General features: G+C 21.5%; 48 protein-coding genes and 6 tRNA genes (2 of these 54 cut by a window edge). 40 read left to right on the plus strand and 14 right to left on the minus strand.

The genetic code is table 11. The features are described from left to right. On the plus strand, window positions 1–605 hold the 3' portion of the coding sequence (gene dnaX / locus SMPSPU_RS00485; RefSeq protein WP_041093798.1) for a DNA polymerase III subunit gamma/tau. Its footprint begins 439 nt before the window's first position; 605 of the gene's 1,044 nt are visible here — the last part of the coding sequence; its start codon lies beyond the left edge, outside the window; the stop codon is at window positions 603–605. A gap of 4 nt (window positions 606–609) precedes the next feature. Here dnaX and SMPSPU_RS00490 read toward each other — a convergent pair whose 3' ends face one another. Further along, window positions 610–762 carry a Sec-independent protein translocase subunit TatA/TatB gene (locus tag SMPSPU_RS00490; protein ID WP_041093800.1) on the minus strand — a complete coding sequence of 51 codons (153 nt, stop codon included), beginning with the start codon at window positions 760–762 and terminating at the stop codon, window positions 610–612. 75 nt (window positions 763–837) lie between these two features. Between SMPSPU_RS00490 and SMPSPU_RS00495 the strand changes: the two genes are divergently transcribed. From SMPSPU_RS00495 to SMPSPU_RS00515, 5 genes are all read left to right on the plus strand, one after another. Beyond that, window positions 838–1,491, plus strand: coding sequence for a ClpP family protease (locus SMPSPU_RS00495; RefSeq protein WP_041093802.1), 654 nt, complete (start codon window positions 838–840; stop codon window positions 1,489–1,491). Between the two features lie 17 nt (window positions 1,492–1,508). Next, entirely contained in the window at window positions 1,509–2,543 is a 1,035-nt protein-coding gene (clpX, locus tag SMPSPU_RS00500) for an ATP-dependent Clp protease ATP-binding subunit ClpX (RefSeq protein ID WP_041093804.1), read from the plus strand. Then, complete coding sequence (gene mutS, locus SMPSPU_RS00505) at window positions 2,507–5,167, plus strand: DNA mismatch repair protein MutS (RefSeq protein WP_041093806.1); 2,661 nt, start codon at window positions 2,507–2,509, stop codon at window positions 5,165–5,167. The genes clpX and mutS overlap by 37 nt, the downstream gene beginning before the upstream one ends. Window positions 5,168–5,198: 31 nt before the next feature. After that, window positions 5,199–5,271, plus strand: a tRNA-Gly gene (locus tag SMPSPU_RS00510). 3 nt (window positions 5,272–5,274) lie between these two features. After that, window positions 5,275–5,361 (plus strand) — tRNA-Leu (locus tag SMPSPU_RS00515). A 5-nt stretch (window positions 5,362–5,366) separates the two neighbouring features. Here SMPSPU_RS00515 and tsf read toward each other — a convergent pair. Genes tsf through rplM form a run of 4 tightly spaced genes read right to left on the minus strand, consistent with a single transcriptional unit; the run spans window position 5,367 to window position 7,753 of the window. Then, window positions 5,367–6,185 (minus strand): translation elongation factor Ts, encoded by an 819-nt coding sequence (gene tsf, locus SMPSPU_RS00520; protein WP_041093808.1) that lies wholly within the window; start codon window positions 6,183–6,185, stop codon window positions 5,367–5,369. A gap of 6 nt (window positions 6,186–6,191) precedes the next feature. Then, window positions 6,192–6,887: a 30S ribosomal protein S2 gene (gene rpsB / locus SMPSPU_RS00525; RefSeq protein WP_041093810.1), complete on the minus strand. Its 696-nt coding sequence runs from the start codon at window positions 6,885–6,887 to the stop codon at window positions 6,192–6,194. A 12-nt stretch (window positions 6,888–6,899) separates the two neighbouring features. Continuing rightward, window positions 6,900–7,289, minus strand: coding sequence for a 30S ribosomal protein S9 (gene rpsI / locus SMPSPU_RS00530; RefSeq protein ID WP_041093812.1), 390 nt, complete (start codon window positions 7,287–7,289; stop codon window positions 6,900–6,902). Window positions 7,290–7,291: 2 nt separating this feature from the next. Further along, window positions 7,292–7,753 (minus strand): 50S ribosomal protein L13, encoded by a 462-nt coding sequence (rplM, locus tag SMPSPU_RS00535; RefSeq protein ID WP_041093814.1) that lies wholly within the window; start codon window positions 7,751–7,753, stop codon window positions 7,292–7,294. Between the two features lie 106 nt (window positions 7,754–7,859). On the opposite strand from rplM, the gene dnaK reads away from it, so the two are divergent. Genes dnaK through rplT form a run of 5 tightly spaced genes read left to right on the plus strand, consistent with a single transcriptional unit; the run spans window position 7,860 to window position 12,905 of the window. Continuing rightward, window positions 7,860–9,860: a molecular chaperone DnaK gene (dnaK, locus tag SMPSPU_RS00540; RefSeq protein ID WP_041093817.1), complete on the plus strand. Its 2,001-nt coding sequence runs from the start codon at window positions 7,860–7,862 to the stop codon at window positions 9,858–9,860. Window positions 9,861–9,867: 7 nt separating this feature from the next. Next, on the plus strand, window positions 9,868–11,793 hold the full coding sequence (gene thrS, locus SMPSPU_RS00545) for a threonine--tRNA ligase (RefSeq protein ID WP_041094130.1): 1,926 nt from the start codon (window positions 9,868–9,870) through the stop codon (window positions 11,791–11,793). A gap of 4 nt (window positions 11,794–11,797) precedes the next feature. Then, window positions 11,798–12,346 (plus strand): translation initiation factor IF-3, encoded by a 549-nt coding sequence (gene infC, locus SMPSPU_RS01465; RefSeq protein WP_075050683.1) that lies wholly within the window; start codon window positions 11,798–11,800, stop codon window positions 12,344–12,346. An 8-nt stretch (window positions 12,347–12,354) separates the two neighbouring features. Continuing rightward, entirely contained in the window at window positions 12,355–12,552 is a 198-nt protein-coding gene (gene rpmI / locus SMPSPU_RS00550; protein ID WP_041093819.1) for a 50S ribosomal protein L35, read from the plus strand. An 8-nt stretch (window positions 12,553–12,560) separates the two neighbouring features. Further along, entirely contained in the window at window positions 12,561–12,905 is a 345-nt protein-coding gene (gene rplT / locus SMPSPU_RS00555; RefSeq protein ID WP_041093821.1) for a 50S ribosomal protein L20, read from the plus strand. Here the strand turns inward: rplT and def are convergent. Then, on the minus strand, window positions 12,902–13,420 hold the full coding sequence (gene def / locus SMPSPU_RS00560) for a peptide deformylase (RefSeq protein WP_041093823.1): 519 nt from the start codon (window positions 13,418–13,420) through the stop codon (window positions 12,902–12,904). The two genes, rplT and def, sit on opposite strands and share 4 nt — an antisense overlap. Next, window positions 13,417–13,833, minus strand: a complete 417-nt coding sequence (gene ruvX, locus SMPSPU_RS00565; protein WP_041093825.1) for a Holliday junction resolvase RuvX — start codon at window positions 13,831–13,833, stop codon at window positions 13,417–13,419. The genes def and ruvX overlap by 4 nt, the downstream gene beginning before the upstream one ends. Window positions 13,834–13,888: 55 nt before the next feature. On the opposite strand from ruvX, the gene SMPSPU_RS00570 reads away from it, so the two are divergent. Both SMPSPU_RS00570 and SMPSPU_RS00575 read left to right on the plus strand, forming a co-directional pair. Beyond that, the gene (locus SMPSPU_RS00570) at window positions 13,889–14,713 is read left to right on the plus strand and encodes a 2,3,4,5-tetrahydropyridine-2,6-dicarboxylate N-succinyltransferase (protein ID WP_101731452.1); all 825 of its coding nucleotides are present in this window, start codon (window positions 13,889–13,891) and stop codon (window positions 14,711–14,713) included. 66 nt (window positions 14,714–14,779) lie between these two features. Further along, complete coding sequence (locus tag SMPSPU_RS00575; protein ID WP_041093828.1) at window positions 14,780–15,829, plus strand: branched-chain amino acid aminotransferase; 1,050 nt, start codon at window positions 14,780–14,782, stop codon at window positions 15,827–15,829. 1 nt (window position 15,830) lies between these two features. Here the strand turns inward: SMPSPU_RS00575 and SMPSPU_RS00580 are convergent, their stop codons facing one another. The 4 genes from SMPSPU_RS00580 to SMPSPU_RS00595 are packed head-to-tail and all read right to left on the minus strand — an operon-like array spanning window position 15,831 to window position 19,970. Continuing rightward, on the minus strand, window positions 15,831–17,159 hold the full coding sequence (locus SMPSPU_RS00580) for an HD domain-containing protein (RefSeq protein ID WP_041093830.1): 1,329 nt from the start codon (window positions 17,157–17,159) through the stop codon (window positions 15,831–15,833). Window positions 17,160–17,169: 10 nt separating this feature from the next. Continuing rightward, window positions 17,170–18,333, minus strand: coding sequence for a tRNA 2-thiouridine(34) synthase MnmA (mnmA, locus tag SMPSPU_RS00585; protein ID WP_041093832.1), 1,164 nt, complete (start codon window positions 18,331–18,333; stop codon window positions 17,170–17,172). Between the two features lie 12 nt (window positions 18,334–18,345). Then, complete coding sequence (locus tag SMPSPU_RS00590; protein ID WP_041093834.1) at window positions 18,346–19,479, minus strand: DnaJ C-terminal domain-containing protein; 1,134 nt, start codon at window positions 19,477–19,479, stop codon at window positions 18,346–18,348. Between the two features lie 2 nt (window positions 19,480–19,481). Further along, complete coding sequence (locus SMPSPU_RS00595) at window positions 19,482–19,970, minus strand: nucleotide exchange factor GrpE (RefSeq protein ID WP_041093837.1); 489 nt, start codon at window positions 19,968–19,970, stop codon at window positions 19,482–19,484. Between the two features lie 326 nt (window positions 19,971–20,296). Here SMPSPU_RS00595 and SMPSPU_RS00600 point away from each other — a divergent pair, with 326 nt between their 5' ends. The 19 genes from SMPSPU_RS00600 to SMPSPU_RS00690 all read left to right on the plus strand — a co-directional run bounded on the left by SMPSPU_RS00600 (window position 20,297) and on the right by SMPSPU_RS00690 (window position 46,214). Next, window positions 20,297–21,274: an HDIG domain-containing metalloprotein gene (locus tag SMPSPU_RS00600; RefSeq protein WP_075050669.1), complete on the plus strand. Its 978-nt coding sequence runs from the start codon at window positions 20,297–20,299 to the stop codon at window positions 21,272–21,274. Window positions 21,275–21,320: 46 nt separating this feature from the next. Further along, the gene (gene lpdA, locus SMPSPU_RS00605) at window positions 21,321–22,718 is read left to right on the plus strand and encodes a dihydrolipoyl dehydrogenase (protein ID WP_041093840.1); all 1,398 of its coding nucleotides are present in this window, start codon (window positions 21,321–21,323) and stop codon (window positions 22,716–22,718) included. A gap of 14 nt (window positions 22,719–22,732) precedes the next feature. Further along, on the plus strand, window positions 22,733–24,064 hold the full coding sequence (gene dnaB, locus SMPSPU_RS00610) for a replicative DNA helicase (protein WP_041093841.1): 1,332 nt from the start codon (window positions 22,733–22,735) through the stop codon (window positions 24,062–24,064). A gap of 12 nt (window positions 24,065–24,076) precedes the next feature. Continuing rightward, complete coding sequence (locus SMPSPU_RS00615; RefSeq protein WP_041093843.1) at window positions 24,077–25,057, plus strand: zinc-binding metallopeptidase family protein; 981 nt, start codon at window positions 24,077–24,079, stop codon at window positions 25,055–25,057. Window positions 25,058–25,074: 17 nt separating this feature from the next. Further along, window positions 25,075–26,070 carry a phosphate acetyltransferase gene (gene pta, locus SMPSPU_RS00620; RefSeq protein ID WP_075050670.1) on the plus strand — a complete coding sequence of 332 codons (996 nt, stop codon included), beginning with the start codon at window positions 25,075–25,077 and terminating at the stop codon, window positions 26,068–26,070. After that, window positions 26,067–27,272 carry an acetate/propionate family kinase gene (locus SMPSPU_RS00625; RefSeq protein ID WP_041093845.1) on the plus strand — a complete coding sequence of 402 codons (1,206 nt, stop codon included), beginning with the start codon at window positions 26,067–26,069 and terminating at the stop codon, window positions 27,270–27,272. The genes pta and SMPSPU_RS00625 overlap by 4 nt, the downstream gene beginning before the upstream one ends. Continuing rightward, window positions 27,259–28,629: a tRNA uridine-5-carboxymethylaminomethyl(34) synthesis GTPase MnmE gene (mnmE, locus tag SMPSPU_RS00630; protein WP_041094136.1), complete on the plus strand. Its 1,371-nt coding sequence runs from the start codon at window positions 27,259–27,261 to the stop codon at window positions 28,627–28,629. The genes SMPSPU_RS00625 and mnmE overlap by 14 nt, the downstream gene beginning before the upstream one ends. Before the next feature lie 5 nt (window positions 28,630–28,634). After that, the gene (locus SMPSPU_RS00635; protein WP_041093847.1) at window positions 28,635–30,746 is read left to right on the plus strand and encodes an ATP-dependent helicase; all 2,112 of its coding nucleotides are present in this window, start codon (window positions 28,635–28,637) and stop codon (window positions 30,744–30,746) included. An 11-nt stretch (window positions 30,747–30,757) separates the two neighbouring features. After that, a tRNA-Val gene (locus tag SMPSPU_RS00640) sits at window positions 30,758–30,832 on the plus strand. Between the two features lie 44 nt (window positions 30,833–30,876). Then, entirely contained in the window at window positions 30,877–35,097 is a 4,221-nt protein-coding gene (gene dnaE / locus SMPSPU_RS00645) for a DNA polymerase III subunit alpha (RefSeq protein ID WP_041093850.1), read from the plus strand. A 42-nt stretch (window positions 35,098–35,139) separates the two neighbouring features. Next, entirely contained in the window at window positions 35,140–36,894 is a 1,755-nt protein-coding gene (locus tag SMPSPU_RS00650) for an argininosuccinate synthase domain-containing protein (RefSeq protein WP_041093852.1), read from the plus strand. 1 nt (window position 36,895) lies between these two features. Beyond that, entirely contained in the window at window positions 36,896–37,867 is a 972-nt protein-coding gene (gene argC, locus SMPSPU_RS00655; RefSeq protein WP_041093854.1) for an N-acetyl-gamma-glutamyl-phosphate reductase, read from the plus strand. Next, window positions 37,867–39,012 (plus strand): aspartate aminotransferase family protein, encoded by a 1,146-nt coding sequence (locus SMPSPU_RS00660; protein WP_041093856.1) that lies wholly within the window; start codon window positions 37,867–37,869, stop codon window positions 39,010–39,012. Before argC ends, SMPSPU_RS00660 begins: the two co-directional genes overlap by 1 nt. After that, window positions 39,002–40,084 (plus strand): glutamine-hydrolyzing carbamoyl-phosphate synthase small subunit, encoded by a 1,083-nt coding sequence (gene carA, locus SMPSPU_RS00665; protein ID WP_041093858.1) that lies wholly within the window; start codon window positions 39,002–39,004, stop codon window positions 40,082–40,084. The genes SMPSPU_RS00660 and carA overlap by 11 nt, the downstream gene beginning before the upstream one ends. 5 nt (window positions 40,085–40,089) lie before the next feature. Further along, window positions 40,090–43,296: a carbamoyl-phosphate synthase (glutamine-hydrolyzing) large subunit gene (carB, locus tag SMPSPU_RS00670; protein WP_041093860.1), complete on the plus strand. Its 3,207-nt coding sequence runs from the start codon at window positions 40,090–40,092 to the stop codon at window positions 43,294–43,296. An 8-nt stretch (window positions 43,297–43,304) separates the two neighbouring features. After that, window positions 43,305–44,246 carry a Rossmann-fold NAD(P)-binding domain-containing protein gene (locus SMPSPU_RS00675; protein ID WP_041093863.1) on the plus strand — a complete coding sequence of 314 codons (942 nt, stop codon included), beginning with the start codon at window positions 43,305–43,307 and terminating at the stop codon, window positions 44,244–44,246. Next, the gene (gene argB / locus SMPSPU_RS00680) at window positions 44,243–45,016 is read left to right on the plus strand and encodes an acetylglutamate kinase (RefSeq protein ID WP_041093865.1); all 774 of its coding nucleotides are present in this window, start codon (window positions 44,243–44,245) and stop codon (window positions 45,014–45,016) included. The genes SMPSPU_RS00675 and argB overlap by 4 nt, the downstream gene beginning before the upstream one ends. Beyond that, entirely contained in the window at window positions 45,007–46,080 is a 1,074-nt protein-coding gene (locus SMPSPU_RS00685) for a M20 family metallo-hydrolase (RefSeq protein ID WP_041093867.1), read from the plus strand. The genes argB and SMPSPU_RS00685 overlap by 10 nt, the downstream gene beginning before the upstream one ends. A gap of 60 nt (window positions 46,081–46,140) precedes the next feature. After that, a tRNA-Asp gene (locus SMPSPU_RS00690) sits at window positions 46,141–46,214 on the plus strand. 29 nt (window positions 46,215–46,243) lie between these two features. Here SMPSPU_RS00690 and SMPSPU_RS00695 read toward each other — a convergent pair. Then, window positions 46,244–46,316, minus strand: a tRNA-Lys gene (locus tag SMPSPU_RS00695). Window positions 46,317–46,386: 70 nt separating this feature from the next. On the opposite strand from SMPSPU_RS00695, the gene SMPSPU_RS00700 reads away from it, so the two are divergent. From SMPSPU_RS00700 to SMPSPU_RS00710, 3 genes are read left to right on the plus strand one after another with little or no spacing between them, the layout of a single operon-like run. Beyond that, window positions 46,387–46,872 (plus strand): shikimate kinase, encoded by a 486-nt coding sequence (locus SMPSPU_RS00700; protein ID WP_041094138.1) that lies wholly within the window; start codon window positions 46,387–46,389, stop codon window positions 46,870–46,872. 1 nt (window position 46,873) lies between these two features. After that, window positions 46,874–48,184: a tRNA lysidine(34) synthetase TilS gene (gene tilS, locus SMPSPU_RS00705; RefSeq protein WP_041093869.1), complete on the plus strand. Its 1,311-nt coding sequence runs from the start codon at window positions 46,874–46,876 to the stop codon at window positions 48,182–48,184. 31 nt (window positions 48,185–48,215) lie between these two features. Beyond that, the gene (locus tag SMPSPU_RS00710) at window positions 48,216–48,800 is read left to right on the plus strand and encodes a transaldolase family protein (protein WP_041093871.1); all 585 of its coding nucleotides are present in this window, start codon (window positions 48,216–48,218) and stop codon (window positions 48,798–48,800) included. A 5-nt stretch (window positions 48,801–48,805) separates the two neighbouring features. Here SMPSPU_RS00710 and proS read toward each other — a convergent pair whose 3' ends face one another. Then, window positions 48,806–50,275, minus strand: a complete 1,470-nt coding sequence (gene proS, locus SMPSPU_RS00715) for a proline--tRNA ligase (RefSeq protein ID WP_041093873.1) — start codon at window positions 50,273–50,275, stop codon at window positions 48,806–48,808. 49 nt (window positions 50,276–50,324) lie between these two features. On the opposite strand from proS, the gene lon reads away from it, so the two are divergent. From lon to htpG, 5 genes are all read left to right on the plus strand, one after another. Then, window positions 50,325–52,676, plus strand: a complete 2,352-nt coding sequence (lon, locus tag SMPSPU_RS00720; protein WP_041093875.1) for an endopeptidase La — start codon at window positions 50,325–50,327, stop codon at window positions 52,674–52,676. Continuing rightward, window positions 52,669–53,880 carry a diaminopimelate decarboxylase gene (lysA, locus tag SMPSPU_RS00725; RefSeq protein WP_041093878.1) on the plus strand — a complete coding sequence of 404 codons (1,212 nt, stop codon included), beginning with the start codon at window positions 52,669–52,671 and terminating at the stop codon, window positions 53,878–53,880. Before lon ends, lysA begins: the two co-directional genes overlap by 8 nt. 7 nt (window positions 53,881–53,887) lie before the next feature. Next, a tRNA-Ser gene (locus tag SMPSPU_RS00730) sits at window positions 53,888–53,973 on the plus strand. Between the two features lie 44 nt (window positions 53,974–54,017). Continuing rightward, window positions 54,018–55,076: a chorismate synthase gene (gene aroC / locus SMPSPU_RS00735; RefSeq protein ID WP_041093880.1), complete on the plus strand. Its 1,059-nt coding sequence runs from the start codon at window positions 54,018–54,020 to the stop codon at window positions 55,074–55,076. Window positions 55,077–55,136: 60 nt separating this feature from the next. Next, complete coding sequence (gene htpG, locus SMPSPU_RS00740) at window positions 55,137–56,999, plus strand: molecular chaperone HtpG (RefSeq protein WP_041093882.1); 1,863 nt, start codon at window positions 55,137–55,139, stop codon at window positions 56,997–56,999. Between the two features lie 4 nt (window positions 57,000–57,003). Here the strand turns inward: htpG and mtaB are convergent, their stop codons facing one another. Further along, window positions 57,004–57,671, minus strand: partial view of a tRNA (N(6)-L-threonylcarbamoyladenosine(37)-C(2))-methylthiotransferase MtaB gene (gene mtaB / locus SMPSPU_RS00745; RefSeq protein WP_041093884.1) — the 3' portion only. It continues 637 nt past the right edge of the window; only the last 668 of its 1,305 coding nucleotides appear in the window; its start codon lies beyond the right edge, outside the window; its stop codon occupies window positions 57,004–57,006.

Here is a 57,671-nt window from a genome sequence, read left to right on the forward strand (position 1 = left end):
AAATATTATCAACTATAATTTCTCGTTGTCAGGTTTATGATTTTAAAAGAATATCTGTTAATGATATTAAAAATTATTTAATAAATATTTGTAAAAAAGAATATATTAAATATGAAGAAGACGCATTATTATTAATATCTGACATTTCAGATGGATCTTTACGTGATGCTTTATCTATATTTGATAGACTAATTTTATATTCTAATAATATATTATTAAGTTCTATAGTATATAATCAATTAGGTATACTAGATATATATTTTTTTTTAAAAATTACAGATTTTTTTCTAAAAAAAGAGATATATAAAGTATTATTATTATTTGATGAAATAATTAAAAAAGGTGTAGACTTAAATATGTTTATAACTTCTTTATCTAAACATTTTAGAAATCTTCTTATATCAAAAGATATAAAAACTATTAAATTATTATCATATTCTGAAAAAATAAAAGAAAAATATTTAATTCAATCTAAAAAAATAGATAATAATTTTATTATTAAAGCTTTAAATATATGTAATAATACTGAAAATTCATATAAAAAAAATAAAGATATAAGACTTGCATTAGAAATAGCTTTAATTAATATATCTTATATAAATTAACTTTTTATTCTTCTTCAATCGCTTTTTTAAATTCTTTTAAACCTATACCTAAACCTTTCATAAGTTCAGGAATTTTTTTACCTCCAAAAAGTAGTAGCGCTAAAAAAACAATAACTACTATTTCTGTAGTTCCAAAACTACCTAATATTATATTCATAATAATTAAAAAAAAAAATAATATATTTTATAAAAATATATTATATTTATAATATAAATATTTAAAATTAAAAATATGAATTTTTCAAAAGAATTTAAAAAATATGCTATAAGTTACAAAAAAATTAATAGAAGTTATCTAAATAATTATATTCAATCAATGACTCCATATATAATGGAAGAAAGAAAGTCTAATGTATTTCAAATGGATGTTTTTTCAAGATTAATGATGGATAGAATTATTTTTTTAGGAACCCCTATAGATGATAAAATAGCTAATATTGTACAAGCTCAATTATTATTTTTACAATCTTTAGATTCAAATAAAGATATTCAAATATATATTAATTCTCCTGGAGGAAGTGTTTATTCTGGATTAGGAATTTATGATACGATGCAAATTTTAAAACCAGAAATTTCTACTATATGTACAGGAATAGCGGCTTCTATGGCTGCTATTTTACTTTGTTCTGGACAAAAAGGTAAAAGGTCTATTTTAAAACATTCTAGAGTTTTAATTCATCAACCTATTGGATACGCTAAAGGACAATCATCAGATATGGAAATCACGGTACGTGAAATTTTAAAATTAAAAAAAGAACTTAATAATATTATAAGTGAACATACTAATCAACCATTTGAAAAAGTACAAAAAGATTCTGATAGAGATTATTGGATGACTTCTGAAGAAGCTAAAAATTATGGGATTGTTGATGAAATATTATTATAATTTTATATAAAAAAAAAATGAAATTGAATTATCCTAAAAAAATAAAATATTTTTTAGATCAATATGTTATTGGTCAAGAAGACGCTAAAAAAACTATTTCTGTTGCTGTTTATAATCATTATAAAAGAATTTATTTATTAAATGATGAAATAGATAAATCTAATGTTTTAATGATAGGTGATACAGGTACTGGAAAAACTCTTATAGCTAAAAGCATTTCTAAATTTTTAAATGTTCCTTTTGCTATAGCAGATGCTACTTCACTTACTGAAGCAGGATATGTTGGAGAAGATGTAGAAAGCATTTTAACTAAATTATTACAATCAGCTAATTATAATATTTCTTTAGCAGAAAAAGGTATAGTATTTATAGATGAAATTGATAAAATTTCTAGAAAAAATGAGAATACATCTATTACTAGAGATGTTTCAGGAGAAGGCGTACAACAAGCTTTATTAAAAATATTAGAAGGAACCATTGTTAATGTACCCCCTAATGTAGGAAGAAAACATCCTGATCAAAAAATGATTAAATTAAATACTAAAAATATTTTATTTCTTGCTGGAGGAGCATTTGAGGGATTAAAAGATATTATATCAAATAGATTAAATCTATCTACTATAGGATTTAAAAAAAAATTTGATAAAAAAATCAATGATAAAAATTTATTAAAATTTGTAGGAACACATGATCTTAAAAAATTTGGATTAATACCTGAATTAATAGGAAGGTTACCGATTATATCTAATTTAAACTCTCTTGATAGAGAGTCTTTAAAAAGAATATTATTAGAACCTAAAAATTCTATTATAAAACAATATAAAAAATTATTTTATATGGATAAAATTAATTTAAAATTTACTGATTCAGCTATTGATTTAATAGTTGATAAAGCTATTAAATTAAGTTTAGGTGCAAGAGGATTAAAAAGTATTTGTGATAAGATAATTAAAGATTATATGTTTAATATAGATTCTATAAAAGAATATCTTATAATAGATAAATTTGATGTTAAATGTCAATTAAACAATTGGAAAAAACAACTCCCCTAACACCTCTTATGAGGCAATACTTTGAGATAAGAAATAAATATCCTGATGATACTCTAATATTATTTAGAGTAGGTGATTTTTATGAAATGTTTGGAAATGATGCTATACAATGTTCAAAAATTCTTAATATTGTTTTAACAAAACGTAATAAAAATTCATCAATTGAATTAGCTGGATTTCCTTATCATTCTATAGATAATTATTTACCAAAATTAATTAAATCTGGATTTAGAGTTGCAATATGTGATCAATTAGAAAAAAAAAAAAAAAATAAAAAAATTATAAATAGAGGTGTAACAGAAATAATAACCCCTGGTGTAATTATTAATAGTGAAGTTTTAGAATCTAAAACAAGTAATTTTTTAGCAGCAATTCATATAGAAAATAAGAATATTGGAATATCGTTTTTAGATATCTCTACTGGAGAATTTTTTGTTGGAGAAGGATATAATAGTTATGTAGATCAATTTTTTAAAAAATTTAATCCTAATGAAGTACTTTATAAAAAAAATAAAAAATCAGATATTACAAAAATAATAGGAAATAAATATTATTCTAATGGTATGGAAGATTGGGTTTTTGATTATTTATCTGCTTATGAAAATTTATTAAGGCATTTCAAAACTAACTCTCTTAAAGTATTTAATATAGAAACCTTCTATAATGGTATTATAGCTGCTGGAGCAATATTAAACTATGTATGTAGTATTTGTAATATTAAAATTAGTCATATTTCTAATATTACTAAATTAGTAGAAGATGAATATGTTTCATTAGATGATTTTACATTAGAAAATTTAGAAATAATAAAATCAAAAAATGAAAAAGCTATAACATTAATAAATATATTAGATAATACAATTTCTCCGATGGGAGGAAGATTATTAAAAAAATGGATGACTTTTCCATTAAAAAATATTTTTGATATAAAAAAAAGACATAAAATAGTATCTTTATTTTTAAATAATAAAAATATATATAAGCAGATATCAAAAAAAATAATAAATATTTCTGATATAGAAAGATTAACCTCAAAAATAGTTTCTTCTAAAGTTAATCCACATGATCTAATTTTATTATCAATATCTTTAAAGAAGATTACAGATATAAAAAATCTACTTTTAAATTCTAAAATTGATGAATTAAAAAATATTTCATATAATATTAAAAAATGTGATAATATATATATTCATATTGAAAAAATATTATCTATGTCTTCTACAAATTCAATTAATAAAGGAAATATCATTTTACCTGGATTTTCTAAAAAATTAGATGAATTTAGAAATATTCTTAATTCAAGTAAAGAATATATAAATAATATATATAAACGTGAAAAAAAAAATACTGGAATTAAAAATTTAAAAATATTATTTAATAATATTTTTGGATTTTATATAGAAATAAAAAGTATTTATAAAAATAAAGTTCCAAGCCATTGGATACTTAAACAAAAATTATTTAATTGTGAACGGTATATAACAGATGAGTTAAAAAATCATGAAATGAAAATACTATCTTCTAAAGAAAAGATATTATATATCGAAAAAAAAATTTTTTCTAAATTAATAGATTATTTATCTAAATATACAGATATATTACAATTTAATTCTAAATCAATTGCAGAAATAGATATTTTGATGTCATTTGCTAAATGTGCAATAGCAAATAATTATATACGTCCAGAATTAAATAAATCTTTTAATCTTTATATAAAAGATGGTAGACATCCTGTAATAGAAAAACAAATTTATTCATATAATAAATCTTATATTCCTAATGATATTATTATGAATAATAATGATTCTCAAATAATAATAATTACTGGCCCAAATATGTCAGGTAAGTCTGCAATTTTACGTCAAACTGCATTAATAATATTAATGGCTCAAATAGGCAGTTATGTTCCAGCAAGTTATGCTTCTATTGGAATAGTTGATAAAATATTTAGTAGAGTTGGATCATCTGACAATATTTCTATGGGAGAATCTACTTTTATGAAGGAAATGAATGAAACAGCAAGTATAATAAATAATTTATCTTATAGAAGCTTATTAATATTGGATGAAATAGGAAGAGGAACAAGTAATGATGATGGAATATCTCTAGCGTGGTCAATAATAGAATTTTTAAATAAAAATATTCATAAACCAAAAACATTATTTGCTACTCATTATCATGAATTGAATAATATTAGTAATTATATTAATAATATAAAAAATTATAGTATTTCTGTAAAAATTATAGATGAAAATCTAATTTTTACAAGAAAATTATTAAATAATATAAGTAATAAAAGTTATGGGATACATATCGCTAAAATTGCTGGTATGCCAGATTCTATTATTAATAGAGCTAATGAATTATATTCTATAATAGAAAAAAAGAATATAAATGTAAAATATTTTTATAAAAAAAAAAATATATATACATTTATTAAAAATCTAAATGTAGAGAAGATAACACCTATTGAAGCTATTAATAGCTTATATGAAATTAAAAAAAATATAAAATATTTTTATAAAAAAAAAAATATATATACATTTATTAAAAATCTAAATGTAGAGAAGATAACACCTATTGAAGCTATTAATAGCTTATATGAAATTAAAAAATTTATTTGAAATAATAAAAAAAGTAACTTATATTTATATTGCGAGAATAGCTCATTTGGTAGAGTACTACCTTGCCAAGGTAGTGGTAGCGGGTTCAAATCCCGTTTCTCGCTCATGCCTGGATGGTGGAACTGGTAGACACGCAGGACTTAAAATCCTGTAGCTATTAAAAAGCTGTGCGGGTTCAATTCCCGCTCTAGGTACTAAATCAACTTATTCTTTTATAAGAAGTAATTTTTAAATTTTTATCAAAATTCTTAAGGTATTCTCTTATAGAAATTTTCTTATTTTTTATAAAGTTTTGATCTAATAAAACCTTTTCAAAAATAAATTTTTGAATTTTTCCATCAATAATTTTGTTTATTATATTTTTTGATTTTTTTAAATTTAATAATTTATTTTTTATTATTTTTTTTTCTCTTTCAATAATCTCTATAGGTAGAGAATTTCTCTCTATAACTAGAGGATTGGTTGCAACAATTTGCATTGCAATTTCTTTAGAAATTTTTTCTATACCTTTAATTTTTTTAGAAAAACCTACTATTGAACCAATTTTGTTACTATGATGTACATAATATCCTACAAATGATGATTTAATAATTTCAAATGAACTTAATTCTATTTTTTCTTTAATAATATTATTCATATGATGATTAATGAAATTAATAACTGATAAATTTTTATTAATTTTAATATTAAATAATTCATCTATATTATTACAATATAATGCTTTATTAACTATAATATTAGCCATATTTATAAAAGTACTATTTCTAGTTACAAAATCTGTTTCACAATTAATTTTTAAAATGACTCCAACTGTTTGTTCCTTATTAATTTTACAAATTACAAATCCTTCATTTGTTTCTTTACAAATTATATTATCTGAAACTCCTTTTTTTCTTAACCAATCTATAGCTTCTTCAATATTTCCATTTGATTCTATAATTGCTTTTTTACAATCTATTATACCAGAATTAGTTATTTTTCTAAGTGTATTTATTTCTGAAATTTTAGGTTTATACATAATAATTTATTTTTTTTTTTTATATAAAATTCCTTCATTTATAGAATTTGTAATATAACTTAATATTAAATTAATAGATTTTGAAGAATCATCATTTGCAGGTATAGGATAATCTATATTTCTAGGATCAGAATTTGTATCAACTATTCCAATAATAGGAATACATAAATTATTACATTCTTTTACAGCAATTTTTTCTTTTTTTACATCAACTATTATTACACATGCAGGTAAAGAATTCATTTTATATATAGACCCTATATTTTTTTTTAATTTAATTTTTAATCTATCTATAAGTAATCTCTCTTTTTTAGACATCATATTATATGTTCCATCTATTTTTTTATGATTTATAACATTCATTTTTTTTACAGATTGTCGTATAGTAGACATATTAGTTAAAATTCCTCCTAACCACCTTTCTGTTATATAAGGCATATTAACTTTTTTTGCAAAATCATAAACTATATCTTTAGCTTGTTTTTTTGTCGCAACAAATAATATTTTCTTTCCAGATGAGGCAATATTTTTAATAAATTTACAAGCTTCATTTATTTTTTTTATAGTTTTATAAATATCTATAATATGTATACCTCCTTTTTTCATCAAAATATACGGCCTCATATTTGGATTCCATTTTGATGTTGTATGACCAAAATGTGCTCCCACTTTAATAAAGTTTTGTATATTTAATTTACACATAATTTATAAAAATTATCTTTTTGAAAATTGAAACTTTTTACGTGATTTTTTTTGCCCATATTTTTTACGTTCTACCATTCTTGGATCTCTAGTAAGTAAATTTTTTTCTTTTAAAATAGGTTTATTATTAATATCAAATTTACAAAGAGCTCTAGATATAGCTAAGCTAATAGCTTCAGCTTGACTATTTATTCCTCCTCCTGATACTTTTATAGAAATATCAAATTTTTTTTTATTAGATGTTAATAATAATGGTTTTGATACTTTAAGAAAAAATAAATTATTAGTAAAATATTTTTTATAAAAAATATTATTTACCTTAATTAAACCACTTCCAATTTTCATGTACATTCGTGCAACAGCAGTTTTTCTTCTTCCTATAGTATGAATCCTATTTTTCATAATTAATAAATTTCATTTATATTTAATTTTTTAATTTTTTTTTTATAAAAATTATGTTTTTCATAAGTAAAAATATATAAATTTTTTATTATTTTTCTTCCTAATGAAGTTTTTGGTAACATTCCTAAAATAGATTTATATATTAATTTACAAGGATTTTTTTTAAATAATTCAATTGCAGTTGATTTTTTTTGTCCTCCAGGATATCCACTATAACTAATATATAATTTATTTTTCATTTTTTTTCCAGTAAAAATTATTTTACTTGCATTAATAATAATAACTTTATTTCCACAATTAATATTTGGAGTAAAATAAATTTTATTTTTTCCTATTATTAATTTTGCTATTATAGAACAAAATCTCCCCAATATTTTATTATCTGCATCAAACAATAACCATTTATTATTTATATTACTTCTAATTTTGTTATTAACTGATAAAGTTTTAAATCCTAAACACATTACATTAATTTAATTTAATTAAAAAAGTATTTTATTCAAATATATATTATTGTAATTAACAAATTAATTATATTATTATAATTGTAATTTTATTTTTAAAAAAAAAATGAGTAAAATAATAGGTATAGATTTAGGAACTACAAATTCCTGTGTTTCTGTAATGGAAGGAAATACACCAGTAGTAATTACTAATTCAGAAGGAAAACGTACCACTCCTTCAATAATTGCTTTTATAGAAGGAGGAGAAACAAAAGTTGGAGATCCAGCTAAACGTCAAGCTGTTACTAATCCTGATAAAACTATATTTTCTATTAAACGTTTTATGGGACGAAAATTTTCAGAAGTTACTGAAGAATTAAAAAATATTCCTTATAAAATAATAAAAGGAGAAAATGATACCCCTAGAGTTTCTATAGAAAATAAACTATATACTCCCCAAGAAATATCTGCTATGATATTACAAAAAATGAAAAAAACAGCAGAAGATTATCTTGGGCATGAAGTTAAAAAAGCTGTTATTACTGTTCCAGCATATTTTAATGATGCTCAACGTCAAGCAACAAAAGAAGCTGGAGAAATTGCTGGATTAAATGTAGAACGTATAATAAATGAACCAACTGCTGCAGCATTAGCTTATGGATTAGATAAAAATAATCAAAATAAAAAAATAGTTGTATATGATTTAGGTGGAGGAACATTTGATATATCTATTCTTGAATTAGGTGATGGTGTATTTGAAGTTTTATCGACAAGTGGAGATACTCATCTTGGAGGTGATGATTTTGATAAAGTTATTATAGATTGGTTAATTAAAGAATTTAAAGTAGAACAAGGAGTTGATTTAAGTAATGATTCGATTGCGCATCAAAGATTAAAAGAATCTGCAGAAAAAGCAAAAATAGAACTTTCGTCTAGTACAAAAACTGAAATTAATTTACCATATATAACTGCAACTCCTTCTGGACCAAAACATTTAGTTAAAACGCTTACCCGTGCTAAATTGGAAGAATTATCGGATAATCTTATTAAAAGATCATTAGATCCTTGTAAATCAGCTTTAAAAGCTGCAAATTTAATATATAAAGATATAGATGAAGTTATTTTGGTAGGAGGGTCTACACGTATACCTAAGATACAAGAACAGGTAGAGAAATTTTTTAAAAAAAATCCTTCTAAGGGTGTAAATCCAGATGAAGTAGTTTCAATAGGAGCCGCTATACAAGGAGGTGTTTTAAGTGGAGATGTAAAAGATGTATTATTATTAGATGTAACTCCATTATCATTAGGTATTGAAACATTAGGTGGAGTCTTTACAAAATTAATAGACTCAAATACTACTATTCCTACTAAAAAATCAGAAATTTTTTCTACTGCTGCAGATAATCAATCAGCAGTTACTATACGTGTTGGACAGGGAGAAAGATCTATGTTTAATGATAATAAAGAAATAGGTAGATTTGATTTAATAGATATTGCACCTGCACCTAGAGGAATTCCACAAATAGAAGTTACCTTTGATATAGATGCAAATGGACTTTTAAATGTATCAGCTAAAGATAAAAGCACTGGTAAAGAGCAATCTATACGTATACAAGCTTCATCAGGATTAAGCCAAAATGAAATAGAAAGAATGAAAAAAGAAGCACAAGAAAATGCGGATAAAGATAAAAAAATAAAAGAAGAAATAGAAAAAATTAATTCTGCTGATAGTGTAATTTTTCAAACTGAAAAACAACTTAAAGAACATGGGAATAAAATGTCAGAAGAAACTAAAAAAAATATGGAGTTAAATTTAAAAAATCTAAAAGATGCTCGTAATTCAAAAACAATATCTGATATAGAAATTTATATAAATAATCTTAATAAAATTTTATCTTCTTCATACCAAGAAATATATAATTATAAAAATAAACAAGATTATAATAATGATCAAAAAGATGATAATAATGATCAAAAAGATGATAATAATGATCAAAAAGATGATAATAATGATCAAAAAGATGATAATAATGATCAAAAAGATGATAATAATGAAAAAAAATCAACATCATCAAATGATAAAAAAAATGAAAGTGTTCAAGATGTAGATTTTGAAGAAGTTAAATAATATATATATGATTAATATTACTTTTAATAAAGTAGTTTTTAAGTATGATCCTCCAATAACTCCTTTAAAAATTAAATCTGATATAATTGAAACTAAATTATATAAAAAAATAATATCAGTTAGTATAAATGGAGAACAAAAAGAATTGTCTACGAATATTTATAATGATTGTGAAATAGTATTTTATACTTGGGAACATGAAATTGGTAAAAAAGCATTTTGGCATTCTTCATCTCACTTATTAGCACAATCTATATTAGATTTTTATCCCAAAGCGAAACTTAATATAGGGCCAGCTAGAAATAATGGATTTTATTATGATATAGATTTTGGAAAAAATTTTTTTTCTGAAAAAGATTTTTATAAAATTGAAATAAAGATGCTATTTAATGCTAGTAAATGTTTGAATTATGAATTATATTATATTTCAAAATCAGAAGCTAAAAAATATTATAAAAATAATATTTATAAACTTTACATATTAAATAATATAAAAAAAAATTATGTTACTATTTGTAAACATGATAATTTTATAGATCTCTGTAGAGGTTGTCATATTCCTAATACATCTTTTATAAAAGCTGTTAAAATTTTAAATATATCAGGTGTTTATTGGAAAGGAGATAAAAATAAGAAACAACTTACAAGAATATATGCAATATCATCTCCATATAAAAAATACTTATATAAATATTTTTTAAAAAAAAAAGAATATAAAAAAAGAGATCATAGGAAAATAGGTAAAAAGTTAGAGTTATTTACATTTTCTAACATTGTAGGTCAGGGATTACCAATATGGTTACCTAAAGGATTTTTATTAAAAAAAAAAATTGAAAATTTTTTATTAAATTTAAATAAAAAAATTGGTTATGAAATGGTTACTACTCCACATATAGCTAATAAAAAATTATATAATATATCAGGACATTGGGAAAAATATTATGAAAATAGTTTCAATACATTTATTTCACCTAATAAAGAAGAACAATTTATTTTAAAATCTATGAATTGCCCGCATCATTGTGAAATATATAATTATAAAAAATTTTCTTATAAAGATTTACCTAAACGTTTTGCAGAATTTGGAACAGTATATAGATATGAAAAAAGTGGAGAATTACATGGATTAACTAGAGTAAGAAGTTTTACACAAGATGATGCACATATATTTTGTACTAAAGAACAACTTATAGAAGAATTGAAATCTGTTATAGATATGATAATTTTTATATTTAAAAAACTTGGTTTTTATAAATATAAAGCTCAAATATCTTTAAGAGATAATAAAAAAAAATATAAATATATTGGCTCTAAAGAACATTGGTATAAATCTGAAAAATATTTAATTAAAGCAACAAAAGAAAAAAAAATATATACATATATAAAATATGGTGAAGCTGCTTTTTATGGGCCTAAACTAGATTTTATGGTTCAAGATATTTTAGGTAGAAATTGGCAATTAGGAACAGTACAAGTTGATTATAATCTTCCTGAAAGATTTAATTTATTTTATACAAATAATAAAAATAAATTAATTAGACCAATAATGATACATAGGGCAACATTAGGATCTTTAGAAAGATTTATTGCTATTCTTATAGAAAATACAGAGGGAAATTTTCCATTATGGTTATCACCAATACCTATTAGAATAATTCCAATTTTAGAAAAAAATTTTTTTTATTCAAAAAAAATATTAAATTTGCTTATGCAGTTAGAAATACAATCTTTTATAGATTCTCGTATAGAGAGTCTTTCTAAAAAAATAATAGATGCTGAAATAGATAAAATTCCTTTAATTTTAGTATTAGGTGATAAAGAAGAAAAATTAAATTCAGTATCTATAAGATCTTCTAAAGAAAAAAAAATTATTTTTTTATCTTTAGAAAGATTTATAAATTTTTTAAAAAAAGAAATTAATTTAAAATTATAAAATTATTGCTTTAAAAAAAAAATATAATAATTCCCAACGTTTTAAAAAAAATGAACTACATAGAGTTAATAAACGTATAACTGCTACTAAACTACGTTTAGTAGGTAAAAATATAAAAAATGGGATTTATTCTTTAAAAGATGCTTTAAATATAGCTTTTAATACTGGTTTAGATTTAGTAGAAATAAATCCTAAAACAGATCCACCAATTTGTAGAATACTTGAATATAAAAAATATTTATATGAACAAAAAAAAAAACAAAAACAATTAAAATATAAACAAGAAAAAATTATAACTAAAGAAATCAGATTAAGCCCACAAATATGTGAGCATGATACTTTTTTTAAAATAAAACATGCAGAAAAATTTTTAAAAACTAAAAAAAAAGTAAAATTTACAATTTTTTTTAAAGGTCGTTCTATAATTCATAAAAACAAAGGTGAAATTCTTTTACTAGAATGTGCGAATTCTCTTGAAAACTTTGGAAAAATAGAACAAATGCCAATTATGGAGGGAAAAAAAATGTTTATAATATTAACCCCTAAAAAATAATTATTTTTATGTATAAATTAAAAACTAAATCTGGAGCAAAAAAACGGTTTAAATTGATAGGAAATGGAAAAATTAAAAGGAAAAAATCATTTAAAAATCATCTTTTAACTAAAAAAAATAAAAAAAGGAAACGTAGATTATCCTACTATTCTATAGTACACAAATCAGATATAAAAAATATAAAAAAACAATTATTATTAATTTAATATGCCTTATGCCTAGATCAGTAAATGCAGTAGCATCAAAAAAACATAAAAAAAAAATTTTAAATTATGCTAAAGGATTTTATGGAGCAAGAAGTAAATTATATACAGTAGCTAAAAATGCTGTTGAAAAATCATTTCAATATTCTTTTATTGGACGTAAAAATAATAAAAGAAATTTTAGAAAATTATGGATTCAACGTATTAATGCAGCAGCTAGAGAAAATGGAATATCATATTCAAATTTAATGTTTTTATTAAATAAAAATAATATTAAATTAAATCGTAAATGTTTAGCAGATTTAGCTATGAATAATAATTATTTATTTAAAAAAATAATAAAAGAAATTAATTAAAATTTTTTTTTTTTTAAATTAAACATTATTTTTAATTTATTTTTAATTAAAAATTTTTTAAGATCATTCATATGATCTATGAATAATTTACCATCAATATGATCATATTCATGTTGAATTATTATTGATAATAACCCGTTAAAATGTTGTCTATATTTTTTCCAATTTTCATCATAATATTCTATTATTAGATTATTTTTTCTTTTAATATTTTCTATTATCTTAGGAAGACTTAAACAACCTTCTTTAGAAATTAAATCATAACCATAATTTTTTATAATTTTTGGATTAATAAAAACTTTTTTAAATTTTTTTTTATAAAAATTATTATATTCAATAATAAATAAACGAATAGATAAACCTATTTGGGGGGCAGATAATCCAATTCCTTTAGCCTTATACATTGTATCATACATATTTTTAATTAATAAATTAATATTTTGATATGATTTATCAATATCAATACATTTTTTTCTTAAAATAGGATTTCCATAAATTAATATTGGTAATATCATAAATTTTCAATTTTTATATAATCTTGTAATAAAAGAGTTGCACTTATTTTATCTAATAAAGATTTATTTTTTCTTTTTTTTTTTTTAAATACACTATTTAATAAATAATAATTAGCAATTTTAGATGTAAATCTTTCATCTAGACGTTTTATTATTAAATTTGGATATTTATATTTTATAATTTTTATAAATTTTTTAATTTTTTTTTCTATAGGGAATATAGAATTATAATATTTTATAGGTAATCCTATAACAATAGTATCTATATCTTCATATTTTATATACATTTCTAATGTAGAAATTAGATCATTTTGATTTACTGTATTTAGACCAAATGCTATTGATCTAATAGAATTTGTAATTGATAAACCTATTCTTTTTTTCCCATAATCAATACATAATATTTTTGACATGATTATATTTAATTAATTTTAATAAATTAATTATAAATATAATATAAAACTTTACATGAAAAAAATTATAGATAATTTTAAAAAAACTATAGAATCATATTGGAATATGAATTCAAATTTAAATCATTGTGATTTAAAATTTAATGTAAAAAAAATTATTTATTATTTAGATAAAGGAAAAATAAGAGTAATTTTTTTTTCAAAAAAAATTATTGTAAATGAATGGATAAAAAAAGCCATATTAATTTATTTTAAAATAAAAAAAATGAAATTCATAGAATTTGGATCATTTAAATTTTATGATAAAATTCCTTTAAAAAAAAATTATAATAAAATTAATGTTCGTGTAGTCCCTACTGCTATAGCTAGATATGGATCATATATTTCAAAAAATGTAATTTTAATGCCATCCTATGTAAATATAGGAGCTTTTATAGGAAAAGAATCTATGATAGATACTTGGGCTACTATAGGAAGCTGCGCTCAAATTGGGGATAGAGTTCATATAAGTGGAGGAGTAGGAATAGGAGGAGTCTTAGAACCTTTACAATCTTATCCTGTTATTATAGGTAATAATGCTTTTATAGGATCAAGATGTATTATAGTTGAAGGAGTAATTGTGGAAGATGAAGCAGTATTAGGAGCTAATGTAGTATTAACCTCTTCTACAAAAATAATAGATGTTACAAATGATAAACCTTTAATATCTAAAGGCTTAATTCCTAAAAGATCAGTAGTAATTCCTGGATCATATTCTAAAAAATTTAAATCAGGAACATATTACGTTCCTTGTGCATTAATTATAGGGAAAAGAAAAAAAAGTACTGATAAAAAAACATCTTTAAATAATGTTTTAAGAAAATATAATATTTCAGCATAAAACTTATTTTAATAAAATTAATTATCTAGTATATTTATTATTAATGTAGCTTAATTTTAAGTCAATATGATAATTGAAAATATTTACCATTCCCGTATAGATAAAATTGATTTTAATGATATTACTTTTGGTAATCATTATTCAGATCATATGTTTTATTGTAAATTTGAAAATGGTAAATGGAAAAATCCTATTATAAAACCATTTGGAGATATTACTGTATCTCCTATATCATTAGTATTTCATTATGGTCAAGCAATATTTGAAGGAATGAAAGCTTATAAAGATAAGTATGGAAATGTCTTTTTATTTAGACCTTTTGAAAATTTTAATCGTCTGAATTCTTCAGCTAAACGTTTAGAAATGCCATTAATATCTAAATCTATTTTTATAGATGGATTAAAAAAATTATTATCTATAGATAAAAAATGGATTCCAAATAATTATGGTCAATCTCTTTATATTCGTCCTTTTATGATAGCTTCAGATGGAAAATTATCTGCAAATCCATCTAAAAAATATATTTTTATGATTATATGTACTCCTGCAAGTAATTATTATTTAACACCATTAAAAGTTAAGATAGAACAAAAATATAGTAGATCAGCTGATGGAGGTATAGGCTTCACAAAAGCTGCTGGTAATTATGCATCTTCTTTTTATCCTACTCGGATAGCTCAAGAAGAAGGATATGATCAAATATTATGGACTGATTCATCAACTCATTCTTTTATTGAAGAATCAGGAACAATGAATGTTTTTTTTTATATTAAAAATCATTTAATTACAGCTCCAGCTAATAAAAAAATTTTAAATGGAATTACTAGAAAAAGTATTATAACTATAGCAAAAAAAGAAGGTATAAAAGTAAAAGAATGTAATTTTTCTGTTTCAGAACTTATATATAATTTACGTAAAAATTTAGTAAAAGAAATATTTGGATGTGGTACAGCAGTTGTTGTAAATCATTTTAAAAAAATAGGATATAAATTTAAAAATTATTATTTACCAAATATTGACAATAAAAAAAGAATATCTTTTTTTTTAAAAAAAAATCTTTTAGATATACAACATAATGTAATTAATGATCCATTTGGATGGAGGTTTAAAGTTTAATTTATATTAAACAAATATTTTTACCTGTTTCTATAATAAATAAATTAGCTTTTTCAAAGTTATTTTGTATAATACCTTTAATAATTGCATTTTTTAATTTTTTTTTTAAAATTCCTATTTCTTTACAAGAATTTATGCCAAAAATATTCATGATATGATATCCTGATATAGGATAAATCCAATTTCTTATTTTATCTTTTTTTTTTATTTTTTTTATTTTTTTTTTTAAAAAAAATAAATTTTTCTTATATTGTTTTTTTTTTATAAAATTTTTAGTTGTTATATCCGATTTACACAGTAAGATTAAATCTTCTATATCATCCCCTATATCAAATAATAATCTTCTAATTGAAGAATCAGTAGCTGTATAACTTATCAAAGTTAGAGGTCTTGAACTATATTTAATTATATTTTTAACATATTTAATGTTTTTTTTTTTAGGTAATTTGAGTCTTTCAAAAATTGAAGTAATCATTTTTGATCCTATTAATTCATGTGAATAAAAAGTCCATCCAAAATTTTTTTTATATTTTTTAGTTATATATTTTCCTATATCATGTAATAATGCAGCCCATTTTAACCAAATATTATTAGTATATATACTAATATTATCTACAACTTCTAATGTATGAAAAAAATTATCTTTATGTTTAAAATTATTTTTAATTTCAATTCCTTTAATATTTATTAATTCTGGTAATATTATTGATAATAATCCAATTTTATATAAATAAAAAATTCCTATAGAAGGTTTCTTATATAATAAAATTTTATGAAATTCATATATAATTCTTTTTTTATAAAAAATTTTAATAATTTTTTTATTATTATAAATTTTAAAATTCAATTTAATATAAAAACGAATAGCTCTTATTATTCTAATAATATCAGTTATCTCTCTATCTAAAGTAGATCTTATTTTTTTTTTATTTATATCAAATAATCCTCCAAAAGGATCTATTAATTTTCCATAATCTAAATTATTTAAACTAATAGCTAAAGTATTAATAGTAAAATTACTTTTTTTTTGAACAAATTTTAATTTGTTTACACAAACAAATTCTATATTTAAATTTGTATTTTTATACATAGCAATTCCCAAATTTTTAAATATATATATATTATATTTGGGATATAATTTTTTACATACTTTTTTAGCCAGTTTTATACAATTTACTACAGTAATAATATTAATTTTTTTTATTTTTTTTTTTTTTTTAAAAAAATCTCTAACATATCCTCCTATTACATAAGATTTTTTATTTATCTTATTTACATAAGTTCTAATTATATAAAATATATTTTTATCAATAGCTTTAATACAATTCATATAAATTTATTTATTCTATTAATCCAGAACCTATAATTTCATTATTTATATACCAAACTATAAATTGACCTGCATTAACTGCTAATTGTGGAATTTCAAATTCTACATATAAATAATTTTTTTTTATAAATAAAGTCGCTTTTTGAAAATTTTGTCTATATCTAATTCTACATTCTACTTCTATTTTTTTTTTAATAAAATTTTCATTCATCCAATGAATATTTTTTTTTTTAATACAAATTACTTTTGTATATAATCCTGGATGATTTTTTCCCATTCCTACATATAAAATATTATTTATAATATCTTTTTCTATTATAAATAGTGGATATTTATATCCACCAATTTTTAATCCTTTCCTTTGACCTTTTGTAAAATAATGAACACCTATATGTTTACCTATAATTTTACCATATTCTTTTTTATATTTTATTTTTTTTGATAAAAAAAATAATAATTCTTTTTTAGAAGAAAATTTATATTTATCATATTTATATATATGATTATTTTTATTTATTTCTATAATATCTCCTTTTTTTTCTACTAATTTTTTTTTTAAAAAATTTAAAAATTTTATTTTTCCAATAAAACATATACCTTGAGAGTCTTTTTTTTTAGCATTAATTAAATTATACTTATTAGCTATTTCTCTCACTTTTTTTTTATTTAAATTTCCCAATGGAAAAATTGAATTTTTAATTTGATCTTGATTAAGATTACATAAAAAATATGATTGATCTTTATTATCATCAATACCAGATATTATTTTATAATAAATTTTTCCATTTTTTTTTATTTTTTCCTTTCTAACATAATGACCTGTTGCTATCAAATCCGATTTGAAAAATATTGATTTTTCTAAAAAAATTTTAAATTTAATTTTACTATTACAAAGTATATCAGGATTAGGGGTCAAACCTTTTTTATATTCTTTATAAATATAATTTATAATTAATTTTTTATAATTTTTAGTAATATCAATTATATAAAATGGAATTTTTAAACTTTGTGATACTAACATTGCATCTATACTATCTTCTCTCCAAGGACATTTATTATTTATATTATAATATTTAAGATATATTCCAATAACATCATAACCTTTTTGTTTTAGTAACAAAGCTGCTACACTAGAATCTACACCGCCAGACATTCCTACAATTACCCGTTTCATAAAAAGTTTTTATTATGAAAACATTTCTTTGACTTTTTCAAAAAAAGATTTTTCAAATTTATTAGGACAAGGAATAAAATTTTTATCATATTTATTTTTTTTAAAAAAAATCTTTTGTTCTTCATTTAATTTTTTAGGAGTCCATACATTGATATGTATCAGTAAATCTCCTTTTTCAAAACCTTCAAGAGAAGGTAATCCTTTACCTTTTAATCTAAAAGTTTTTCCTGATTGGGTTCCTGCATTTATTTTAATACGGGCTTTGACTTTTCCATCTCCAGTAGGTACTTCTTCAGAAGAACCTAATACAGCATCTGTAAATGATATATATAAATCGTAATGTAAATTTTTACCTTCACGTTTTAATTTTTCATGAGGAATTTCTTCAATAACAACTATAATATCACCAGGAATTCCATTTCCAAATGGAGCATCATTTCCTTTACCTGATATTTTTAATTGTATACCTTCAGTTACCCCAGGAGGAATAGTAATACTTACTAATTCTTCTTCTTTTATTAAACCTTTATTATTTACTCCTTTAGGGATGTTTTCACCTTTTTTTCCTAAACCACTACATATATTACATGTAGTAGTAGTATTCATTCTCCCTAAAATTGTATTTGTTACACGTGTTATTTGTCCTGTTCCATTACAATTTTTACAATATATTAATTCAACACCTTTAGCCATTTTAAAACGTTGAACTTTAATTTTTTTTTTTATTCCTTTTATAATTTCATTAATGTCTAATTTTACTCTTATTCTTAGATTACTTCCTTTAAGGATTTTTTTTTTATTATAATGACTAAATCCAAATTCGGAAAAATTGCCACTAAAAGAATCTCCAAAGAGATCTCCAAAATTTGTAAAAATCTCTTCCATATTCATTCCTTCATAACCATTATTAGAATATCCTTGAAAACCAGAATGACCAAATTTATCATAACGTTGTTTTTTTTCAGTATTACTTAAAATATGATAAGCTTCAGCTGCTTCTTTAAATTTTTCTTCCGCTTCCTTTTTATTTTCTTTATTTTTATCTGGATGATATTTTAAAGCTAATCTTCTATAAGCTTTTTTAATTTCATCAGGAGATGAATCTCTAGATATACCTAATATTTCGTAATAATCTTTCTTTATCATGATTATTTTCCAACAATAACTTTAGAATATCTAATAACTTTTTTATTTAAAAAATATCCTTCCTCTATTACAGAGAGTACTTTTCCTTTTAGTTCATCCAATGTTGCTTTAACTTGAGTTATTGCTTCATGCAGATCTGTATTAAATTTATCACCTTTTTTTGTTTTAATTTTTTTTAGTCCTTTATTTTTTAATATTTCATAAAATTTTTTTTTTATAAAAAAAATTCCTTGAATTAAAGGTTTATTATTATTATAATATTTTTTAATTTCTTTTAAACTTCTATCAAAATCATCTAAAACAGATAATAAATCAAATAAAAGAGTTTCATTAGCATTTTTTATAATTTCTAATTTTTCTTTTTTTATACGTTTTTTAAAATTTTTAAAATCTCCAAATATACGTATATATTTTATATTCTCTTCATTTAATTTATCATTTAATTTTTTTATTTCAATATTATCTAATTTTTCATCAATTGTTTCATACATAATAAAAAATTATAAAAAAATTATAAAAAAATTATTAAAAAATTATAAAAAAATTATTAAATAAAAATTTCTTTGAAAGAAAGATTAACCAAATCTATTAAAAATAAATTAATAACTTTATATAAAAGTTTTTTTTTATTTTAAAAATAATTAAATTTAAAATTTATAATTTATCTCTTAAAAAGATTGATAAATTATCAATTAAAGAAATCCGTTTTTATTTATTAAATTTTTTTAAAAAAGAAGAACAAATAATATTAAAATTAAATTTTAATAAAATTAAAAATATTAAAAATAAAAACAATCATTTTTTAGCAAAAAAAATAATGATTGAATCAATTCAAAGATTAGCAACATCTATTACTATAGAAAATTCTATTTCTATTTTGAATATAGATTCATTAGAAATGAAAAAAAAAATTATAGGAAAAAATGGCATAAATATTAGAGCTTTAGAAACCTTAACTGGTGTAGAAATTATAATAGATGATAATCCTGATTATATTTTAATCTCTAGTTTTAATCCAATAAGAAGAGAAATAGCTAGATTATCTATTTCTAAATTGATTTTAGATTGCATAATCTATCCATCACGAATAGAAGAAATTGTTTTTATTTCTGAAAAAGAAATTTTAAAAGAAATCTTTTATATTGGAAAAAAAACTATAATTGATATGGGGATAAGAATTATTCATCCTGAACTAATTAAAATTGTAGGTAAAATGAAATATCGTTCTTCTTATGGCCAAAATCTTTTACAACATTCTTGTGAAGTAGCTAATTTATCTTCAATATTGTCATCAGAAATTGGTTTAAATATAAAATTTGCTAAACGTGCAGGATTATTACATGATATTGGAAAAGTTTCTGACTTTGAATCTGAATTTTCTCATGCAGTTTTGGGAATGAATTGGGCGAAAAAATATGGAGAACATCCTTATATTTGTAATTCTATTGGATCTCATCATGATGAGATTGAAATGAAATCCTTATTATCTCCTATAATACAAATTTCAGATACTATCAGTAGTTCAAGACCTGGTGTTAGAAGAAATCATTATGATTCATACTTAAAAAGGTTGAATGACCTTGAAATACTAGCATTGAATTGTAATGGAGTAAAAAAAGCTTTTGCTCTCCAATCAGGAAAAGAATTACGTGTTATTGTTGAAAGTGAAACAATAGATGAAAAAAAAATATATAAATTATCTCGTGATTTAATTATTAAAATTAAAAATAAAGTAAATTTTCCAGGTGAAATAAAGATAACCGTAATTAGAGAAATTAAATCTCTAGAGTTTTAATTTTTAAAAACAAATAATTATATTAAAAATAAAAAATAAAATTAATATGAATTATTATGATGTTGTTATAATAGGATCTGGTCCTGGTGGATATATTTCTGCAATACGTTGTTCACAACTAGGATTTAAGACAGCTATTATAGAAAAATATCCCAATTTTGGGGGAACTTGTCTTAATGTAGGATGTATTCCATCAAAAACACTTTTATATTATGCGGAAAATTATCATAAAGCTAAAAATAGTTTTTATAAACATGGAATAAAATTTGATAATATCTTATTAGATTTTAAAAAAATGATGAATAGTAAAAATAATATTGTTAATAAAATTTGTGAGGGTATAAAATATTTAATTTCTAAAAATAGAATAAAAAGTTATTTAGGAACAGCTATTTTTAAAAATAAAAATACTATTTACATTTTAAATAAAAAATCTATAATAGAAAAAATAAATTTTACTTATGCTATAATAGCTACTGGCTCTAAACCAATGGAATTACCCTTTGCCAAAATAGATGGAAATAAAATTATATCATCTACAGAGATTTTATCACTTAATTATATTCCCAAAAAATTATCAATAATAGGAGGTGGTGTTATAGGAATTGAATTAGGATCATTATATAATAAAATAGGGTCAGATGTAACAATAATTGAATATGAAAAAAATATAATTAGTAAAATGGATTTAGATTTAAGTAAAGAATTAGAAAAAATTTTAAAAAAAGATGGAATTAAATTTTTTTTTTCTACAAAAGTAGAAAGCATAGAGATTATTAAATCTAAGGTTAAAATTAATGCAAAAATTAATAAAAATAACAATATAAATATTATATCTAATTGTTGTTTATTATCAATAGGAAGAATTCCATATACCGATAATTTAGGATTAGAAAATATTGGAATAAAAAAAAATAATAAAGGTTTTATTATAGTAAATAATAATTTACAAACAAATATAGAAAATATATATGCTATAGGTGATGTTATTGGAGGATTAATGTTAGCACATAAAGCTGAAAAAGAAGGAATATTTGTCTCAGATAATATTTATGGAAATAAAAATATTATTAATTATAATTTAATACCATCTGTAATTTATACAAATCCAGAAGTAGCTAGTGTAGGAAAAAGTGAAGAAGAATTAAAAAATATAAAATATAAAATAGGAAAATTTCCTATTAAAGCTTTAGGTAGGGCTATTTCTAGTGGAGATATTAATGGATTTGTAAAAATATTATCTGATGAATTAACAGATGAAATTTTAGGAATTCATATGATAGGTCCTAGAGTATCAGATATAATAATTGAAGCCGTTTTAGCTATGGAGTTTAGAGCTTCATCTGAAGATTTATCATTAATATCATATGCTCATCCTACTTTTACTGAAGCTGTTAAAGAAGCAGCCTTAATTGCTACAGGGAATAAACCTATACATATTTAATTAATAATTATAAAATGGTCAAATCACCCCCTCAAGCTATAGATTTAGAAGAAGCTGTTTTAGGTGCATTGATGATTGATAAAAAAGTATTTTCTAGTATTATAGATATAATAACTCCAGAAATTTTTTATAAAAATGAAAATCGTGAGATATTCAAAGTAATACAAAAATTATTTAATTATTCTAAACCTATAGATTTATATACTGTATCAAATCAATTAAAAAAAGAAGGAAAAATTAATTTTATAGGAGGAGATTATTATTTAATAAAACTTACTCAAAAAGTAATTTCTTCAGCTCATATAAAATATCATGCAAATATAATTAGACAAAAATTTATATTAAGACGGTTAATTGAAATTTCTTATTTTATAATAAAAAATTCCTATAAAGAAACTACTGATGTATTTGATATTTTAAATTATGCAGAATCACAATTATTTAATATAAGTAATAATAACTTTAAAAGAAATTATGAAAATGCTAAAGATTTAATTGATAGAGCTATATCAAATATAAAAAAATTACAACTTAATAATGGCTTAAGTGGAATTCCTTCAGGATTTAAAACTATTGATAATATTACTGGTGGTTGGCAAAAATCTGATTTAATAATTATTGCTGCTAGACCTGGAATGGGCAAAACATCTTTTGCTCTTTCTATGACTAGAAATATTGTTATTAAATATAATATACCTACAATGATATTTTCTTTAGAAATGTCTTCAATACAATTAATAACAAGATTAATTTATTCTGAAACAGAAATTTCTTCTGAAAAATTTAGAAAATCAATTTTATCTGATTTTGAATGGAATAAGATTTTTATTAAAATAAAAAAATTAAAAAATTCACCTTTATTTATTGATGATACACCATCTTTATCTGTTTTTGATTTAAGAGCTAAATGTAGACGTATGGTCTCACAACATAAAATAGGTATAATAATAATAGATTATTTACAATTAATGACAGTAAGTAATAAGCCTATAAATAGGGAACAAGAAATATCTCTTATATCAAGAAATTTAAAATCTATAGCAAAAGAATTAAATATACCTATAATTGCTATTTCACAATTATCACGTGCTGTAGAAATAAGAGGTGGGTATAAAAGACCTTTATTATCAGATTTAAGAGAATCTGGAGCTATAGAACAAGATGCCGATATTGTTTCATTTATTTATCGTCCTGATTATTATGGTTTTCATTATTGGGATAATGATGAATCTACTCCTTGTAAGGGAGAAGCAGAATTTATAATAGCTAAAAATAGAAATGGTGGATTATATAATTTAAAACTTAATTTTATAAGTAATTCTGTTAAATTTACAGAGAAATTTTAATAAACATTAATAATGTATAAAATTAGTAAAAAATCAGAATATTTTTTATATAAATATTTAACAACTGGATCTGAAGTTGATGCTCAAAAAATATGGATGAAATATATAAAACAATATTCAGACTCTATTGAAATAGATAATTATGGAACAGTTGTAGGTATTATAAATAAAAAAAAAACTTTTAAAATTGTAATTGAAGCACATATAGATGAAATTTACTGGTATGTTAATTATATTACAGATGATGGATTTATATATGTAGCTGGTGGGAGTGAGAATAAGATAGCAACGTCAAAACGTGTTAATATTCATACTAAAAATTGTATTATTGATGGATTATTTGTATGGCCCGCTATTAAATCACCAAATATAAAAAAAATTTTTATAGATATAGGTGCTTCTAATAAAAAAGAAGTAGAAGATTTGGGAATTAATGTAGGTTGTATGGTAACTTATACAGATAATTTTTTTATTATGAATAATAACTATTTTGTAGGGAGTGCGTTAAATAATAAAATAGGTGGATTTATTATAGCTGAAGTTATGAGGTTAATAAAAGAAAATAATTTTGTATTCCCTTATGGGTTGTATGTTATAAATTATGTTAAAAACACTAAAATAATTAGTATTAAACCTAATATAGCTATTATAACTGATGTATGTAATGATACTACTATGATTGATAAAAAAATCAATGGAGATGTAAAATGCGGATTGGGACCAGTTATAAGTTATTCTACATCAATCAACAATAATTTACGTGAAAAAATTATATATATTGCTAATAAAAATAATTTAGACTTTCAAAGACTTGTATCACCTATATGTACAGGTACATACAATGGTGTTATTTATGCTTTAATATCTATTCCTATACGTTATATGCATACAACAGTAGAAATGGCTAACAAAAAAGATATAGAAAATTGTATACATCTAATGTTTGAAACATTAAAAAGTATATATAGTAACAAAAATTTTAAATATTTGTAAATTATAAATAAAAAAAAATGTATACACCACAAAAATTTAAAAATAAAATTTTTTATAAAAGTAAAAATGCACAGAAACATATAGTATTACCTGAAGGAGAAGAAGAACGGATTATTATAGCGGCATCAATTTTTATATATAATAAACTTGGAAAGTTAACTATATTAGGTGATTCAAAAACAATTAAAAAAAAAATAAAAAAATTAAATTTATATTGGGATGAAAAGAGTATAAAAATAATAAATCCTAAAAATTCTATATATTTAAATGAGTTTGCTGAAACTCTTTATGAATTAAGAAAAAATAAAGGTATGAAATTTGAAGAAGCCAAATTTCTTATTTCAGATTTTTCATATTTTGGAACTATGATGGTTTATAAAGGAATGACTGATGGTATGGTTTCAGGTGCAGTTAATACGACTGCTAATACTGTTAGGCCTGCTTTCCAAATAATAAAACAGAAAATAGGAATAAAAACTGTATCATCTATGTTTTTTATGTTATTACAAAATCGTGTAATAATATATTCAGATTGTGCTATAATTTCTACCCCGACATCAGAACAATTAGCTGATATAGCAATATGTTCAGCCGAAACTGCTAAATTGTTTGGAATAACACCTAAAATTGCCATGTTATCATATTCATCTGGAAATTCTGGATTTGGAAAAGAAGTAGAAAAAGTTAGAGAAGCTACATATATTGTTATAAAAACTAATCCTAGTATTATTATAGATGGTCCTATTCAATATGATGCTGCAGTAGATACAGAAATTTGTAAAAAAAAAATACCTAATTCTAAATTAAAAGGAAAAGCTAATATATTTATATTTCCTGATCTTAATTCAGGAAATAATACTTATAAAGCAGTAAAACATGAAACTAAATCAATTTCTATTGGACCAATATTGCAAGGATTAAAAAAACCAATTAATGATTTAAGCAGAGGATCTACTGTAAAAGACATATATAATACTATTATAATTACTTGTATACAAGCAAATAAAATATGAAATTACTAATTTTAAATTTAGGAAGTTCTTCAATTAAATATCAATTAATAGAAAAAAAAACAATTTTAGCCAAAGGATTAATAGAAAGAATTGGAATGTATGGAAGTAGAATAAAACATACTTTTTTAAAAGAAAAAATAATATATAAAAATATATATAATCATTTTATAGGTTTAAAAGAAATTAATAATTTATTATGTAATTGTGTAATTATAAATACAGATGAAATATATGCTATAGGTCATAGAATAGTTCATGGAGGTTTTTTTTTTATTAAACCTACAATAATATCAGAAAATGTAAAAAAAAAAATAAAAGAACTTTTTAATATAGCTCCTCTACATAATAGAATAAATACTATGGGTATAGAAATATCTGAAAAAATATTTAAAAAATCAATTCAAGTAGCAGTATTTGATACTGAATTTCATTCGACAATCCCTAAAAAAGCTTATTTATATGCAATTCCATATGAATTTTATTTCAAACATTATATTAGATCATATGGGTTCCATGGAATTAGTCATAAATATGTTTCAAAAAAAGCAATACAATATTTAAAAAATAAAAAAGCTAAATTAATTACTATGCATCTAGGAAATGGATCTAGTATAACAGCTGTAGATTCTGGCGTATCTGTAGAAACGTCTATGGGATTTTCTCCAAATAGTGGATTAATAATGGGAACAAGATCTGGGGATATAGATAGTAATATTATTTTTAATACTCTAAAAAAAGGTTTTAAAATAGATGAATTGATTGATATTTTAAATAAAAAAAGTGGAATGTTGGCTATATCAGGTTATAGTGATATGAGAGATATAAAAAAAAGATATGATAAAGGAGACAAAAAAGCAATATTAGCATATGAAATGTATTCTTATAGAGTTAAAAAATATATTGGGATATCTATATCTGTAATGAATGGGGTAGATGCATTAATATTTACTGGAGGTATAGGAGAAAATGATATGTTAATGCGTAAACTTATATGTGAAAATTTAGATTTTTTTGGAATAAAATTAGATAATAAAAAAAATAATAATTTATTAAAAAAAAATAATGTAAATGAAATACAAGTAAAAAATAATAAAGTAAAAATACTTGTTATTAATACAAATGAAGAATTACAAATATCAAAAGAAATTTTAAATGTTTTAAATGTTAAAAATGTTAAAAATGTTAAAAATGTTAAAAAATAATGATACTATAGTAGCTATAGCTACTCCTAGTGGATATGGAGCAATTGCTGTTATACGTATTTCAGGGGTAAATTCTATAAAAATTTTAAAAAAAATATTTTTATCTTTTTCAGGAAAAAAAAAATTATCTGAAAAAAGATCAATAAATTTAGGATATATAAAATACAAAAATAAAATTATTGATAAGGTTTTAATTTTTATATTTAAAAAACCAAAATCATATACTGGAGAAGATATAGTAGAAATATCTTGTCATGGATCTATTTACATACAAAATAAATTATTGGCAATAATTATTGACCAAGGAGCCAGATTAGCCAATCCTGGAGAATTTACTTTACGTGCTTTTCTTAATGGAAAGATAGATCTTTGTCAAGCGGAATCAATATTAGATATTGTTAATTCAGAAACAGATTTTTCTCATGAATTTGCGATTAATCAAATGCGTGGAAATATTTCAAATTTAATTAAAAATTTAAGAAAAAAATTGATATATTTTTTATCATTAATAGAATTTGAACTAGATTTTTCTGAAGAAAATTATAATATAATAAATTATTTAGAATTTAAAAAATTATTAGATAATATAATAAAAAAATTAAAAGATTTAATAAAATCATTTAAAATAGGAAATGCTTTAAAAAATGGCATATCAGTATCTATAATAGGATGTCCTAATGTAGGTAAATCAACTTTATTTAATAAATTATTGAAATATGAAAGATCAATAGTATCTAATATTGCAGGAACAACTAGAAATTATATAGAAGATAGTTTAATTATAAATGGAATAAAATATCGTTTTATAGATACAGCAGGTATAAATAATAAGACAAAAAATTATATTGAAAAATTAGGTATAAAAAAAACATATAGTAATATTAAAAAATCTGATATTATATTATATGTATTTGATAATTTTAATAAAAAAATGATTTATAATAAAAAAAAAAAATTACAAAAAGAATATCCTCATAAAAAAATATTTATTATAATAAATAAATATGATTTAATCAAACAAAAACAAATTATTAATTATAAAAATATAATTAATATATCTGCTAAATATGGATATGGAATTAATAAATTATTATATAAAATAACTAATTTTTATAAAAAAATGATTAATTTAAAAAAAAATTCAATAGTAATAACTCAAACAAGACATTACGAATCTTTTAAAGAAGCAGTTTTTTATTTATCTAAAGTCAAAGAAAATTTGGAAAAAAAAATTTTTCCAGAATTTTTATCGATAGATATACGTACAGCTTTAGATTATTTAGGTAAAGTAACTGGTGAAGTAACTAATGAAGAGATATTATCAAATATTTTTTCTAAATTTTGTATTGGAAAATAATAAATATGAAATATTTAAGTATTCTTAATAAAACTCAATATAAAGCTGTAACTACTATAGATAGACCTACTATGGTAATAGCAGGAGCTGGATCAGGGAAAACTCGTGTACTTATATATCGTTTAATTCATTTAATTAAATCTGGTGTTAAAAGTCGAAATATTTTAGCATTAACTTTTACTAAAAAATCTGCAAATGAAATGAAATATAGGCTTTCCTCTTTAATTGATAAAAATGAATTAGACCAGATTTATATAGGTACGTTTCATTCAATTTTTGCCAAACTTCTTAGAAAGAATAGTGATTTAATTGGATATAAAAAGAATTATATTATATATGATAGATATGATTCTGAAAAGATTATAAAAAAAATAATAAAAAATCTTAATTTAGATAAAAAAATTTATAGATCCAAATATTTATTGGATAAAATATCTATGATTAAAAATCATTATTTTAATGAAAGAAATTTATATATAACTAATATATATGCTAATTATAAAAAATATTGTTATCAAAATGGAATAATGGATTTTGATGATATATTATTATATACTAATATATTATTTAATAAAAATCCTGAGATTCTTAAGAAATATCAAGAATATTTTAAATATATATTAATTGATGAATATCAAGATACAAATTATTCTCAATATAGAATAATAAAATTATTATCATTAAAACATAATAATATTTTTGTTGTTGGAGATGATTCTCAAAGTATATATTCATTTCGTGGAGCGAATATTAATAATATTTTAAATTTTAAAAAAGATTATAAAAATGCGGTTATTATTAGGTTAGAACAAAATTATAGGTCTACGAAATATATTGTAGATGTATCTAATCAGATTATTTCTTTAAATAAAAGAAAAATTGATAAAAAATTATGGACAAATAATAAAATTGGAAAAAAAATTAAACTATATAAAGCCTTTTCTTCTTTTGAAGAAAGTGATTTTGTAGCCAATACAATAGATCAATTAAAAAAAAAAAAAAAATTAAAATATAGTGATTTTGGTGTTTTATATCGTACAAATGCACAATCTAGATCTTTAGAAGAGAGTTTTATTAAAAAAAAAATACCATATAATATTTATGGAAGTATTTCATTTTATAAACGAAAAGAAATTAAAGATTTAATAGCATACTTTCGTTTAATAGTTAATATTAATGATGAAGAATCTTTAATTAGGATTATTAATTATCCTAAAAGAGGAATTGGAGAGGTAACTTTAAAAAAAATATTTTTTTTATCAAAACAAAATGATAAAAGAATATTTGAAATATTAAAAAATATTAATAATTATAAGTCTATTATTAATAGAGACCAAAAAATATTAGATAATATCTCTAATTTTTGTAATAAAATATTATTTTTTAATAAAAGATTAGATGAAGATGCATTTATTCTTTCTAAAGAAATATCTGAATCCTTTGGATTGTTAGAAGAAATAAAAAAAGATAAAATTAAACAAGGAATAGATAATGTTGAAGAATTTTTGAATAGTATTTCTACTTTTGTAGAAGATAAAAAAAAAATAAAAAATGAAGAAATTTCTCTAAATGCATATTTAGAAAGTCTCTATTTAGATTTAGATTTAGATTATAAATTTAATAATTTAACTAAAGAAAGTGTTTCTCTGATGACTATTCATCTATCTAAAGGATTAGAATTTCCAATAATATTTATTATAGGTCTAGAAGAGAAGATATTTCCATCTATATTAAGTATTTCATCTCAATTGGAAATTGAAGAAGAAAGACGTTTATTTTATGTAGCATTAACACGTGCTAAAGAAGATATTTTTTTAACTTTTTCTAAAAATAGATATAAATGGGGTAAAATAGTACCTACTATATGTAGTAGGTTTGTTAAAGAAATAGATAAAAAATATATAAAATATATAAAAAATGATTTAAATCATAAAAAATTTGATGATACCTCATTATTAGGATCATATACAAATAATTTAAAAGAAGGTATGATTGTATATAGTAATTCCTTTGGAAGAGGAAAAATAATTAAAATAGAAGGTCAAATTATTACTGTATATTTTAATAATATAGGTGAAAAAAAAATATTAAATACTAAATTAAAAATTATATATTAATAAATGGGTATGGGTGATTAGCTCAGTTGGTTAAGAGTATCTGCCTTACAAGCAGAGGGTCACTGGTTCAAATCCAGTATCACCCACTTTTTAAGAAGTATTTAAATTAAAAATATTCTATTTTTTTATTATGTATATAATATTCGATACAGAAACTACAGGATTACCTAAAGATTATAATGCACCAATAAATAATATTATTAATTGGCCTCGTTTAGTAAAAATATCATGGGGATTATATGATGAAAAATTAAAATTAATAGAACTTAAAGATTATATAATTAAACCAGAAGGTTATGAGATTCCTTTTATATCAACTAAAATACATGGTATAAGTACAAAAGATGCAATTGAAAAAGGATATAAAATAAATTATGTATTAAAAAAATTTAATAAAATTATTAATAAATATAATTTTTTTATTGGTCATAATGTTTTTTTTGATATAAAAATAATATGTGCAGAATTTTTTAGAATTAAAAAAAAAAATTTTTTATATAAAAAAAAAATTATTGATACTAAAGAAAAATCTATTAATTATTGTGCTATTAAAATTGGAAAAGACAAATTAAAATGGCCTACACTTACAGAACTTTATAAAAAATTATTTAATGATACATTTATTGCTCATGATTCTAAATCAGATGTATTAGCAACTTCAAAATGTTTTTTTGAATTATTACGTATTGGAATAATATCACTTAATAATATTAATAAAAAATTATTAATTAATAAAATTAATTTATTAAAATTAAATAAAATTAATAATTTAAAATTAAAAATTAATAATTTTAATATTAAAAATAATAATTTTAATACAAAATATTTTTCACATATTCATAATCATACTTCTTTTTCAATACTGTCTTCAACAATTGATATTAATTCTTTAATTAAAAAAACTATAGAATATAATATGGATGCTGTGGGAATAACTGATTATGGTAATATGATGGGAGTTTTTAATTTTATTAAAAAAATAAAAAATTTAAATTATAATAATAAAAAAATTAAGCCAATTATAGGATGTGAATTATTTATTTCATATAATTATTTAATAAAAAAATTTACTAAAAAAAATCCGGATAAAATATATCATCAAGTATTTTTTGCTAAAAATAAAAATGGTTATAATAACTTATCAAAATTATGTTCTCATGGATTTATAGATGGATATTATTCAGGAATTCCTAGAATTGGAAAAAATTTAATTGAAAAATATAAGGAAAATTTAATAGCAATTAGTGGAGATTTAAATTCTGAAATACCATTTACTATTTTAAATAAAGGTGAAAATGAGGCAGAGAAAGTATTTAAATGGTGGCATAATTTATTTGGAGACGATTTTTATATAGAAATATTAAGGCATGGTTTAGAAGAAGAAGATCATGTAAATAAAATTCTGTTAAAATTTTCAAAAAAATATAATGTAAAATTTATTGCACAAAATAATAATTTTTATATTTCTAAAAAAGATTATAATGCACATGATATTTTATTATGTGTAAAAAATAGTCAAAAGCAATCTACTCCTATAGGAAAAGGTAAAGGATTTCGTTTTGGATTTCCCAATAAAGAATTTTATTTTAAAAATAAGTTTCAAATGTATAATCTGTTTTCAGATTTGCCTGAAGCCTTTTCTAATTTAAAAGAATTAATAGAAAAAGTAGAATTTTATGATATTTCAAATAAAATTTTATTACCAAAATTTAATATACCCAATAAATGGATAAAAAAAAATTGTAAAGATTATGATAAAAATAATGAAAATGAATATTTAAGATTTTTAACCTATAAAGGAGCTAAAAAAAAATATATAGATATAAATGATATAATTAAAAAAAAAATTGAATTTGAACTTGAAACTATTAAAAAAATAGGATATCCAGGATACTTTCTTATAGTACAAGATTTTATTTTTAAAGCAAAAAATATAGGTATTGAAGTAGGACCTGGAAGAGGTTCTGTTGCTGGATCTGTTGTTGCTTATTGTTTAGGTATAACTAATATAGATCCAATAAAATATAATCTTCTTTTTGAAAGATTTTTAAATCCTGATCGTGTTTCTCTACCTGATATTGATATTGATTTTGATGATAAAGGTCGTGAAAAAATAATTGAATGGGTAGTGAATAAATATGGAAAAAATAAAGTTGCTCAAATAATAACATATGGAAAAATGGGAGCCAAATCTTCAATAAGAGATACTGCTCGTGTATTGAATCTTCCTTTATTAGAAACAAACAAAATTGCAAAAATTGTACCTAATATATCTCTAAAAGATATAATAAAAAAAAATATTAAATCTTTAAAAGAAATTTTAAATAATGAAGAATTAGAAAATGTAATAAAATTAAAAAAAATTTTTAAAAAAAAAAATACTTTACAGTCTAAAATACTTAAACAAGCTATGGTAATTGAAGGTTCTGTTAGAAATACTGGAATTCATGCATGTGGCATTATAATTACACCTTCAGATATTAAAGACTATATACCTGTATCGACAACAAAAGATTCTAATTTTTTATTAACTCAATTTGATAATGAGGTTGTAGAAAAAGTAGGTCTATTAAAAATGGATTTTTTAGGGTTAAAAACGCTTACTATAATTAAAGAAACATTATATCTAATTTCTAATTTAAAATTAGAAAATATACCTCTTGATGATGTTAAAACATATGAATTATTTCAAAAGGGAGAAACAGTTGCTGTTTTTCAATATGAATCTCCTGGTATGCAAAAATATCTTATACAATTAAAACCAGATAAATTTTATGATTTAATAGCTATGAATGCTTTATATCGTCCTGGACCTATGCAGTATATTCCTAATTTTATAGCACGTAAACATGGACTTGAAAAAATATCTTATGATCTTCCTGAGCTTAAGGAATTTTTAGAAGAAACTTATGGAATTACAGTTTATCAAGAACAAGTTATGTTGATCTCACAAAAAATATCTGGATTTAGTAAAGGAGATGCAGATTTTTTAAGAAAAGCTATAGGAAAAAAAGATAAAAAAATATTATTTAAAATTAAAAATAAATTTATTTATGGTGGTCTAAAAAATTTTTTTTCAATAAAGATTTTAGAAAAAATCTGGAAAGATTGGAAAGCTTTTGCTTCATATGCTTTTAATAAATCTCATTCTACATGTTATTCATATATAGCTTTTCAAACAGCATATTTAAAAAAACATTATCCAGCTGAATATATGGCTTCAGTATTAAGCAATAATATGCAAAAAATAAAAAATGTCACTTTTTTTATTGAAGAATGTAAACGTATTGGAGTAATAGTACTTGGACCAGATATAAATGAAAGCAATTATAAATTTACTGTTAATAAAATGGGATATATTCGTTTTGGTTTGGGTGCTATTAAAGGAATAGGAGAATCTTCTGTTAATTCTCTTCTTAAAGAAAGAAAAAATAGATATAATTCTATATTATACTTAATTAAAAATGTTGATTTACGTTTAGTTAATAAAAAAGTTTTAGAAAATTTAGTTTTATCAGGAGCTTTTGATAATTTAAACAATATACATAGATATCAATATTTCTATGAAGAAAATGGATCAAATATGATAGAAAAAATGATAAAATTTGGGGTAAAATATAAAAAATTAAAAAAAAATGTTAAAAAGACCCTTTTTAGTTCTGTTAAAGATATAGAAATATTAGAACCCAAATTTAAAATTTGTAAAGAATGGAATAATTTTTATAAATTAAATAAAGAAAAAGAAGTAATAGGAATGTATATGACTTATAATCCATTAAATGAATATAATTATGAAATAAAAAATTTTACTAATGCTTCATTATATTCTTTAAATAAGAATATAGAAAAAAATATTGGTAAAATATTAAATATATGTGGCATAATATCTAAATCAATACATAGAATATCAAATAATAAAAAATATCTAATCTTTAATTTAGAAGATGATAAATATAATAAAGAATTTAAACTTTTTAAAAAAGATTATGAAAAATATAAAAATTATATATATGATAATAATCTCATATATATGAGTATTTATATTAAAAAATATAAAAGAATTTATATTAAAATATTAAAAATTTTAAATATTAATAAAGTTATAAAACTCTTATCTAAGAGTATAAATATTGTTATAGATATTAATTATTTAAATGATGATTTAATAAAAAATTTAAAAAAAATAATCTTTAATAATTTAGGAAGTAAAATATTTTATATTACAGTTTATGATAAAAAAAAAAATTTATATATAAAATATATATCAAATAATTATTTTATTAATATAAATCATCATTTGTTAGAAACCCTTAGTAAGGTATATAAAATTAATTTTCAATTAAATACTTAATTATTTTTTTATACTGTGTAAACACGATGATTTTTAGAATAAATGAAAATAACAGTTAGAATAGCTAATATTGATGATAAAAAGTACGCTTATCTTATATGTAAAGAGATAGAATCTTCTGCTAAAGTTAGAGGAACTGGTATCTCAAAAAGAGATCCTGAATATATTAAAAAAAAAATGGTTGATGGATTTTCTGTTATAGCCTTTTTTAATGGTAATTTAGCAGGATTTAGTTACTTTGAAATATTTGAAAAAAAAAAATTTTTATCTAATTCTGGACTTATCGTATTTCCTAAATATAGATTACACGGATTAGCTAAAATGATAAAATTAGAAATTTTTAAATTATCAAAAAATAAATTTCCTAAATCAAAAATATTTAGTATTACTACTAGTCCTGCAGTAATAAAGATTAATACAGATTTAGGTTTTAATCCTGTATTATTTAGTTATTTAACTAAATCTAAAAAATTTTGGAAAGGATGTAAAAGTTGTACTAATTATGATATTCTTATTAGAAATAAGAAAAAAATGTGTTTATGTACAGGATTATTATATGATCCTAAAAAAAAAAATTTTAATTTAAAAAAAAATTATTTATATAAAGGAGATACAATTTTATTAGCATATAGTGGTGGATTAGATACTTCATTTTGTTTAAAATATTTAATTAATGAAGGATATAAAGTAATAACTATTATAATTAATACTGGAGGATTTAATAATAAAGATATTGAATCTATTGAAAATAAAGCTATAAATATAGGAGCTTTATATCATTATTCTATAAATGCTAAAGAATATTTTTATTATAAATGTATAAAATATTTAGTATATGGAAATATACTTAAAAATAATACATATCCTTTATCTGTTAGTTCCGAAAGATTTTTTCAAGCAATTTTAATTGCCGAATATGCTAAAAAATTAAAAGTAAAAGCTATATCTCATGGAAGTACAGGAGCAGGAAATGATCAAGTTAGATTTGATTTAGCATTTCAAATTTTATGTCCTGATAAAATTATAGTTACCCCAATAAGAGATATTAAATTATCTAGAAAAGAGGAAGTTAATTTTTTAAAAAGTAAAGGCATAAAAATTTCTTGGAAAAAAGCTAAATATTCTATTAATAAAGGAATTTGGGGAACTAGTATAGGAGGTGAAGAAACATTAAAATCATCAACATCATTACCTGAAAAAGCTTATCCTACCAAATTATCTGAATATTCTAAATTCTATCTAGAATTAGAATTTAAAAAAGGAGAATTATTATATATTAATAATATTAAAGATTTACAAATAAACAATATTATAAAACTTGAAAAGTTATCGTCTAAATTTGCTATAGGTAGAGATATCCATGTAGGAGATACTATACTTGGAATAAAGGGGAGAGTAGGATTTGAAGCGTCTGCTGCTTTATTAATAATAAAAGCACATCAACTTTTAGAAAAACATATTTTAACTAAATGGCAAATATATTGGAAAGAGCAGTTATCTAATTGGTATGGAAATTTATTACATGAAGCACAATATTTAGATCCAATTATGCGTGATATAGAGTGTTTTTTTACAAATACTCAAAAACGAGTAAGTGGAAAAGTAAAGATATTATTAAATCCATATATATTTAAATTAATAGGTATTAAATCAAAATTTGATATGATGAAATCTAATATTGCTAAATATGGTGAAATTAATAATGAGTGGACTAGTGATGAGGTTAAAGGATTTATTAAAATTTTTGGGAATCAAATGAAAATTTATCATAATATAAAAAAAAATTATATATCATAATATGATTAATATAGGAATTATTGGTGGTGCTGGATATACTGCAAATGAATTAATTAAAATTCTTATTAATCATCCAAAAGTTAAAATAAAAAATATAGTAAGTACTACTTATCCAGGTATTCCTATAGAAAATATACATAAAGATATTATAGGTGAAATTAATAAACTATTTAGTAGTGAAATTACTGATGATATTGACTTATTATTTCTTTGTATAGGTCATGGACATTCAAAAAAAATATTAAATAATATTTCTTCTAAAATTAATGTAATTGATTTGAGTAATGATTTTAGAATAAATAAAAATTCTATTTTTAAAAATAGAATTTTTAAGTATGGTTTACCTGAATTAAATAAAAATATTATAAAAAAATCTAATAATATTGCTAATCCAGGCTGTTTTTCCACAGCTATACAATTATCAATATTACCTCTTGCAAAAAAAAATTTATTAAAAACTAATATACATATTAGTGCTATAACTGGATCTACTGGTGCAGGTCGAATGAATAATGATAACTTAAATTTTAGTTTTAGAAATAATAATATATCAACATATAATTTATTTAATCATAAACATATAAATGAAGTGAGACAAACTATAAATAAATTACAAAAGAAATATTATGGAAAAATATATTTTATACCATATAGAGGATGTTTTTCTAGAGGAATAATATCAACGTTATATACTAATATAGAAATTTCATTTGATGAAATAAAAAAAATATATTATAATTTTTATAAAAAAAATCCTTTTATTTTTATATCTGAAAAAGAAATACATTTAAAACAAGTTATAAATACCAATAAATGTATATTACATTTGAATTATAATAAAAATAAACTAATAATAACTAGTATAATTGATAATCTTATAAAAGGAGCTTCAGGACAAGCTGTTCAAAATATGAATATTATGTATAATTTTGAAGAAACCTGTGGTTTAAAATTAAAACCTATGGGTTTATAATGAATTTATTCAATGTTTATTCTATTGTAGATATCGAAATAATTAAAGGTAGAGGAATATATCTTTATGATAATAAAAATAAAAAATATTTTGATTTTTATGGTGGACATGCTGTAATTTCAATTGGTCATTCTCATCCTACATACGTAAATAATATAAAAAAACAAATAGAAAAAATTTTTTTTTATTCTAATTCTATAAAAATACCTGAACAAGAAAAATTAGCTAGTATGCTACTAGAGATATCAGAATATAATGATTATAAAGTTTTTTTATGTAATTCTGGAGCAGAAGCAAATGAAAATGCTATTAAAATTGCGTCTTTTAATAATAAAAAAAAAAAAATAATAGCATTTAAAAACTCTTTTCATGGCCGTACTAGTGGGGCTATTTCAATTACAGATAATAAAAAAATTATTACTAAATTTAATTCACAACATGAAGTTAAATTTTTTTCTTATAAAGATATCTATTTATTAGAAGAAGAATTAAAAAAAGAAGATACTTGTGCTGTTATTTCAGAAGGAATACAAGGTATAGGAGGTATAATTGATCCAGGAATATTTTTTTTTAAAAAAATATATTCTTTATGTAGAAAATATAATACTATTCTTATACTAGATGAAATACAAAGTGGTTATGGTAGAACAGGATTATTTTTTGCACATCAAAATTCTGGGATTAAACCAGATATAATTACTATTGCTAAAGGAATGGGAAATGGATTCCCTATAGGGGGAGTAATTATAAATCCTAAATTTAAACCATTTAATGGAATGTTAGGAACTACATTTGGTGGAAACTATTTAGCTTGTTCTTCTGGAATTTCTGTTTTAGAAATTATAAAAAATGAATGTCTTATATATAAGGCAAAAAAAAATGGAAAAATATTTATTAATTCTTTAAAAGAAATTGATGAAATTAAAGAAATTAGAGGAAGAGGTCTTATGCTTGGGCTTAATTTTAATTTTAAAATACAAAAATTAATAAATATTTTAATAAAAAATGAAAATATTTTTGTAGGATCTTCTTTTAATAAAAAGATAATAAGATTATTACCTCCTCTTACTATAGAAGAAAAACATATAAAAACTTTTATTTTAAAATTAAAAAAAGCATTGTATTTTTTAAAAAATGATAAATAAAAAAGCCCAATTAATTTTGGAGGATGGTAGTATTTATGAAGCTTATAGTTTTGGTTATGAAAAATCCTCAGCTGGAGAAATAGTATTTAACACCTCAATGACTGGTTATAATGAAAGTTTAACGGATCCTTCTTATAAAGGACAGATATTAGTTTGTACTTATCCATTAATCGGAAATTATGGAATTCCTCCAATAACTTCAAATAAAAAAAAACTAAAAATATTTTTTGAATCAAATAATATTAATGTTTCTGGATTAATAATCTCTTCTTATTCAGAGAATGCATTCCACTGGAATATGTATAAAAAATTATCATATTTTTTAAAAATTAATAAGACCGTAGGTCTCTATTCCATAGATACAAGATCACTTACAAAAAAACTTAGAGATAAAGGAACTATGTTAGGAAAAATAATTATTTCAGATAATGTAAAATTTTATAATCCAGATAAATATAATTTAGTATATAAGGTTTCTATAAGAAAAAAAAAAATATATGGAAATGGAAAATATAAAATTTTGCTTATAGATTGTGGGGTTAAAAATAATATTATTAGATGTTTCTTAGAAAGAAATTGCACTGTAATAAGAGTTCCTTGGAATTATAATTTTCTAAATGAAGAATATGATGGTTTATTTATTTCTAATGGTCCAGGAAATCCAAAAGAATATAAAACTACAATAAATAATATTAGTAAAGTTTTGATATGTAATAAACCTATTTTTGGAATATGTTTAGGAAATCAATTATTAGGTCTTGCTGCAGGTTTCGATACACATAAACTTAAATATGGTCATAGGAGTAATAATCAACCTGTGATTTTATCAGGAACTAATAGGTGTTTTATTACTTCACAAAATCATGGATATGTAATAGATTCAAATAAAATTCCAAATGGATGGAAAATTTTGTTTAAAAATTTAAATGATAATACTTGTGAAGGATTAATAAATTTTGAAAAATCTTTTATTTCAGTTCAATTCCATCCAGAAGCATCAAGTGGGCCTACTGATACTCAATTTCTTTTTGATGTATTTTTGAAATTTATAAAATGTAAAAAGAAGAAATAGTCTATATGAAACTAGAAAAAGTATTAGTGATAGGATCCGGTGCCTTAAAAATAGGAGAAGCAGGAGAATTTGATTATTCTGGAACACAAGCTTTAAAAGCTCTTAAAGAAGAAAATATTTTTACAATTTTAGTAAATCCTAATATAGCTACAGTTCAAACATCTGAAAAAATAGCTGATAAAATTTATTCATTACCTATTACCCCTTTTTTTGTTGAAAAAATAATAGAAAAAGAAAAACCACAAGGAATATTCCTTTCATTTGGTGGGCAAACAGCTTTAAATTGTGGAATTGAATTATATAATAATGGTGTTTTTAAAAAAAACAATGTAAAAGTTTTAGGAACTCCTATATCCTATATTATTAAAAGTGAAGATCGTGATATTTTTAGAAAAATGTTAATTAATATAGGAATAAACATAGCTAAAAGTATAGCTGTAAATTCTGTATATGAGGCGATAAATGCATCTAATGAAATAGGATTTCCTTTGATAATTAGATCAGCTTATGCTCTGGGTGGTTTGGGAAGTGGATTTGCTAAAAATGTAGATGAATTAAAAAAAATATCAAGTGTTGCATTATCTTATTCTTCTCAAATTCTTATAGAAGAATCACTAAAAGGTTGGAAAGAAATTGAATATGAAGTTGTAAGAGATATTTATGATAATTGTATTACTGTATGTAATATGGAAAATATAGATCCTATAGGAATTCATACTGGAGATAGCATTGTAGTTGCCCCCTCTCAAACATTGAATAATATAGAATATAATAGATTACGATCTATTTCTATAAAAATAGCTAGATATTTTAATATAATAGGTGAATGTAATGTTCAATTTGCTTTGTCTAATAATTCAGATAAATATAATGTTATTGAGATAAATGCTCGTTTATCAAGATCAAGTGCGTTAGCTTCTAAAGCTACAGGATATCCTTTAGCTTTTATAGCTGCTAAATTAGCATTAGGATATGGATTACATGAATTAAAAAATACTGTAACTAAATTAACATATGCCTTTTTTGAACCAGCTTTAGATTATATTGTTTGTAAAATCCCCCGTTGGGATTTAAAAAAATTTGATGGTGTATCTACTAAAATTGGGAGTAGTATGAAAAGTGTAGGTGAGTTAATGTCTATAGGTGGTTCGTTTGAAGAAGCAATTCAAAAAGGACTTAGAATGTTAGATTTAGGTTTATATGGATTTATAAATCCATTAAAAAAAAAAAAAAAAATAAAATCAGTAATAAAGATTTTAAAATCTCCTAAATATAATAGAATAGAAGTTCTTGAGGATGCATTTGAAAAGGGCTTATCAGTATATGATATAACAAATATTACAAATATAAATCCTTGGTTTATTTATAAATTAGAAAATATTTATAAAACTAAAAAAAAATTAAAATTTTATAATAAAAAAAATTATATTACATATGATTTATTATATAAATCAAAAAAACAAGGATTTTCAGATAATCAAATTGCAGGACTTATATCATCATCAATTGATGAAATAACTAAATTATCAAATAATATAAGAAATTATAGGAAAAAAAAAAAAATAATACCCTTTACCAGGCAAATTGATACATTAGCATCTGAATATCCATCAAAAACTAATTATTTATATTTAACTTATAATGGAGAACATCATGATGTTTCGTATTCTGAAAAAGAAAAATCAATTGTGATTTTAGGATCAGGTGTATATAGAATTGGTAGTAGTGTAGAATTTGATTGGTGTTGTGTTAGTGGATTAGATTTTATAAAAAAAGAAGGATATCGTTCAGTAATAATAAATTATAATCCAGAAACAGTAAGTACAGATTTTGATGTCTGCGATAGATTATATTTTGAAGAACTTAGTTTAGAAAGAGTATTAGATATAATAGAATTAGAAAATCCTGAAGGGACTGTTATATCTATGGGGGGCCAAATTCCAAATAATTTATCATTACCTCTTTATAAAAAGAAAGTTAAAATATTAGGAACTTCTCCAATTCATATAGATGAAGTAGAAGATAGATTTAAATTTTCTAAATCTCTAGATAAATTAAATATACTTCAACCAAAATGGAAAGAATTATCTAATATTTATGATGTTTATCATTTTATAAATTTAGTAGGATTTCCTATTATTATTAGACCTTCTTATGTTTTATCTGGAGCTGCTATGAATATAGTTTTTGATAAAAAAAAATTAGATTTCTGTTTAAAAAAAGCTAAAACTATATCTCCTAAATATCCTATAGTAATAACAAAATTTATAGAAAATGCAAAAGAAATAGAATTAGATGCTGTTGCAAATAATGGAAAAATGATATATCATGCTATATCAGAACATATAGAATATGCAGGTGTTCATTCTGGAGATGCTACATTAGTATATCCTACCCAAAATATTTCATTAAATACTATTAAAAAAATAAAAAATATTTCAAAAAAAATAGCTAAAAGATTTAATATATCAGGTCCATTTAATATACAATTTTTATATAAAAAAAAAAAAATAAAAGTAATTGAATGTAACTTAAGAGCTTCAAGAAGTTTTCCTTTTATATCAAAAGTTTCACATTTGAATATGGTAGAATTAGCGATGAAAGTTCTTTTAAAGAAGAAAAATATTGATAAAAATATCACTAATTTTTTAACAATTGATTATGTAGGTGTAAAATCTTCACAATTTTCATTTTCTAGGCTTGAAGGTTCAGACCCAATATTAGGTGTAGATATGGTTTCTACAGGAGAAGTAGGATGTTTAGGATCTTCTTTTAATGAAGCTCTAATAAAATCTATGTTATCTGTTGGTTATAATATCCCCAAAAAAAATATATTTATTTATATAAAATCTCTAAAAAATAGAATAATAATGTTAGATTATATAAAATTATTAATAATAAATAATTATATTCTTTTTTCTAAAGATGAAACTTATAATTTTTTTATTAAAAATAAAATTTTTTGTAAAAAAAATTCTTCTACTAAGAAAAGTAGTAATATAATTGATAATTTAAAATCTAATAAAATAGATCTTATAATTAATATTCCCTATAAAAATAATAAAAATGATTATTTAATTAGACGTGCAGCTATAAATTTGAATATTCCTTTATTAACTAATATTTGCTTAGCAAAAGTTTTTATAAAATCGTTTTGTGAAATAAAATCATTTAAAAAAATTTATATATCTCACTGGAATAGTTATAAATAATTAAAATAATGAAAAAATTTATTAGTGTAAATGATGTAAAAGATGTTAAACAACTTATAGATAAAGCTATAAAATTAAAAAAAAATACTTTTAAAAAAAAAAAAATTTGCAAAACTATTGGATTAGTATTTTTTAATACTAGTTTAAGAACACGTTTAAGTAGTCAAAAAGCTGCTTTTAATATAGGTTGTAATACTTGGATTTTAAATATAGATTCAGATTCTTGGAAAATAGAGAAATCTGATGGATCAGTTATGAATTCTACACAAGAACATATTAAAGAAGCGATAGGTGTAATGAGTTTATATTGTGATATCTTAGCAGTAAGAACATTTCCATGTCTTATTGATAGAGAATATGATTACGAAGAAATTTTACTAAAAAAAATAATAAAATATTCAAAAGTTCCAGTAGTTAATCTTGAAAGTGCTACTTTACATCCTTTACAATCATTAGCAGATTTAATGACAATTGAAGAATTTAAAAAAAAAAAAAAAATAAAAATAGTTTTAAGTTGGGCCCCTCATATAAAAGCCTTGCCTCAATCAGTTCCAAATTCGTTTATAGAATGGGTAAAAAAAATAAAAGATATAAAATTATATATTACTAATCCATATGGATATAATTTGAATAGTCATTTTACAAATGGCATAAAATTGATTAATAATCAAAATGAAGCTTTTAAAAATGCAGATTTTATCTATGCTAAAAATTGGAGTAGTTATGATAATTATGGTAAAATTATTTGTAAGGATTTATCTTGGACTATTACAAAAAAAAAAATGAAATTAACTAATGAAGCTAAATTTATGCATTGTTTACCAGTAAGAAGAAATTTAGTAGTAGAAGATGCTGTTTTAGATGATAAAAATTCTATTGTTTTAAATCAAGCAGAAAATAGAATTTTTGCGACACAAACAGTATTTCTAGAAATATTAGAAAATATATGATTAATGTTGTTAAAATAGGAGGTGAGATTATAGATAATAAAAACTTATTAATTTATTCTTTAAAAAATTTTTCTAAATTAGATGGATATAAAATACTAGTCCATGGAGGAGGAAAAATAGCTGATATTTTTTCAAAAAAAATGGGATATAATAATAATATTATAAATGGTAGACGTATTACAGATAAAACTACATTAGATATAGTAGTAATGACATATTCTGGTCTTATAAATAAAAGAATAGTATCAAAATTACAAAGTTTAGGATTAAATTCTCTAGGATTTTCTGGAGCAGATGGAAATATAGTTAAATCATATAAACGTCCTATTAAAGATATAGATTATGGATATGTTGGTAATTTAAAGATTAATAGCATTAATACTGATTTAATAAAGTATATGTTTAAAATTGGAATAATTCCTGTTTTATCTCCTATTACTCATGATGGAAATGGAAATCTATTAAATACAAATGCAGATACTATAGCTTCTTATTTATCTATTTCTTTATCAAAAGAATATAAAGTAATTTTATCCTATATTTTTAATAAAATTGGTGTTTTAAATAATTTAAATGATGAAAAATCATATTATTCTAATATAGAAGAAAATTTATTTAAAAAATTAAAAAATAATAATATTATAAACAAAGGAATGATTCCAAAATTAGAAAATGCTTTTTATGCATTAAAAAATGGAGTTTACAAAGTAACAATATCTCATCCTAATTATTTAAATAATACTACAAAAAAAACTATTATATGTCTGTAATAAATTTACAAAAATTAAAAAAAGAATGTATTAAGTTATTAAAAAAACTTATTAACACCCCTTCTCTTTCAAAAGAGGAAAAAAAAACTGCAGATATTATAGAATCTTTTTTTAAAAAATATAAATTAAATACAAAAAGAAAATATAATAATATATGGATTGAAAATAATAATTATGATTATGATAATTATACAATACTATTAAATTCTCATCATGATACGATTAAACCATCTAACGGATGGTATACAGATCCATTTGTAGTTAAAGAAGATGGAGATAAAATTATTGGATTAGGAAGTAATGATGCAGGAGGTTCTGTTGTTTCATTGATTGCAACTTTTATTTATATTAATAGTTTACCAAAATATAAATATAAACTTATACTTATTATAAGTGCTGAAGAAGAAATTCGTGCCACAAGAGGGGTAGAAAGTATATTATGTGATTTAGGTAAAATAAATTTAGGAATTATAGGAGAACCTACAAATATGCAGATGGCAATAGCTGAAAAAGGATTAATTGTTTTAGATTGTTTATCTATTGGAAAAACTGGTCATGCAGCAAGATATGAAGGTATAAACGCTTTATATATTGCCATAAATGACATAATATGGTTAAAAAATTATGTATTTGAAAAAAAATCAGATTTATTAGGAAAAATAAAATTAACAGTAACAAAAATACAATGTGGTATACAAAGAAATGTAATACCAGATACTTGTTATTTTACTGTAGATATTAGAACTAATGAAATATATTCTCATGAAGAGATTATAAATAAAATAAAAAAAAATATAAAATCTAAAATAATATCAAGTTCATATAGACTTAAATCATCTTATATAGATGAGAAGAATAAAATTGTAAAAATATCTAAAAATATGAATATAAAAATATTTGGATCCCCCACTTTATCTGATCAAAGTGTAATGAATTTTCCTACAGTAAAAATAGGAGTAGGGGATAGTTCTCGTTCTCATACTCCTAATGAGTATATACTTATATCAGAAATAGAAGATGGTATTGATTTATATATAAAAATATTACTTAATTTTATAAAATAATTTTATTATATTTGTATATAAATAATGTAATTGTATAAAATACCTGTTTTATTATATTTTGGTCTGGTAGTTCAGATGGTTAGAATACGTGCCTGTCACGCACGGGGTCGCGGGTTCGAATCCCGTCCAGACCGCTTATTTTATAAAGATAGTGTATATATAGTGACCTGGCTGGGACTCGAACCCAGGACCCTTACATTAAAAGTGTAATGCTCTACCAACTGAGCTACCAAGTCAATATATAAATATACTATAATTTTATTTTATTTACAAATAAATATTTTGAAAATTATACTAATAGGATATATGGGGTCTGGAAAGACAACTATAGGTAAAAAATTAGCTAATAATTTAAATAATAAATTCTATGATTTAGATAAAAAAATTATAGAATATACTAAAAAAAGTATTTATGAGTTATTTGAAATATATGGTGAAAACAAATTCAGAAAATTAGAATATTTTATATTAAAAAAATTTTTAAAAAAAAAAAAATCCTATATTTTATCAGTAGGGGGGGGAACTCCTTGTTATAACAACAACATATTTTTAATGAAAAAATATTCAAAAATTTTTTATTTAAATGCTGAAATTAATACTTTATTTACCCGTCTTTTAAAGCAAAAAAAAAATAGACCTTTAATATCAAAATTAGATAAAAATGATTTATATAATTTTATTTGTGATTCTTTGAGTAAAAGATTGTTTTTTTATAAAAAAGCTGATTTTACAATAAATATAAAAACAAAATCATTATTAGAAATAGTAAAAGAAATAATAAATATTATTTAATATGTTTTATAAGACATATTTTATAAAATATATAAAAAAAAAATTTAATTTAAAAAATAAAAAAATATACGTATCAGTTAGTTCTGGATTAGATAGTATGGTTCTGTTAGATGTTCTTATGAAAATATGTAATATTCCAATTTGTGTAATACATTGTAATTTTAAACTAAGAGGTAATGATTCTGATAAAGATGAATTGTTTATACAAGAATTTTGTTTAAAAAACAATATTTTTTTTAAATCTAAAAAGTTTAATACAATTAATAGTAATAGTCATTTTTCAATACAAATGATGGCTAGAAAATTTAGATATGATTGGTTTAAATATTTATTAAATAATTCATATTGTGATTATATAGCTTTAGGGCATAATTTAGATGATTCAATAGAAACTTTTTTTATTAATATTATTAGAGGTACTGGCATAAAAGGCTTAATAGGAATTAAGAATTTTAACAAAAAAATTATTAGACCTTTATATTTTTTTCTTAAAAAAGAAATAATATCATATGCGAATGAAAATAATATTAAATGGCGTGAAGATATTAGTAATTATGATCATAAATATTTAAGAAATAGAATTAGATTTTTTTTAAAACCAATTTTAGATTATAAATTTTATAATGGATTTAAAAAATCTATAAAATATTTATATGATGAATATGTATGTTCTAAAAAACATATTTCTTATCTTTATAAGATAATAACAATTGAAAAAAAAATATACCCATTTTTAGTTAAAATAGATATAAAAAAATTATTAAAATTATATCCACTTTCGACATATTTATTTAAAATATTTTATAAATATGGATTTAATAATACTAAAAATTTAAAAAAAATTTTAAATTCTAAATCAGGTAAAAAAATATTTTCAAAAAAATATTGTCTTATAAAAGAGAGAACTACTTTATTATTAGTAGAAAATAATATTAATTTTATAAAAAAAAATTATTATATACATAATATAGATACGATTAAAATTCCTTTTTTTATATATTTTTTTCTTTCTGAAAGAAAAAAAAAAAAATCATATACATCTTTAGATTTTGATAAATTAATTTTTCCATTAAAATTAAGAAATTGTAAAAAAGGTGATAGATTAAATAAAATTGGTATGAAAGGCAATAAAAAATTAAGTAAATATTTTAAAGAAAAAAAAATTTCTATTGTTGATAAAACAAATATTTGGGTACTTATTAATGGGGATAAAAAAATAATATGTATTATATATGAACGTTTTGAATGTTTAGATAAAAATTTTAAAATTACAAATTTTACAAAAAAAGTTTTAAATTTAAAAAAGCAATAGTTAAAATTTTTTTTTTATATTATAAAAAAATATGTATTATTTTATAAATACAGCTAATTTAGCTAAAATTAAAGAAGCAGAAAATTTAGGTATATTAGATGGAGTTAATACTAATACTTCTTTAATAGTTAAAGAAGGTATAATAAAAAAAAATGATAGATATAGTCATTATAAAAATATTTGCAATATTATCTCAGGAGATTTAAATGCAGATGTAATATCTACAGATTATAATGATATAATAAAAGAAGGAGAATTTTTATCTAATTTAGATAAAAAAATTATAGTAAAAGTACCTCTGACAAGAGATGGTATTAAAGCAATAAAATATTTTTCTATTAAAAAAATTAAAACTAATTGTACTTTAGTATTTTCTACAGGTCAAGCATTGTTAGCTGCTAAGGCAGGTGCTAATTATATTTCTATTTTTATTGGTCGTTTATATAACACAAATATTATAAAAGAAATAAAACTAATTTATGATAATTATTTTTTTAAAACTAAAATATTAGTTACTTCAATTATAAATACTTTCCATATAATATCATGTGCAAAAATAGGTATAGATATAATTACAGCTCCTTTAAATGAAATTAAATTATTATTAAATAATTAATGGCTTTAATAAGATTTAGCAAAAAGAACACGTTGTTTAGATAAATTTTTTGAAAATATACATTTTCCCATATTTTTTTTTAAATTTATTGGTATGCAACGTATTGTAGCATTTGTTTCAACTTTTATTTTTGTTTCTGTTTCAGACGAACCATCCCAATGAGCAAATAAAAATCCACTATTTTTTTTTATTTTTTCTATAAATTCTTCATAAGAATCTACTTCTATTAAAAAATTATTTTTTCTTTTAAGAGCTACTTTCAAAATGTTATCTTGAATTTTAGATAAAATTTTTGGAATTAAAAATTTTAATTTATTAATACTAATATATTTTTTTTCAAGTGTATCCCTTCTTACAACTTCTACAGTTCCTCTATCTATATCTTTTTTTCCTATAGTTATTCTTATAGGAATGCCTTTTATTTCATATTCATTAAATTTCCATCCTGGAGTATAATAAATTCTTTTATCATATTTTATATTTATACCTATTTTTTCAAGAAATTTTTTTAATGGAAATACAAGTTTTTCTATTAAATTAAGTTGTTCTTGAGTTTTATAAACTGGAATAATTACTATTTGTATTGGAGCAATTTTAGGTGGTAATATTAAACCATTATCATCTGAATGTGTCATAATAATAGCGCCAATTAATCTTGTTGAGATTCCCCATGATGTAGCCCACACATACTCTTTATTTCCTTTTTCGGTAGAATATCTAACATCAAACGCTTTTGAAAAATTTTGACCTAAAAAATGAGATGTAGCTATTTGTAAAGATTTCCCATCTTGCATAATCGATTCTATACAATATGTTTTTTCTGCTCCAGCAAATTTTTCACTATCTGTTTTTATTCCCTGTATAACAGGGATAGCCATAAAATTTTCTAAAACATTTGTATATATATTTAAAATTTTTTTAGCTTGATTTATAGCTTCTTTTTTTGTAGAATGAGCGGTATGTCCTTCTTGCCATAAAAATTCAGATGTTCTTAAAAACAACCTTGTACGCCTTTCCCAACGTATTATATTAGCCCATTGATTAAAAAGTATTGGTAGATCTCTATAAGAGTTAATCCAACGTTTATAAGAATTCCATATTATTGTTTCAGATGTAGGTCTAACAATAAGTTCATCTTCAAGTTTAGAAGATTTATCTACTATAATATTTTTATTCTTATAATTTTTTAATCTATAATGAGATATTATTGCGCATTCTTTTGCAAATCCTTTAATATGATTATATTCTTTTGAGAAATATGATTTTGGAATAAGTAAAGGAAAGTAGACATTTTCATGTCCTGTATATTTTAAAATATTATCTAATATAGACTTAATTTTTTCCCATATATAAAATCCATATGGTTTTATAATCATACATCCACGTACATCTGATTTTTCTGCAATATTTGCTCTTAATATAATTTCATTATACCATTTAGAATAATTTTCATTACGTTTAGTTAGTTTTTTCATTTAAAGATTTTTAAAGTTATATATTTATAAAAAAATTAATATATATAAAATGTTATTACATAATATATTTATTGATTCTGAATCAGTTCATATTCTAATTACAGAATATTTATATATACTTCCAGTAAGGAATGTTGTGTTATTTCCAGGTGTAGTAATACCTATTACAGCTGGAAGAAAAAAATCAATTAAATTATTAAAAGATGCATATTCTACTGATAAAATTATTGGGGTTTTAACTCAAAAATATTTTAATACTGAAAATCCGAAAGAACAAGAACTATATTATATAGGTACAGTAGCTAAAATATTAAAATTATTAAAAATGCCTGATGGCAATACTACTGTAATTTTACAAGGTAAAAGTCGATTTAAAGTTATTAAAATGATACAATATTATCCATATTTGACAGCTGAAATAATATATTTAAAAGACAAAAAACCAGGAAAACAAGATAAAGAATATATAGCTTTAATATCTTCTATTAAAGAAATAGCACTAAAAATTATACAAGATAATACTAATATTCCTTCAGAATCTAGTTTCGCAATTAGGAATATAGAAAGTAAATCATTTATTATAAATTTTGTTGCATCTAATATTAATTTAAAAATTAAAAAAAAACAAATTCTTTTAGAATATGATTTCTTTAAACAAAGAGCAATAGAAACTTTTCGTTTTCTAAATATAGAATATAAACAAATTAAATTAAAAAACGATATTAAATATCGTGTTAAAACTGAAATGGATCAACAACAAAAAGAATATTTTTTAAATCAACAAATAAAAGCTATTCAAGAAGAATTAGGAGATTTTTCATATGAAAAAGAAGTCTATGAATTAAGAATTCAATCATATAAAAAAAAATGGTCTAAAAAAGTTCAAAAACAATTTGATAGAGAATTAAATAAATTTCAACGTACTAATACACAAATGCCAGAATATACAATATTACGTAATTATTTAGATTTCATGTTAGATTTACCTTGGAAAAAATATTCTCAAGATAATTTTGATTTAAACCGTGCAAAAAAAATTCTTGATAAGGATCATTTTGGAATTGAGAAAGTTAAAGAAAGAATAATAGAATATTTATCTGTTATAAAACTTAAACAAGATCTTAGGTCACCTATACTATGTTTTTATGGACCTCCAGGTGTAGGTAAGACTTCTTTAGGAAAATCAATTGCTTATGCATTAAATAGAAAGTATATACGTATGTCTTTAGGTGGATTAAATGATGAAGCTGAAATTAGGGGGCATAGAAAAACATATATAGGTGCTATGCCTGGAAGAATATTACAATCAATAAAAAAAGCAGGAACATCTAATCCTGTGTTTGTATTAGATGAAATAGATAAAATGGGAATAGGACATCAAGGAAATCCTTCTTCGGCAATGTTAGAAGTTTTAGATCCAGAGCAAAATAAAGAATTTTATGATAATTTCCTTGAAATTGGATATGATTTATCTAAGATAATTTTCATTGCTACAGCAAATTCACTTTATCCAATTCATATTGCTATATTAGATAGAATGGAAATAATAGATATGAATGGATATACTGTTGAAGAAAAAATAGAAATCTGTAAAAAACATTTAATTCCTAAACAATTAAAAGAAAATGGGTTAAAAAATAACGATCTTATTTTAGGTGTAAAACAAATTGAAAAAATTATTGAAAGTTATACTAGAGAATCAGGGGTTAGATCTCTTGAAAAGAGAATTTCAAAAATTGTAAGAGATGCTGCTAAAAATATTGCTATGAATAAAAAATATTTAAAACGTATAAATTTTTCAAAAATAGAAGAAGTATTAGGACCACCTAATGATCCTGAGAAATATGAATTTACTAAAATCCCCGGAGTAGTTACAGGATTAGCTTGGACTCTTGTAGGAGGAGAGATTCTCTATATAGAATCAACATTATTTAAAGGAAAAGGTTATTTTAGTATAACAGGAAATGTAGGAGAAGTTATGAAAGAATCTGCTACTATAGCTTTAAAATATATAAAAGCTCATAATTATGAATTTGGAATAGATGACAAAATGTTTGAATTGTATAACATACATATTAATGTTCCAGAAGGGGGGATACCTAAAGATGGACCTTCTGCAGGAATTACTATGTTAACTTCTATGATATCTAGTTTTTGGAAAACATCAATACGTCCGTATTTAGCGATGACTGGTGAAATTACCCTTAGAGGAAAGGTTCTTCCTGTAGGAGGAATTAAAGAAAAAATATTAGCAGCAAAAAGAGCTAATATAAAAGAAATTATTCTATCAAAAGATAATAAAAAAGATGTATATGATATAAAAAAAGTTTATTTAAAAGGCCTAAAATTTCATTTTGTTAGTAAAATTAATGAAGTTATAAATTTATCATTTTATGAATAAGAATATATATTTACATAATATTACAAAAAAATATGGAACTCCACTTTATGTATATGATGCCAATAAAATAGAATATCAATATAAATTAATTAAAAAATCTTTTTCTTATATAGAAAATTTAAAAATAAATTATGCTTGTAAAGCAAATACAAATATAAGTATATTAAAATTTTTAAAAAAATTAGGTAGTGGATTAGATACTGTATCTATACAAGAAATAGAAATAGGATTAAAAGCTGGATTTAAACCAAAAGAAATTATATATACTCCTAATAGTGTTTCTTTATCAGAAATAAAAAAAGCAATAAAAGCTGGAGTTATAATTAACATAGATAATTTATCACTTTTAGAACAAATAGGTAATGATAATACTAATTATCCTATAGGAATTAGAATAAACCCCCATATTTTGGGGGGAGGAAATAAAAAAATTTCTGTAGGTCATATAGATTCAAAATTTGGAATATCATATTATCAATTACCTCATATTAAAAAAATTGTAGAAAATACTGGAATTAAAGTTGAAGGAATACATATGCATACAGGTTCTGATATCCTAGATATTGGAGTTTTTTTACAAGGAGCTGATATTTTATTAAACGTAGCTAGTTTTTTCAATGAACTTAAATATATAGATTTTGGTAGTGGATTTAAAGTACCATATAAAAAAAATGATACAAAAACAGATATAGATATGTTAGGTGTTTCTTTAAAAAGAAAATTTTTATTTTTTTGTGAAAAATATTGTAAAAAATTAAAATTATTTTTTGAACCTGGAAAATTTTTAGTTAGTGAATCAGGTAGTTTTATAGTAAAGGTTAATGTTATTAAACATACAACTTCTACTGTATTTGCTGGTGTTGATTCTGGATTTAATCATTTTATACGTCCAATGTTTTATGATTCCTATCATCATATAGATAATATTTCAAATCCATCAGGAATATTCCGTTTTTATACTGTAGTAGGATATATATGTGAATCTGATACATTTTGTGTTAATAGAAAAATTAATGAAATAAGAGAAGGAGATCTCTTATGTTTTAGAAATGCAGGAGCTTATTGTTTTTCTATGTCATCTAACTATAATTCTCGTTATAGGCCTTCTGAAGTTATTATTTATCATAAAAAATATTTTCTTATTAGAAAAAGAGAAAATATGCAAGATTTACTTAACAATATGATTGATATAGAATTATCATAATTTTATTGGATAGATGGCAGAGTGGTCTATTGCGGCGGTCTTGAAAACCGTTGAGTGTAAAAAACTCCGGGGGTTCGAATCCCTCTCTATCCGCTAAGCACTCACTTTACTTTAAAAATTAAAAAGACCATTAATTAATGGCAGGTAATATTTTTGGAAAATTATTTAGAGTAACTACTTTTGGTGAAAGTCATGGACATGCATTAGGAGGTATAATAGATGGATGTCCCTCAGGATTAAAATTAAATTTTGAAGAAATAAATAATGAATTAAATCGTAGAAAACCTGGGCAATCTTCAATTGTGACTCAAAGAAAAGAATCAGATGAAGTAATATTTTTATCAGGTATATTTGATGGTTTTACTACAGGTACTCCTATTGGATTCATAATAAAAAATAAAGATCATAATTCAAAAGATTATTTTAATATAAAAAATATATATCGCCCATCTCATTCTGATTTTACATATTATAAAAAATATGTAATAAGAGATTATAGGGGAGGGGGGAGATCTTCTGCACGAGAAACAGTATCTCGTGTAGTTGCTGGTGCAATAGCTAAACAATTATTAAAAATTAATAATATTTTAATAAAAGCCTATGTTTCCTCTATAGGAGGATTAAATTTAAGTGAAAATTATAATAAACTTGATTTTTCTAAAATAGAAAATACACCTGTACGTTGTCCTGATCTACAATTAGCAGAAAAAATGATAAAATATATTAATAAATTACGTAAAAAAGGAGATACTATAGGTGGAATAATAACTTGTATTATACAAAATGTTCCTATTGGAATAGGTGAACCAGTTTTTGATAAACTTCATGCTGAATTAGGTAAAGCGATGCTGTCTATAAATGCTGTAAAAGGATTCGAATATGGTAGCGGATTTTATGGAACAAAAATTAAAGGATCTAATCATATTGATAAATATCAAAATAATGGAAGTACTAAAACAAATTTTTCTGGAGGAATTCAAGGTGGAATATCTAATGGGATGGATATTTATTTAAAGGTAGCTTTTAAAGCAGTAGCTACTATTAAAAAAAAAAGTATTAATTTTAATAAAAAAAAAATTTTTGTAAAAGGCCGTCATGATCCTTGTGTTTTACCTAGAGCCGTTCCTATTATAGAGGCTATGTCTGCATTAGTTTTATATGATTATATACATATGTATAAAATATTATTATTTTAAAAAAAAAAATTTATTATTATTGTATTGTAATAATAATATTTTTATTTTAAAAAAAAATTTATGGAAAAAGGCAAAATTAAAGTAACAGCAGAAGATATTTTTCCTGTTATTAAAAAATTTTTATATTCAGATCATGAAATCTTTATAAGGGAACTTGTTTCTAATGCAACTGACGCTATTTTAAAATTAAAAACTTTGATAAGTTTAGGAAAAGTTAATAAAAAAATTAATAATTTAATCATAGAAATTATCCTAAACAAGGAAAATAAAATTTTAAAAATTATAGATAATGGTATTGGAATGACTAAAAAAGAAGTATATAAATATATTAATAAAATTGCTTTTTCAGGTGCAGAAGCATTTTTAAAAAAATATAAAAATAAAAAATCTCTAATTGGTAATTTTGGATTAGGATTTTATTCATCTTTTATGGTTTCTGATAAAGTTGAAATAATATCTAAATCTTATAAAGATTCTGAATCTGCTATACATTGGATATGTGATGGATCTACTAATTTTTCTATTAAAAATATAGATACACCCACTAAATCAGGGACTGAAATTATACTTCATATTAATGATAGTTCTAAAGAATTCTTAGAAGAAAATAGAATAAAAGAATTATTAATTAAATATTGTAAATTTATGCCTATTCCTATAAAAATAGGAGAACGAGAAGAAATTAAAAAAAATAAAAATGGCCTTGAAAAAAAAATCAAAGTAAATAATATAATAAATAATACATCCCCTATATGGATAAAAAATCCAATAAATGGAAAAGATGAAGAATATATAAATTTTTATAAAGAACTTTATCCAATGCAAATTGAAAATCCTTTATTTTGGATCCATCTAAATATAGATCATCCTTTTAAACTTACTGGAGTACTTTTTTTTCCAAAAATAAGAAATCAAATAGAAATACAAAGAGATAAAATACAATTATATCAAAATCAAGTATATGTTACAGATAATTTAGAAGGGATAGTACCAGATTTTCTTAATTTTTTAAAAGGTGTAATTGATTCTCCAGATATTCCACTTAATGTATCTAGATCTTATCTTCAATCAGATTCATCTGTAAAAAAAATTTCAGGTTATATTACAAGAAAAGTAGCTGATAAGCTTGAAAATATGTGTAAAAATAATCGTGAAGATTTTGAAAAAAAATGGGAAGATATAAAAATAATTATAGAATATGGAATGATTAGCGACCCTAATTTTTATTCAAAAGCAAAAAAATTTGCTTTATATCCTGATATAAATAAAAAATATTTTATATTAGAAGAATATATAGAACATATTAAAAATACAAATAAATTAAAAAATAATAAAATTATTTGTTTTTATACTTCTAACCTAGAAAATCAAAATTATTATATACAAACAATTAAAAATAAAGGATATAAAATTTTATTATTAGATAGTCCTCTTGTTGGACATCTACTACAAAAAATAGAAATGGATTATAAAAATTTAAATTTTTATAGAGTAGATTCAGATAAGATAAATAAAATTTTAAAAAATGAAAAAAAAAATATTTCTAATCTTTCAGAAAATGAAATAATTTTTTTAAAAAAAATTTTAAATCAAAATATTGACAAAGAAAAATTTTTAATAAAAATAGAAGATTTAGATGATTCTTCATTACCATTTATTATAACTATTCCCGAATTTATTAGACGTATGAAAGAAATAAGTATGACTGGGAATAATATGTTTAATATTCAAAATTTTAATTCAAAATATAATATTATTGTTAATAAAAATCATAAATTTATAAAAAAAATAATAAATGAAAAAGATTTAAATATTCAAAAAAAGATTATTAAAAATTCATTAAATTTGATAATGTTATCACAAAATCTTTTAAAAGGTAAAGAATTAACAGATTTTATGTATCAAAGTTTTGAAAATTTTTAAAAAATTATTTACAAATCATAATTCCACAATTATCTACATTTAGCAATGTAACATTTTTAATTTTATTTACTAATTCTGATTTCCAATTAGTTTTAGTTCTAATATAATTATCTGTATATCCATATATAAATCCTGATTTTTTTTTATTTTCAAATAAAACATTTTTTTTTTTATTTATATGTTTTATATAAAAATTATATTTTTTTTTTTTTGAAAGTTTTCTAAGAATTTTACTACGTTTATACCTGATTTCTTGGGGAATTGAATCTTTCATAAAAAAAGCTTCTGTATTTTTTCTTTCAGAAAAAGGAAATACATGTAGATAAGAAATATCTAATTCAGACAATAATGAATAAGTTTCTAAAAAATTTTCTTCTTTTTCTCCTGGAAATCCTACTATGACATCTGTACCTATACAAGCAGAGGGCATAATATTAAATATTTTTTTTATTCTTTCTAAATAAATTTTTTTAGAATACCTTCTTTTCATTTTATTTAAAATTTCATCACTACCAGATTGTAACGGAATATGAAAATGATTAACAAAAATTTTACTTTTAGATATAAAATTAATTATATCATCACTTAATAAATTAGGTTCAATTGAGGAAATTCTAATCCTTTTTATATCATTAAGATAATACTCCATAGCTTGAATTAATTCTAAAAAAT

It is taken from the genome of Candidatus Karelsulcia muelleri PSPU (assembly GCF_000829155.1).
GTDB classification, from domain to species: domain Bacteria; phylum Bacteroidota; class Bacteroidia; order Flavobacteriales; family Blattabacteriaceae; genus Karelsulcia; species Karelsulcia muelleri_A.

Excerpts from the sequence above, each read along its gene's own strand:
- mutS (WP_041093806.1), top strand. The coding sequence starts at position 2,507 with ATGTCAATTAAACAATTGGAAAAAACAACTCCCCTAACACCTCTTATG.
- dnaE (WP_041093850.1), top strand. The coding sequence starts at position 30,877 with ATGTATATAATATTCGATACAGAAACTACAGGATTACCTAAAGATTAT.
- SMPSPU_RS00625 (WP_041093845.1), top strand. The coding sequence starts at position 26,067 with ATGAAATTACTAATTTTAAATTTAGGAAGTTCTTCAATTAAATATCAA.
- SMPSPU_RS00575 (WP_041093828.1), top strand. The coding sequence starts at position 14,780 with ATGATAATTGAAAATATTTACCATTCCCGTATAGATAAAATTGATTTT.
- SMPSPU_RS00700 (WP_041094138.1), top strand. The coding sequence starts at position 46,387 with ATGGGGTCTGGAAAGACAACTATAGGTAAAAAATTAGCTAATAATTTA.
- argC (WP_041093854.1), top strand. The coding sequence starts at position 36,896 with ATGATTAATATAGGAATTATTGGTGGTGCTGGATATACTGCAAATGAA.
- tsf (WP_041093808.1), bottom strand. The coding sequence starts at position 6,185 with ATGTATAAACCTAAAATTTCAGAAATAAATACACTTAGAAAAATAACT.
- SMPSPU_RS00580 (WP_041093830.1), bottom strand. The coding sequence starts at position 17,159 with ATGAATTGTATTAAAGCTATTGATAAAAATATATTTTATATAATTAGA.
- htpG (WP_041093882.1), top strand. The coding sequence starts at position 55,137 with ATGGAAAAAGGCAAAATTAAAGTAACAGCAGAAGATATTTTTCCTGTT.
- SMPSPU_RS00495 (WP_041093802.1), top strand. The coding sequence starts at position 838 with ATGAATTTTTCAAAAGAATTTAAAAAATATGCTATAAGTTACAAAAAA.
- rplM (WP_041093814.1), bottom strand. The coding sequence starts at position 7,753 with ATGTGTTTAGGATTTAAAACTTTATCAGTTAATAACAAAATTAGAAGT.
- SMPSPU_RS00635 (WP_041093847.1), top strand. The coding sequence starts at position 28,635 with ATGAAATATTTAAGTATTCTTAATAAAACTCAATATAAAGCTGTAACT.
- lysA (WP_041093878.1), top strand. The coding sequence starts at position 52,669 with ATGAATAAGAATATATATTTACATAATATTACAAAAAAATATGGAACT.
- SMPSPU_RS00490 (WP_041093800.1), bottom strand. The coding sequence starts at position 762 with ATGAATATAATATTAGGTAGTTTTGGAACTACAGAAATAGTAGTTATT.
- lpdA (WP_041093840.1), top strand. The coding sequence starts at position 21,321 with ATGAATTATTATGATGTTGTTATAATAGGATCTGGTCCTGGTGGATAT.
- def (WP_041093823.1), bottom strand. The coding sequence starts at position 13,420 with ATGATATTACCAATATTAATTTATGGAAATCCTATTTTAAGAAAAAAA.
- dnaK (WP_041093817.1), top strand. The coding sequence starts at position 7,860 with ATGAGTAAAATAATAGGTATAGATTTAGGAACTACAAATTCCTGTGTT.
- rplT (WP_041093821.1), top strand. The coding sequence starts at position 12,561 with ATGCCTAGATCAGTAAATGCAGTAGCATCAAAAAAACATAAAAAAAAA.
- SMPSPU_RS00685 (WP_041093867.1), top strand. The coding sequence starts at position 45,007 with ATGTCTGTAATAAATTTACAAAAATTAAAAAAAGAATGTATTAAGTTA.
- lon (WP_041093875.1), top strand. The coding sequence starts at position 50,325 with ATGTTATTACATAATATATTTATTGATTCTGAATCAGTTCATATTCTA.
- mnmE (WP_041094136.1), top strand. The coding sequence starts at position 27,259 with ATGTTAAAAAATAATGATACTATAGTAGCTATAGCTACTCCTAGTGGA.
- SMPSPU_RS00590 (WP_041093834.1), bottom strand. The coding sequence starts at position 19,479 with ATGATAAAGAAAGATTATTACGAAATATTAGGTATATCTAGAGATTCA.
- carB (WP_041093860.1), top strand. The coding sequence starts at position 40,090 with ATGAAACTAGAAAAAGTATTAGTGATAGGATCCGGTGCCTTAAAAATA.
- SMPSPU_RS00595 (WP_041093837.1), bottom strand. The coding sequence starts at position 19,970 with ATGTATGAAACAATTGATGAAAAATTAGATAATATTGAAATAAAAAAA.
- SMPSPU_RS00675 (WP_041093863.1), top strand. The coding sequence starts at position 43,305 with ATGAAAAAATTTATTAGTGTAAATGATGTAAAAGATGTTAAACAACTT.
- SMPSPU_RS00600 (WP_075050669.1), top strand. The coding sequence starts at position 20,297 with ATGATTGAATCAATTCAAAGATTAGCAACATCTATTACTATAGAAAAT.
- SMPSPU_RS00650 (WP_041093852.1), top strand. The coding sequence starts at position 35,140 with ATGAAAATAACAGTTAGAATAGCTAATATTGATGATAAAAAGTACGCT.
- clpX (WP_041093804.1), top strand. The coding sequence starts at position 1,509 with ATGAAATTGAATTATCCTAAAAAAATAAAATATTTTTTAGATCAATAT.
- tilS (WP_041093869.1), top strand. The coding sequence starts at position 46,874 with ATGTTTTATAAGACATATTTTATAAAATATATAAAAAAAAAATTTAAT.
- SMPSPU_RS00660 (WP_041093856.1), top strand. The coding sequence starts at position 37,867 with ATGAATTTATTCAATGTTTATTCTATTGTAGATATCGAAATAATTAAA.
- SMPSPU_RS00710 (WP_041093871.1), top strand. The coding sequence starts at position 48,216 with ATGTATTATTTTATAAATACAGCTAATTTAGCTAAAATTAAAGAAGCA.
- argB (WP_041093865.1), top strand. The coding sequence starts at position 44,243 with ATGATTAATGTTGTTAAAATAGGAGGTGAGATTATAGATAATAAAAAC.
- dnaB (WP_041093841.1), top strand. The coding sequence starts at position 22,733 with ATGGTCAAATCACCCCCTCAAGCTATAGATTTAGAAGAAGCTGTTTTA.
- SMPSPU_RS00615 (WP_041093843.1), top strand. The coding sequence starts at position 24,077 with ATGTATAAAATTAGTAAAAAATCAGAATATTTTTTATATAAATATTTA.
- thrS (WP_041094130.1), top strand. The coding sequence starts at position 9,868 with ATGATTAATATTACTTTTAATAAAGTAGTTTTTAAGTATGATCCTCCA.
- pta (WP_075050670.1), top strand. The coding sequence starts at position 25,075 with ATGTATACACCACAAAAATTTAAAAATAAAATTTTTTATAAAAGTAAA.
- aroC (WP_041093880.1), top strand. The coding sequence starts at position 54,018 with ATGGCAGGTAATATTTTTGGAAAATTATTTAGAGTAACTACTTTTGGT.
- rpsI (WP_041093812.1), bottom strand. The coding sequence starts at position 7,289 with ATGAAAAATAGGATTCATACTATAGGAAGAAGAAAAACTGCTGTTGCA.
- rpsB (WP_041093810.1), bottom strand. The coding sequence starts at position 6,887 with ATGTGTAAATTAAATATACAAAACTTTATTAAAGTGGGAGCACATTTT.
- ruvX (WP_041093825.1), bottom strand. The coding sequence starts at position 13,833 with ATGTCAAAAATATTATGTATTGATTATGGGAAAAAAAGAATAGGTTTA.
- mnmA (WP_041093832.1), bottom strand. The coding sequence starts at position 18,333 with ATGAAACGGGTAATTGTAGGAATGTCTGGCGGTGTAGATTCTAGTGTA.
- carA (WP_041093858.1), top strand. The coding sequence starts at position 39,002 with ATGATAAATAAAAAAGCCCAATTAATTTTGGAGGATGGTAGTATTTAT.
- proS (WP_041093873.1), bottom strand. The coding sequence starts at position 50,275 with ATGAAAAAACTAACTAAACGTAATGAAAATTATTCTAAATGGTATAAT.
- SMPSPU_RS00570 (WP_101731452.1), top strand. The coding sequence starts at position 13,889 with ATGAAAAAAATTATAGATAATTTTAAAAAAACTATAGAATCATATTGG.
- rpmI (WP_041093819.1), top strand. The coding sequence starts at position 12,355 with ATGTATAAATTAAAAACTAAATCTGGAGCAAAAAAACGGTTTAAATTG.